The following is a 57,671-nucleotide window of genomic DNA, read 5'->3' on the forward strand; positions in this document are numbered from 1 at the left end:
CATAAAAATACATTTTTGCCATTTAAAAAAAGTAAATACAATAAATTAATACCAATTCAAAAAGAATACAATAAAACTTTAAGCAAAATTAGAATTAAAATTGAACACGTATTTGCTAAACTAAAACGTTTTAAAATTTTAACTTTAAAATATCGCAATAAAATACGAAGATTTGCATTAAGATTTAATTTAATAGCAGGAATATATAATTTTGAATTACCTTAGTTTTGCACCAAGTCTATTAAATAAAATTAAATTATAAAATATTTATATATAATATTTTAATAATGATTTGCTATTATTTTTTTGTTTTTTTGTTATATTATAAGTAGTAATATTTATTACCAATTTTGCGATGAATTGCAAAGCAACGAGCATTAAAATCCCAATATATTTATTTAAAATTTTAGTTTATTATTTTATTTTAAAGTAACTATTTTTCTTTTAAAGGAGCACACATTACCATGGCAATTAAAGATGTACAAAGAGATGGCAATTGTTTATTATGAGCAGTAATTGTTTCATATTTAGAACAAGTTAAAACCAATAAAAACCAATTTAAAAAAAGATATAAATCACTTTTTGGTATAGAAATCGGTTGAGAACGAATTTTTAATTTTGCTGATTTTAATTTTACTGATAAAGAAAATGAAAAATTAGTTAAAGTCTTTCGTAATCGTATTTGTGATTATATTGAAACAAATTTAGATACAAAACGGCCAGATAATAAAGCTAACTTTAGATCAATGTTATTAGAAAGTGAAATCAATAAAAAAAATAAAGAATTGTATCCTAACAATAGTGAAGATACACAAATAAGAAAAACTTTAGAACAAATGAGAAAAAATGGCGAAATAACAGGTTCTGTTGAAATTGAAGCAATTTGTAATATTTTAAATTGTAATATTATTAGAATTAATGAAGATTTTGATGTTACAAGTAGGGAAAGATTTGAACCAGATAATAATGTAATTGCTAATAATGAGGTGAAGTTATACTATCAAGCTCGACATTATCAATATTTTTCAAATGTTACTAATCAAACACCAACAAAAAGGAATGAGGAAGAAACTACAAAAGTAGTGACGCCTTCATTTGAAGTTAATTCAAGTAATAATAGTTTTCAAGAAAGTATTTTATTTCCAAGAGAGGAAAGTGCTGATTTTTTAATTAATGCTAGATTGAAACTTAAAAATCAGTTGTCTGATAAAGAAATTAATGAAGAAACACAAAATGCTATAATTGATATTTTTATTGAAGATATAATTAAAGTACCAGCACATCAAAAAAATGAAATATTAGAAAAATCTATTTTTGAATTAAATAATCAAGATCAATTATTTACAAATCCTAATCTGGTTTTTGAATCATTTATTAAACAAATAATTAATAGTTCAAAAACAGGAGATCAACAATTATTAAAAGAAAGTACTAATGCAAATACTAATTAATTAGTATTATCAATTTTATATTTATTGATTTGTTATATTAATAAAAAATAACCAAATATTTGGTTATTTTTAGTATATTTTAAATTTATTTTACTTGGTATTTAATAGTTGTATTTATATTAAAAAAAGAATTTGGTAAATGTTTGTTTTCATCATAATTATGTAAAAATACTCACAAATTATTAAGTTTTAATTCTTGATTATCAGTAATTATCATTTGTTCTGGTTTAAAATGAAAATAAATTCCTTGTTCCATTAATCCAATTTTATAATGTGATATTCTAATTTGTCTAAGAACCTGTTTAAAATCTTTTCAATAAAATTGAAATAAAGGCAAGAACAACCATTTGTAAGCTAGTATTTAATTTTTTTTCACAATTTTTTCATAATCTTCTGCATTTTTCTAATCATGCAAAACTTCGTTCTACAACTCATCTTTTTGGTAATACTACAAAAGAATGTAATTCATTACGTTTTATAACTTCAACATTTGCATTTATAATTGTTTTAATTTTAGAAGCAAATTTTTCACCAGTATAACCAGCATCTACTAGTATTTTTTGAACTGCAGAAAGATTCTCTTTTTCATTTTCAATCATTATTATAGCACTATTACGATCTGTTTTTTCTCCTGTGGTTATGTAAATTGCATGTGGTAAACCTTGAGAATCAACAGCAATATGACGCTTTATTCCTGAAATCTTTTTACCAGCATCATAACCTTTATTTTTAGTAGTATCTGTATTTTTAACACTTTGTGAATCAATTATACAAAAACTAGTTTGTTCTTTTCTACCATTATTGATACGAAATGCCTTGACTAATTTTTTTTAAAACTAATTGTAATACACTAGGTTCTTTATCATTATTTTTACTTCAAGCTTGAAAATAATAATATACAATTTGTCATTTTGGAAAATTTTTTGGTAACATTCTTCACTGGCAACCACTTTTTAATACATATAAAACTGCACAAAATACTTCATATAAATCTAAACTTCTTGGTTTAGTTCTCTTTTTAGTATTTTCTAAAATTGATTTTATATTTTCAAATTGCTCTTTGCTAACATTACTAGGATAATTTTTACACATATATACCTCTTATTTTAAAATATATAATCATTTTATCCTATTCTCTAAAAGATTTTAAACAGGTTCTAATATAATTTTCTAATTTTGTAAAAATTTCTTCTTTATTTATTTCTGTAGGTTTTACATCTATAATTCAAGGATCTATTTTAAATTTTGCTTCGATAGATTTTTGAAGAAATGCAAAATATTCCTTATATGCCTCAACATATTCCTTGCCATATTTTTCTTTATCAGCGGCTGTTTTTATTTTTTTAATAATTTTTTCTAATTTTTCTTCTTCAGTATCAATTTTTGTAATTGTAATGTTAACTTTTCCTGTATATTTACTGTCGGCTTTAGCATGTAGTTCTGCTGAACCAGCAGTTCCTTCTGATGCTGCTTTGAAGTTTTTAATTTCAACATCATTAGCAGTTAGATCTTTGTTTTGTTTAATGATTTCATCAAGAACTGTTTTTTCGGTATTAAATTTGTTACCGTCAACTTCTTTGTTAGTAATTTTACTATCTAAAGCGATTTTGTCTTTTGCAGTAATTGTAATGTTAACTTTTCCTGTATATTTACTGTCGGCTTTAGCAGCCACTTGCCACTTGCCACTTAGCCCTTTTTACTAGACCATTAATTTAAAAAACCTGAATGTATTCTAAAAACAATTGTGTTATATAATTAACACTAATTTTAATCTGAAAGGATTTTTATTAATGGATAAAATTAAACAAATAGCATTAGTAATTAACAAATTAAATATCAAAGAAAAAATTAAAATTATTGATGATTGTAAAAATCAATATTCAATTAGAAACCTATGTCAATATCTTCAATTAAACAGATCAACATATTACTTTTTAAAAAATAAACAAAAACCTATTAAAAAAGAAGAAAATCATATTATTAAATGCAATCATAAATATCAAAAAATATGCCAACTTTTAATCGAATTTCATTCTACAAGAAAAGGCAGAATTTATGGATATTTAAGAATTTTTTCAGCTTTTAAAGAGTGATTAAAACAAGAAAAAAATATCATTTTAAATATAGAATTATCAATAAAACAAATGCGAAAAATTATGAAAGAACACAATATTCAAGGATTAAAACAAACTAAAAATAACTATCCTAAAAACAAAAAAAATCCAAATAAGTGAATACCTACAATGGATAAAGTAAACAAAGATTATAAAAGTACAACCTCTTCAAATCAAATTTGATCAATGGACACTAAACAAATAAATACTAAAGAAGGATGATTATATCTTTTTGTAATTATTGATTTTTATTCAAATAATGTTGTTAGTTATAATATTGCTCCTAATAAATCATATCAGGATTTAATTCTTCCTGCTCTTGAAAAAATCAACAAACAATTTTCTTGAAATCAAATAAAAAATGTTATTTTACATTCAGATAACGCCAACGAATTTTATTGTCAAGATATCACAAAATGAGCAGAGGATAAACAAATAATTTTAAGTAAAAAACAACCTTATGATATTGGTGGTAATGTATTATCTGAAAACTGATTTTCTCATTTATCTCAAGAATGACTACCTAAAGGATCAAATCAATATTTATCCATCAATGAAGCTATAAATGATGTAAATCAATATGTTATGTTTTATAATTATGAAAGAATACATTCTAAATTTCTAAAACCACCAATTTTACAAATTAAAATTTAGAATTTTATATCAAAAATGGTCCAGTAATTAAGGGCCAACCACCGTTTTTTGATAAATGCCAACAATCAAGGTTTTATTCATCAAGGATCTTCCTTGTTTTTTAAAACCCATATGTGAAAGATACATTTCATCAATTTGCACTGTACCTTCAACAATAAATTGAGGTTTTTGTGCAATACGTGTTCTGATTTTATGAGTCATTCTTCAAGCAGTTTTCAAAGTCACTCCCAATTCTTTTGCAATGTCTGTTGATGGAATTCCATATTTGGTGTTTATTCATCTAAAGATAAGATAAAACCAAGATGTTAAAGATGTTTGTGACCTTGAAAATATGGTGCCTGTGAGAATGCTAAATGTTTGATTACATTTTAAACATCTCATTCTTTTTAAATCAGAAGTATTCAAATTAAAACTAAAACACCTAATACATTTGTTTTCTTTCAAATTTGCTATATATGCAAGACATTGCTGTTCAGTTTGAAAAGCATTGTTGAATTCATTCAGTTTCATTATTCCCTCCACAAGTACATGTGGGGAGAAGTCCGTAATTTTTATTAATAGTAATTTCATCTAAAATTTCATTATTTCTTTCATATAATTTTATTGTATTTAAAATTTTTTCTTCAATAATATTTAAATTTTCTAAAATCATTTTTTTCTCCATATCTAAATAATTTTTATACTTATAATGACTGAATATGAATTTTTAAATCATTTTTATCATTATTATTTTGTGAATTTCTATTTATATTAATTATTTCTTTTTTTCAATGAATTGGTTTTAAATTTTCAACATTTATCTTCTGTTGTTGACATGCAATATCTGCTAATAGTTCTAAATTTTCTAAATTTTCTTGTTTATTTAACCATTTTTTTACCTTATCAAAAGAATTTAATTTTCGTTGTTCTTTTTCAATAAAATAAATTAATTTATTAAACTTTTTATTAAGAATTTTTTTTCAAATTATATTTTTCTTTTTATCTTTCATCCAAACTATCCTTTCAAAATAAGAAACCTATTTTTAAAAAATAAAAAAATAGGTTTAAAACTATGTTAAGTTCATATATATTATATAAATTAAAAGTTAATTTGTAAATAAAAAAGTTTCTAATTTTATTTAGAAACTAAATTTTAAGGATTTGGAATGGCAACCCTTTTTAGGACTATTTGTTTTTTAAATTCATCTGAATATGAGTTAATAGTGACCATAATTATAATTCCTTTCTTTTAACTAATTTGTTCACTTGTCTATGTAATTAGTGTCCAATAAAGTGGGTGGTTGGCCCTTAATTACTGGACCATTTTTGATATAAAATTCTAAATTTTAATTTGTAAAATTGGTGGTTTTAGAAATTTAGAATGTATTCTTTCATAATTATAAAACATAACATATTGATTTACATCATTTATAGCTTCATTGATGGATAAATATTGATTTGATCCTTTAGGTAGTCATTCTTGAGATAAATGAGAAAATCAGTTTTCAGATAATACATTACCACCAATATCATAAGGTTGTTTTTTGCTTAAAATTATTTGTTTATCCTCTGCTCATTTTGTGATATCTTGACAATAAAATTCGTTGGCGTTATCTGAATGTAAAATAACATTTTTTATTTGATTTCAAGAAAATTGTTTGTTGATTTTTTCAAGAGCAGGAAGAATTAAATCCTGATATGATTTATTAGGAGCAATATTATAACTAACAACATTATTTGAATAAAAATCAATAATTACAAAAAGATATAATCATCCTTCTTTAGTATTTATTTGTTTAGTGTCCATTGATCAAATTTGATTTGAAGAGGTTGTACTTTTATAATCTTTGTTTACTTTATCCATTGTAGGTATTCACTTATTTGGATTTTTTTTGTTTTTAGGATAGTTATTTTTAGTTTGTTTTAATCCTTGAATATTGTGTTCTTTCATAATTTTTCGCATTTGTTTTATTGATAATTCTATATTTAAAATGATATTTTTTTCTTGTTTTAATCACTCTTTAAAAGCTGAAAAAATTCTTAAATATCCATAAATTCTGCCTTTTCTTGTAGAATGAAATTCGATTAAAAGTTGGCATATTTTTTGATATTTATGATTGCATTTAATAATATGATTTTCTTCTTTTTTAATAGGTTTTTGTTTATTTTTTAAAAAGTAATATGTTGATCTGTTTAATTGAAGATATTGACATAGGTTTCTAATTGAATATTGATTTTTACAATCATCAATAATTTTAATTTTTTCTTTGATATTTAATTTGTTAATTACTAATGCTATTTGTTTAATTTTATCCATTAATAAAAATCCTTTCAGGTTAAAATTAGTGTTAATTATATAAGAACCTGTTTAAAATCTTTTCAATAAAATTGAAATAAAGGCAAGAACAACCATTTGTAAGCTAGTATTTAATTTTTTTTCACAATTTTTTCATAATCTTCTGCATTTTTCTAATCATGCAAAACTTCGTTCTACAACTCATCTTTTTGGTAATACTACAAAAGAATGTAATTCATTACGTTTTATAACTTCAACATTTGCATTTATAATTGTTTTAATTTTAGAAGCAAATTTTTCACCAGTATAACCAGCATCTACTAGTATTTTTTGAACTGCAGAAAGATTCTCTTTTTCATTTTCAATCATTATTATAGCACTATTACGATCTGTTTTTTCTGCTGTGGTTATGTAAATTGCATGTGGTAAACCTTTAGAATCAACAGCAATATGACGCTTTATTCCTGAAATCTTTTTACCAGCATCATAACCTTTTTTTTAGTAGTATCTGTATTTTTAACACTTTGTGAATCAATTATACAAAAACTAGTTTGTTCTTTTCTACCATTATTGATACGAAATGCCTTGACTAATTTTTTTTAAAACTAATTGTAATACACTAGGTTCTTTATCATTATTTTTACTTCAAGCTTGAAAATAATAATATACAATTTGTCATTTTGGAAAATTTTTTGGTAACATTCTTCACTGGCAACCACTTTTTAATACATATAAAACTGCACAAAATACTTCATATAAATCTAAACTTCTTGGTTTAGTTCTCTTTTTAGTATTTTCTAAAATTGATTTTATATTTTCAAATTGCTCTTTGCTAACATTACTAGGATAATTTTTACACATATATACCTCTTATTTTAAAATATATAATCATTTTATCCTATTCTCTAAAAGATTTTAAACAGGTTCTAAAAACAATTGTGTTATATAATTAACACTAATTTTAACCTGAAAGGATTTTTATTAATGGATAAAATTAAACAAATAGCATTAGTAATTAACAAATTAAATATCAAAGAAAAAATTAAAATTATTGATGATTGTAAAAATCAATATTCAATTAGAAACCTATGTCAATATCTTCAATTAAACAGATCAACATATTACCTTTTAAAAAATAAACAAAAACCTATTAAAAAAGAAGAAAATCATATTATTAAATGCAATCATAAATATCAAAAAATATGCCAACTTTTAATCGAATTTCATTCTACAAGAAAAGGCAGAATTTATGGATATTTAAGAATTTTTTCAGCTTTTAAAGAGTGATTAAAACAAGAAAAAAATATCATTTTAAATATAGAATTATCAATAAAACAAATGCGAAAAATTATGAAAGAACACAATATTCAAGGATTAAAACAAACTAAAAATAACTATCCTAAAAACAAAAAAAATCCAAATAAGTGAATACCTACAATGGATAAAGTAAACAAAGATTATAAAAGTACAACCTCTTCAAATCAAATTTGATCAATGGACACTAAACAAATAAATACTAAAGAAGGATGATTATATCTTTTTGTAATTATTGATTTTTATTCAAATAATGTTGTTAGTTATAATATTGCTCCTAATAAATCATATCAGGATTTAATTCTTCCTGCTCTTGAAAAAATCAACAAACAATTTTCTTGAAATCAAATAAAAAATGTTATTTTACATTCAGATAACGCCAACGAATTTTATTGTCACGATATCACAAAATGAGCAGAGGATAAACAAATAATTTTAAGCAAAAAACAACCTTATGATATTGGTGGTAATGTATTATCTGAAAACTGATTTTCTCATTTATCTCAAGAATGACTACCTAAAGGATCAAATCAATATTTATCCATCAATGAAGCTATAAATGATGTAAATCAATATGTTATGTTTTATAATTATGAAAGAATACATTCTAAATTTCTAAAACCACCAATTTTACAAATTAAAATTTAGAATTTTATATCAAAAATGGTCCAGTAATTAAGGGCCAACCACCGATTTATCAATTAATGTTCAAACATTATTTAATTTAAATAATGAACTTGGTTTAGTAACACATGAAAATGGAAATACAGTAATTGAAGTTTTAAATATTGATAGTATAGAAAAAAAATATGAAATAAAAAATAGTGTTTATGAGCAAGTAATGCAAATACAAAAATTTAATATTTTATCTCTTCTAAATGAAGACAAAATTGATTATTTAAGTTGATAATCTTCTTGTTAACTTAAAAAACAATAAAAAACAATTTAAAAATGCATCTTAGAACCTGTTTAAAATCTTTTCAATAAAATTGAAATAAATGCAAGAACAACCATTTGTAAGCTAGTATTTAATTTTTTTTCACAATTTTTTCATAATCTTCTGCATTTTTCTAATCATGCAAAACTTCGTTCTACAACTCATCTTTTTGGTAATACTACAAAAGAATGTAATTCATTACGTTTTATAACTTCAACATTTGCATTTATAATTGTTTTAATTTTAGAAGCAAATTTTTCACCAGTATAACCAGCATCTACTAGTATTTTTTGAACTGCAGAAAGATTCTCTTTTTCATTTTCAATCATTATTATAGCACTATTACGATCTGTTTTTTCTGCTGTGGTTATGTAAATTGCATGTGGTAAACCTTGAGAATCAACAGCAATATGACGCTTTATTCCTGAAATCTTTTTACCAGCATCATAACCTTTATTTTTAGTAGTATCTGTATTTTTAACACTTTGTGAATCAATTATACAAAAACTAGTTTGTTCTTTTCTACCATTATTGATACGAAATGCCTTGACTAATTTTTTTTAAAACTAATTGTAATACACTAGGTTCTTTATCATTATTTTTACTTCAAGCTTGAAAATAATAATATACAATTTGTCATTTTGGAAAATTTTTTGGTAACATTCTTCACTGGCAACCACTTTTTAATACATATAAAACTGCACAAAATACTTCATATAAATCTAAACTTCTTGGTTTAGTTCTCTTTTTAGTATTTTCTAAAATTGATTTTATATTTTCAAATTGCTCTTTGCTAACATTACTAGGATAATTTTTACACATATATACCTCTTATTTTAAAATATATAATCATTTTATCCTATTCTCTAAAAGATTTTAAACAGGTTCTTAAAGATGCATTTTATTGTTATTTTAAAAATTAAAGCTTAAAGCAATTATTAAATAATTGCTTTAATTTTAGTAGCAATAATATCAATAGCTACAGTATTATGAAAATCAAAAGGAATAATAATATCAGCATAACGTTTAGTTGGCTCAACAAAAGCATCATGCATAGGTTTAACAGTTAATGCATATTGTTGTAAAACACTGTCAAGAGTACGATTTCTAAAACTAACATCTCGTTTAATTCTTCTTAGTAGTCTAGTATCACTATCAGTATCAACAAAAATTTTGATAGTAGATAATTCACGAATAATAGGATTTTCTAAAGCAAAAATACCATCCAGAATGATAACGTCACCCGGATCAATAATCTCAGTGTTTTTACTGCGACTATTCATTTTAAAATCATAAATAGGCTCTTCAATAGCATTGCCGAGTAATAATTGTTCTAAATCATGAATTAATAATTTCATATCAATAGCATTAGGGTGATCAAAATTAGTTTTTTTTCTTTCTTCAACTTTTAAATTACTAAGGTCATGATAATAATTATCCATTTGTACAAAAATGACATTTTTTTTATTACAAGCTTCAGCAATTTTTTCTGCTACTGTTGTTTTTCCTGAAGCACTGCCGCCAGCGATAGCGATTAAATTAATTTTTTTATATTTCACATTTATCTCCTAAAATTTAAGATTGAGTTATTTTATCAAAGTATGATTGTAAAATAATAGCAGCAGCCAATTGATCTTTAACTTGTTTTCTTTTATTTGAAGAAACATTAGATTTAATTAATATTTGCTGCGAAGAATAGGTAGTTCTTCTTTCATCTTGTAAAACAATATTTAGTTTATCATTATTTTGTGTTAATTTAAATTTATCAATAAAATTTAAAACAATTTTTGCGCTGGGGCCGACTGTGCTATCCATGTTTAAAGGGTAACCAAAAACAAGAATATCAGCATCATATTCTTTAATAACATTTTGGAGTTGGATAATAGCATTATTAAAATCATGCTCTGGGAAACGAATAGTTTTTCAAGAAAAAGCAATTTTTCCTTCACCACGAGCAAGTCCTAATGTTTTACTACCTAAATCAATGCCTAAATATTTCATAAATTTATTATACTTAATATTTTTTTTAATTTTAATAATAGACTTGGTGCAAAACTAAGGTAATTCAAAATTATATATTCCTGCTATTAAATTAAATCTTAATGCAAATCTTCGTATTTTATTGCGATATTTTAAAGTTAAAATTTTAAAACGTTTTAGTTTAGCAAATACGTGTTCAATTTTAATTCTAATTTTGCTTAAAGTTTTATTGTATTCTTTTTGAATTGGTATTAATTTATTGTATAGACTTGGTGCAAAACTAAGGTAATTCAAAATTATATATTCCTGCTATTAAATTAAATCTTAATGCAAATCTTCGTATTTTATTGCGATATTTTAAAGTTAAAATTTTAAAACGTTTTAGTTTAGCAAATACGTGTTCAATTTTAATTCTAATTTTGCTTAAAGTTTTATTGTATTCTTTTTGAATTGGTATTAATTTATTGTATTTACTTTTTTTAAATGGCAAAAATGTATTTTTATGAATATTTTGTATTCCTTGATAACCTGAATCAACAAAAACTTATTTTTCTGGATGAATAAAAGTTTTAGAACCTGTTTAAAATCTTTTAGAGAATAGGATAAAATGATTATATATTTTAAAATAAGAGGTATATATGTGTAAAAATTATCCTAGTAATGTTAGCAAAGAGCAATTTGAAAATATAAAATCAATTTTAGAAAATACTAAAAAGAGAACTAAACCAAGAAGTTTAGATTTATATGAAGTATTTTGTGCAGTTTTATATGTATTAAAAAGTGGTTGCCAGTGAAGAATGTTACCAAAAAATTTTCCAAAATGACAAATTGTATATTATTATTTTCAAGCTTGAAGTAAAAATAATGATAAAGAACCTAGTGTATTACAATTAGTTTTAAAAAAAATTAGTCAAGGCATTTCGTATCAATAATGGTAGAAAAGAACAAACTAGTTTTTGTATAATTGATTCACAAAGTGTTAAAAATACAGATACTACTAAAAATAAAGGTTATGATGCTGGTAAAAAGATTTCAGGAATAAAGCGTCATATTGCTGTTGATTCTCAAGGTTTACCACATGCAATTTACATAACCACAGCAGAAAAAACAGATCGTAATAGTGCTATAATAATGATTGAAAATGAAAAAGAGAATCTTTCTGCAGTTCAAAAAATACTAGTAGATGCTGGTTATACTGGTGAAAAATTTGCTTCTAAAATTAAAACAATTATAAATGCAAATGTTGAAGTTATAAAACGTAATGAATTACATTCTTTTGTAGTATTACCAAAAAGATGAGTTGTAGAACGAAGTTTTGCATGATTAGAAAAATGCAGAAGATTATGAAAAAATTGTGAAAAAAAATTAAATACTAGCTTACAAATGGTTGTTCTTGCCTTTATTTCAATTTTATTGAAAAGATTTTAAACAGGTTCTTATATAATTAACACTAATTTTAACCTGAAAGGATTTTTATTAATGGATAAAATTAAACAAATAGCATTAGTAATTAACAAATTAAATATCAAAGAAAAAATTAAAATTATTGATGATTGTAAAAATCAATATTCAATTAGAAACCTATGTCAATATCTTCAATTAAACAGATCAACATATTACTTTTTAAAAAATAAACAAAAACCTATTAAAAAAGAAGAAAATCATATTATTAAATGCAATCATAAATATCAAAAAATATGCCAACTTTTAATCGAATTTCATTCTACAAGAAAAGGCAGAATTTATGGATATTTAAGAATTTTTTCAGCTTTTAAAGAGTGATTAAAACAAGAAAAAAATATCATTTTAAATATAGAATTATCAATAAAACAAATGCGAAAAATTATGAAAGAACACAATATTCAAGGATTAAAACAAACTAAAAATAACTATCCTAAAAACAAAAAAAATCCAAATAAGTGAATACCTACAATGGATAAAGTAAACAAAGATTATAAAAGTACAACCTCTTCAAATCAAATTTGATCAATGGACACTAAACAAATAAATACTAAAGAAGGATGATTATATCTTTTTGTAATTATTGATTTTTATTCAAATAATGTTGTTAGTTATAATATTGCTCCTAATAAATCATATCAGGATTTAATTCTTCCTGCTCTTGAAAAAATCAACAAACAATTTTCTTGAAATCAAATAAAAAATGTTATTTTACATTCAGATAACGCCAACGAATTTTATTGTCACGATATCACAAAATGAGCAGAGGATAAACAAATAATTTTAAGCAAAAAACAACCTTAGCCCTTTTTACTAGACCATTAATTTAAAAAACCTGAATGTATTCTAAAAACAATTGTGTTATATAATTAACACTAATTTTAACCTGAAAGGATTTTTATTAATGGATAAAATTAAACAAATAGCATTAGTAATTAACAAATTAAATATCAAAGAAAAAATTAAAATTATTGATGATTGTAAAAATCAATATTCAATTAGAAACCTATGTCAATATCTTCAATTAAACAGATCAACATATTACTTTTTAAAAAATAAACAAAAACCTATTAAAAAAGAAGAAAATCATATTATTAAATGCAATCATAAATATCAAAAAATATGCCAACTTTTAATCGAATTTCATTCTACAAGAAAAGGCAGAATTTATGGATATTTAAGAATTTTTTCAGCTTTTAAAGAGTGATTAAAACAAGAAAAAAATATCATTTTAAATATAGAATTATCAATAAAACAAATGCGAAAAATTATGAAAGAACACAATATTCAAGGATTAAAACAAACTAAAAATAACTATCCTAAAAACAAAAAAAATCCAAATAAGTGAATACCTACAATGGATAAAGTAAACAAAGATTATAAAAGTACAACCTCTTCAAATCAAATTTGATCAATGGACACTAAACAAATAAATACTAAAGAAGGATGATTATATCTTTTTGTAATTATTGATTTTTATTCAAATAATATTGTTAGTTATAATATTGCTCCTAATAAATCATATCAGGATTTAATTCTTCCTGCTCTTGAAAAAATCAACAAACAATTTTCTTGAAATCAAGTAAAAAATGTTATTTTACATTCAGATAACGCCAACGAATTTTATTGTCAAGATATCACAAAATGAGCAGAGGATAAACAAATAATTTTAAGCAAAAAACAACCTTATGATATTGGTGGTAATGTATTATCTGAAAACTGATTTTCTCATTTATCTCAAGAATGACTACCTAAAGGATCAAATCAATATTTATCCATCAATGAAGCTATAAATGATGTAAATCAATATGTTATGTTTTATAATTATGAAAGAATACATTCTAAATTTCTAAAACCACCAATTTTACAAATTAAAATTTAGAATTTTATATCAAAAATGGTCCAGTAATTAAGGGCCAACCACCGAATTTAAGAGAGGTTTTTTATGTCTGAAAAAGTAAAAAAAAAGAAAATTATTACTGCCATTGTTGGTGGTACTACTTTAGTTGGTGGAGCCACTGCTGGTATTTTGTATACTTCTGATATAGAAGCAAAAAACGAGGAAGAAAATGAAAAAGAAAAAAAATAAAATCACAATTTAATCCAAAGATTTTATTACCTAAACCACCAAATTCAAATAGACAATCAAATCGTTATAAATATACAATAGTACAACAACAAGATACAATTTACGTTGATAGTAATGGAGAAGAGCAAACAACTAGTAAAATAGACTTATCAGATATAAAAACTACTGAAATCATTCAAATTGGATTTTATAAAAATGAGAAAGAAGAAATTCAAGTTGTCAGAATGCCAAAAACAATTCAAAAAGTACCAGATCAGTTACCATCAGAAATAACAAGTACAAAACAGATGTTTCAAAGTGCTTCATCATTTAATCAAGATATTTCGGGTTGAGATGTTTCAAATGTAATAACTATGCATCATTCTATGTTTGCTGGTGCAATAACGTTTGATCAAAATTTATCACAATGAAATGTTTCAAAAGTAATAATTCATGATAATTTTGCTATTAATTCTCGAATTAGTAATAGCATTGATAAATTGCCAAATTTTAATTTTTAGATTTTATAATTTATGATGAAAATTTGAAAGAATTATTAGTAATTTTTAAGAAAACCAAAAATTGCTTTATATTAGAAAGTAATGTATAATATTAACGGGGATGTTCTGGTTTCGACAGGAGTGAACAACTAATTGTGGCAGTGGTTTGGTAGACCATAATACTACGAGGTTTCATAACCGGAAAACAAACTAAAACCGTAGTACCTAACTGATTCACAACAAAGTTAAACAACTTTGGATTTGGTTTAGGAAATCAAGCAGTTTTACCTGCTTAATTACTTAAGAAGTAAATACTACCGTTGCTAATAGCAAGTTTATCAATATTAGTAACGTATCATAAGGATAAACTAGAAAAAATGATGTTAATAAATTTTTTCGAATTTCCATTAACTAGCTATTCATAATTTCGTATAATTTATTATTAAATAGTGATTTTTCTAAATTATACTAAACTGTAGATACAGTTAGTCAGTTAACTTTTGGACGCGGGTTCGATCCCCGCCATCTCCACCATAAATTAAATGCACAATTGTGCTTTTTTTATTAGACTTGGTGCAAAACTAAGGTAATTCAAAATTATATATTCCTGCTATTAAATTAAATCTTAATGCAAATCTTCGTATTTTATTGCGATATTTTAAAGTTAAAATTTTAAAACGTTTTAGTTTAGCAAATACGTGTTCAATTTTAATTCTAATTTTGCTTAAAGTTTTATTGTATTCTTTTTGAATTGGTATTAATTTATTGTATTTACTTTTTTTAAATGGCAAAAATGTATTTTTATGAATATTTTGTATTCCTTGATAACCTGAATCAACAAAAACTTGTTTTTCTAGATGAATAAAAGTTTTAGATTTTAAAAGTAATTTAAAATCATGAATGCTTCCAAAACAAAAAGCGGTTGAAATAATTTTTCCATTTAAAATATCAATAATTATTTGCGATTTAAGAATATGATGTTTGTTTTTACCCGAAAAAAGTAATTTTAGTTTTTTTTAATTCTTTCAATTGGAGTTTCAGTAGCATCAATAGCTAGTAAAGTATTATTGATTCCTTTATTTTTGATTAAATCTTTTTTGCCAGATAAATTAAAAATTCCACTTTTTATTAAAGTATTTTCAATTCAAAAAATATTACGAATGCAGCTAGTATGACTAATATTATATCTTTTTGCAATAACTCTATAACTACTATACTCTTTTCAGTATTCTAATGTCATTAATAAACGATTTTCTATTGATAATTTATTAGGTTTACCACCAACTGCTTTTTTAATTGCTTCAGCTTTTTTTAAAATTTCAACCATTTTTTGAAATGTTTGTAGTTTTATTCCCACTAAACTATAAAATTCTTGTTCATCTTTGTATTTTTTTAACATAATAATTATCACCTTTGATATTAATAATAACCGTTAAATTATTAAAATTAAAGGTTTTGCACCAAGTCTATTATTTAATTTAATAATTAATTATAAATAACTTTATAAGATTTTAATTAGTGAAATAAATAATAAAAAAATATTTAATATTTTATGAATAATATTGTAAAACAAGTTGCAAATAGTAACTAGTCTTGGTAATATTGAAAAGTCTTTAAATTTTTTTAATTATATTTGGAGCCGTGGCCAAGTGGTTTAAGGCATAAGTCTGCAAAACTTTGATCGTCGGTTCGAATCCGATCGGCTCCTCCAAAATATTAATAATATTTGCAAATATACTTGTAAATATTACTTTTAATAAGTTATAATTGATTAGGTTTAATGATTTAATGAGTTACTATAAATTTTAGTAATTAAATGCGCCTGTAGATCAATTGGATAGATCGTTTGACTACGGATCAAAAGGTTGTGGGTTCAAGTCCTGCCAGGCGCACCATCGGGATGTGGCTCAGCTTGGTAGAGCGCTCGGTTTGGGACCGAGAGGTCGCAGGTTCGAATCCTGTCTTCCCGACCATTATTAAAAACAAGGGCCCTTAGCTCATTTGGTAGAGCGCCTGCCTTGCACGCAGGAGGTGGTCGGTTCGATCCCGATAGGGTCCACCATTTATATATCGGTTTAAACATTTAAACTAAAACTGGCGAGGTAGCTCAGTTGATTAGAGCGTTCGGTTCATACCCGAGAGGCCATGGGTTTGAGTCCCATCCCCGCTACCATAGTCTAGGACCCTTAGCTTAGTTGGTTAAAGCTCCCGGCTCATAACCGGGCGAGCATTGGTTCGAATCCGATAGGGTCCACCATACTTAAATACTCGGAGGCTTACCCAAGTCCGGTTGAAGGGAACAGTCTTGAAAACTGTCAGTGCGCAAGTGCTCGAGGGTTCGAATCCCTCAGCCTCCTCCATTATTATTAAATTTTATACATCGCGGAGTGGGGAAGTGGTATCCCGTCGGGCTCATAATCCGAAGATCATTGGTTCAAATCCAGTCTCCGCAACCACGGTCTTGTGGTAAAGTGGTTAATACGCCTCCCTGTCACGGAGGAGATCGCGGGTTCGATCCCCGTCAAGACCGCCATTTAGAAAATAAAACATAAGCAGTATTAATTTAGAGAGTAAGTAAAAGGTCTTACTCTTTTTTTATTGTTGTAATTAATAATTATTTTATTCATTATGGAAGAAAGTTTTTGATTTTAAGTAAATTAAAAATATTAAAATACACTTATAATTTAAATAATCAATATAATTTTATTTAAATTTAACTATTACTTTATAATAGTTTTTAATTTTTAAAAGGGAGCAAAAATATGCCAAACAATTTATTAAACTTTAATAACTCATCTTCAAGTATCATAAGTAGCAATAATGTTGAGACATTGATACGAGTGAATAATGCATTAACATTAGAAAATGGTATCAATGAACCAATTTTAAAAAATATATTATCATTAAATTTTTTATACAATAGACTTGGTGCAAAACTAAGGTAATTCAAAATTATATATTTCTGCTATTAAATTAAATCTTAATGCAAATCTTCGTATTTTATTGCGATATTTTAAAGTTAAAATTTTAAAACGTTTTAGTTTAGCAAATACGTGTTCAATTTTAATTCTAATTTTGCTTAAAGTTTTATTGTATTCTTTTTTAATAGGTATTAATTTATTGTATTTACTTTTTTTAAATGGCAAAAATGTATTTTTATGAATATTTTGTATTCCTTGATAACCTGAATCAACAAAAAGTTGTTTTTCTGGATGAATAAAAGTTTTAGAACCTGTTTAAAATCTTTTAGAAAATAAAGTAAAATCATTATATACTTTAAAAGTAAGAGGTGTATATGATTAAAAATTATCCAAGTAATGTTAGTAAAGAGCAATTTGAAAACATAAGATTAATTTTAGAAAATAGCAAAAAAAACAAAACCAAGAAATTTAGATTTATATGAAGTGTTTTGTGCGGTTTTATATGTATTAAAAAGTGGTTGCCAGTGAAGAATGTTACCAAAAAATTTTCCAAAATGACAAATTGTATATTATTATTTTCAAGCTTGAAGTAAAAATAATGGCAAAGAACTTATTGTATTGCAACTAATTTTAAAAAAAATAAGTTATAAAAATTCGAGTCAATAATGGTAGAAAAGAACAAAATAGTTTTTGCATAATTGATTCACAAAGTGTTAAAAATACAGATACTACTAAAAATAAAGGTTATGATGCTGGTAAAAAGATTTCAGGAATAAAACGTCATATTGCTGTTGATTCTCAAGGTTTACCACATGCAATTTACATAACTACGGCAGAAAAAACAGATCGTAATAGCGCTATAATAATGATTCAAAATAAAAAAGAAAATCTTTCTGCATTTCAAAAAATAATAGTAGATGCTGGTTATAGTGGTGAAAAATTTGCTTCTAAAATAAAAGAAATTATAAACGCAAATGTTGAAGTTGTAAAACATAATGAACTACATACTTTTGTAGTATTACCAAAAAGATGAGTTGTAGAACGAAGTTTTGCATGATTAGAAAAATGTAGAAGATTATGAAAAAATTGTGAAAGAAAATTAAATACTAGCTTACAAATTATTATTCTTTCATTTATTTCAATTTTATTAAAAAGATTTTAAACAGGTTCTTAGATTTTAAAAGTAATTTAAAATCATGAATGCTTCCAAAACAAAAAGCGGTTGAAATAATTTTTCCATTTAAAATATCAATAATTATTTGCGATTTAAGAGTATGATGTTTGTTTTTACCCGAAAAAAGTAATTTTAGTTTTTTTTAATTCTTTCAATTGGAGTTTCAGTAGCATCAATAGCTAGTAAAGTATTATTGATTCCTTTATTTTTGATTAAATCTTTTTTGCCAGATAAATTAAAAATTCCACTTTTTATTAAAGTATTTTCAATTCAAAAAATATTACGAATGCAGCTAGTATGACTAATATTATATCTTTTTGCAATAACTCTATAACTACTATACTCTTTTCAGTATTCTAATGTCATTAATAAACGATTTTCTATTGATAATTTATTAGGTTTACCACCAACTGCTTTTTAATTGCTTAAGCTTTTTTTAAAATTTCAACCATTTTTTGAAATGTTTGTAGTTTTATTCCCACTAAACTATAAAATTCTTGTTCATCTTTGTATTTTTTTAACATAATAATTATCACCTTTGATATTAATAATAACCGTTAAATTATTAAAATTAAAGGTTTTGCACCAAGTCTAATATTGAAATGGGTTCTAAAGAACAACTGCAGTTACTAACGGCAGAACAAATACAAGAATTTACCCAAAAACATATTAAAATGTTTAATAAAAAACAAATTCAAGCATTTACAGCCAAACAAATACCACATTTCACAAAAGCACAAATTCAAGCATTTACTTTACAACAAATTTCATGATTTACTAAAGAGCAGAATTCATGATTTACTAAAAAACAACTTGCAACCTTTACACCAGCACAAGTTTTAAAGTTTAAGAATAAAAAAATCAAAAAAATAATTCAAAGAGAACAATTTCAAACATTTACATTAAAACCGATAAAAGTAACTTCATTAAGTTTAAATAGAAAAAAACGTTCGACTCGTTCGAACTTAGAAATGTATACTAGTCACCAAATTCAATTATTAACAAAAAAACAAATTTCAGAATTTACACCAGAACAAATTCAATCATTTACAGAAAAACAAATTCAAGCACTAACACTAAAACAAATTCAATCATTTACAGAAGAACAAATTCAAGCATTTAGTCCAAAACAAATTTTATGATTTGCACCATGACAGATTAGATTATTTACATCTGATCAAATTTCATGATTTAGATCAAGTCAGATTGTAGAATTTACTAAAAACCAAATTCAAGCATTTAGCGCAAAACAAATTTCATGATTTAGACCAAGTCAGATTACAGATTTTACTAAAAAACAATTTTTATGATTTACACCAAGTCAGATTACAGATTTTACTAAACTACAAATTCAATTATTAACAAAAAAACAAATTTCAGAATTTACACCAGAACAAATTCAATCATTTACACCAGAACAAATTCAAGCACTAACACTAAAACAAATTCGAGAATTTACAGAAAAACAAATTCAATCATTATCATTAGAACAAATACAAATATTCAGTCGTGCAGACATTGATTCTTTTACATCTGATCAAATTTTATGATTTAATCAAGAACAAATTTTAAATTTTACAGAAAAACAAATTCATTTTTTGACAGCAGAACAACGAAAAATTTTTGAGGGAAAAATAAATAAGTATTTTAATAGCACAACAGTTGCTTCAACAACAGTAAAACAAGTTGAAGAATTTAATTCAAAACCAATGCAATTATTATCAAAATCAGAAATTCAATCATTATCATTAGAACAAATTTTGTTATTAACTCCAATACAAAAAGCAGAACTGTCAGAAGAACAAATTTCATGATTTAATCAAGAACAATTGGCAACATTTAAATTAGAGTCAGAGCAAGTTGAAAACAATAAATTAGTTTCAATGTCTTTTTGAATTTTACCTATTTTACCTCTTTGTTTAGTTGGAGGCTTAATAGGTTTTATTTTAAAAAAATTAGAACTAATTTTAAATCAAATAATAACTTAGAAAGAAATAATGCAAATAAATCACAAGAATTAATAAATATAAATAATGAAGAAGAAATATTAATTATGGATAATATTGAATTACAATCTGTATGTGATGAAAATATAGAAAGTCTAAATAATGAAGTTGATAAGTGAAAACAAATAAATTCAATAGATTTATCAGATTCTCATTCACACTTAGCAAGTGTAAGTATTTCTGGAAACTCCATATAATCAAAAAAATATTTAAACAATACTATATTATTAAAATAAACAATAACTATTGAAAATTATTGTTTATTTTTCATATTACTTGTAGTTAAAATAGATGTTGTTAATTATGTTTGTATTTATTTTAAAATAATAATTTAATTATTTTATAGATTTAAAATTTGGATATAAGTTAACTATATAGTTTTTAAATAAAATGCATTATAATTATTTTATAGGATGGGTGAAAGATATGGATAAATCATTAGATAAACAATTTTTAATTACAAGTAATCTTATTGGTCAAAAAGAGTTAAAGAAATTAAAGGAAACTCCTTTACCTTCATTATTAGATTTAAATTTAACAAGAGTTTATTTTACTAGTCTTGGTGATGGTTTTTCGCGAATATTTATTTTAATTATTCAAATTTTTTGAATTGGTTTCATTTTTTTTAATGGCATTGGTTTTGGTCAATTGGTTGCTAATCTTCCTGGTATACCATCAGCACCAGTTTTTCAAAGTGCAATATTAAAAGTAGTAGCAATGTTAGTTACTGTTTTATTTGCTTTTATAATTTTAATTATGATTTTACCCGTTTTTTTATCTAAAACTATTAGAGGTATTGGTTTAAGTTGTTTATTTTTTTTAATATTTGGTTCTATTGTTAATTTAATAATTATTGGTATTAGTTTTTTTATGTTTTCTTATAGTGACAGTCCTTATCGAATGACAGTATTGATTTTCGCGGTTATAGCACTCTTATTATGATGAATTGCTATTTTACATTGATGATTAAATACTATTGAAAATAAAAAATATTTAATTAAAAGTATTATTAAAATGTATGAATTAAGTTTTAGATAATGAAAATTTAGGTGAATAATATATGGCTAAAAAGAAAGATAATGATGATTGAAGAAAACTAAATAATATTACTAAATACGTTACTGGTAAAGTAGAACCAGTAAAAGTAAAAAAAACTTTTCTGACAATAACTATTTCTTTAATTATGATAATTGGTTTAGCAATTAGTACTTTTTTTATTGCTCTTGCTATGCAGAGTGCTTTTAATATTGGTTATTTTAAACAAAATATTCCAGAAGAATCAATTGTTGTTGATATGAATGATGTTCCAATTGATAGTAGTAATAAAAATTTACGTTTGCCATTTTTTGAAGAAGAATCAAAAAAACAAGTTTTTGATTTATTAATAAAAGAATCTTGATGAGATAGTTTTTTTCCAACTAATATTACTAATTATGATTTCACTTTTTATAAACCTAATAGTAATGATGAATTAGATAAGAGTTTAATTCAAACTGATGGTGTTAATAAATTTGATTTAAAATTAAAGTTACAATCTTCATTTATTGAATTTAAAATACCAGTAATTGCATTAATTAAAAATACTGCTAAATTTTATGAAAAATTTATGATGTTTAATCAATTTGAAGGAAAATTTAGTAAACATATTTCAGGAAAATTTCCAAATGGTAGTGATTATTTGCAAGAACAATGAACACATGGTTATTTACCAACTAATTTTTATTATGCGGATAAAATTGATAATACTGTTGTTTATAAAACAATCGAAGATGAAATTAATAAATTTATTAATGATTATAAAGAAGAATTTGCTAGTGATACTCATCTTTATCCAATAATATCAACAATTCCTTTAGCAGATATTGATTTTAATGATGTAGCTACTATTGAACCATATTTCGAATTAGTTCATCATCCCGAATTAAATTATGTTGGTAATGCTGTGAATAGTTCCAAAGAATATGTTAATCTTTATTCATATTCTTCAAATTTTCCATTAAAACCTTTTTATATAACATATGTTTCTAATCCAAATGTTGTTTATGATTTCATTGATTTAAAACCAACAAGTATTGAAGAGGTTATTGATTATCTTAAAGTTAATCCTATTGATTTTGTTCCTTTTAGTATGGTACAAGAAGCAGTAGATAGTGATGAATCATTAATAAAATATAGTCCTCCACATGTATTATTGACTAGTGATAATAGTGGTAATCATTTTAAATATAAGGAATTGAGTTATTATTTTGGTTTTTCAAATTCAATAAATAATAGTATTGAAAATATTAATGTTAATGATTATGTTAATATTGGTGATCTAGAAACTTTTTTAGAAAATAAATATTGACAAGAAATGTATCAATTTGCAAAAAATAATTCTACTTTTTTCTTATTAGATTATCCTGATTCGACGGTTGATCCAAATATTAATTGAAATCTTGTTATTAAATCACTTGCTACTTTTAAAGGATATTTTGTTAAAGCTTTAAAGATGCAAATTAATGAGTTAAGTGCTTTTAGTTTTTTAGATATTGATGGTAATAATTTATCATTAAAGGCAACTGATATTATTAAGACTAATGATATTAAAAAAATTAGATTTCATATTGGAAAAGATTTGATAAGCAGTGACTATGTTCCCAAGCCCCATAGTTTTAATTTTACTTTTAAAGTAAAGTGAATTTAAATACTTAAAAATAAGTGTTGATTTTATGAAAATGGGTTAAATTTTGATAACTATAATTTAATATTCATACTACTTATATAAAATAGTTTTAATTATATAGGTTATTAATTGTAAAATTAATATAAATTTGTTATTATTCTTATGTATAAAAAATATAAATAATATAGTAGTTTTTAACCCATTGTTTGTTGAGATAAAAGCAAATGGGTTTTTATTTTGAAAGGAAAATTATAAATGATATTGCAAAAATATAAAAAATTAAAATTAGCAACCTTATTTTTATTTATTTTAACTATTTTAATTATGGTAATTGGTTTAATGTTAATTGGTTTTTCAAGTTTTGATAAAAGTTTTTTTGAAAATCTTAAATTATATAAAGAAAAAAGACTTATTATAGAAATAACACTAGAAATAACAAATGGATTTAGTTTATTAAATTATATGAGTGTAAATTATATTTTAAATCATTCTGCAGAAAATATATGTTCATCAGTAATTCATAATTATGATGGTTATTATGATTGAGTTCAGTTACAAATTGGAGTTATTTTTTGTATAATTTTAACTCCAATTTTTGGATTTTTTACTATTGCATTAACTTTTTTAATTATTGGTTTAAAAGTAAAAATAAAAAATAATAATTTTTGAGATGCAATCCAAAAATGTGAAATAATTAACAGTTATTATGTTCATTAGGTATTTTGTTTTTAAAATATATTAAGTATTATCTTTAGTGAATCAACAAAATATTTTATTTTATATATTGATTTATAATTTCTTATTTATTTAAAAAATATTTTTAATAATTATTTAATTTTGGATGGTCAAAGTTAAATAATTATTTTTTTGTTTTTTTAATTTTGTCATATTATATCTTAAAAAAATAAATTTAAATTTGATAATATGTTTATTTAATAATTTTGTAAAATTAAACGTTTATAATTTTGATTTATATCAGATACTATTATTAAGTTTTAATACCTAAAATAAGTTATAATATAAATAAAAAATAAGGGGTGTTAGATATATGGAAGAAAAAAAAGATGACTTAAAAAATACTCCATTGTCAAATGTTGATAATAGTATTATCAAATCAAATAATGATAATCAATCATTTAAAGATATTGAAGAACAACGTTTTACTACTTATAATCCGTTATTAAGTGATAGTATTAAATTTAAAAGAATGTATTGAAGTTCAAAAATGGAAAATATTGCTCGTATTTTGTTACTTACAGTTTCATGTTTTCATTTAATTTTTTCTTATTTTTTAGCTAACAATTTGGTTAATCAAATTTTGAGTAATAAAGGTAGTAACATGAACCCAACTTATATAATTTATATATTTTTAATTATAACTCTGGGATTTAATTTTATATTTTATTTACCAGTAGCGATTGGTCGCACTGCTAGTGCTATGTTTGGATGATCAATTGTTTATATTATTTTAGCAATTGCTTATTTTATAGTTTTAGAAGTATTTTGTACAATTTTGTTAGTGGTTAATGGATTAGTAAATGAAACTGTTTCTGCAGAAGTTCCAATATTTATGATTATTGTTTTATTAATAACTGTTTTATGATTAATTGCTGCTTGTTTATTAATTGTTAAAAGTGATGATGTAAGAAGAGAATTAAGTGTCGAATAAATAATAAGTAAAGGAGAATATAATGAATACAGATAGTTTACTTTCTAAGCGAATTGAACAATTAATTAAAGTAATTAGCGCTGATGTTTATGAAAAAGAAACTGTTTTTAAACTTGCTATTTTGGCGTTATTATCAGGAGAATCAATATTTTTATTAGGATTACCAGGAATTGCTAAATCATTAATTTCACGACGAATTAAATATGCGCTTCATGATGGACGAAATTTTGAATATTTAATGAATCGTTTTTCTACTCCAGAAGAAATTTTTGGACCAATCTCAATCAAAGATTTATTAAAAGGTAACTATGTAAGAATTATTGATCAATATTTACCTGCTGTTGATATTGCTTTTTTTGATGAAATTTGAAAAGCAGGCCCTTCAATTCAAAATACTTTACTAACTATTATTAATGAAAAAATCTTTCGTAATGGTGGTGTTGATATCAAAGTACCATTAAAACTATTAATTTCAGCTTCCAATGAATTACCAGAAAGCGGTAAAGGTTTAGAAGCTTTATTTGATCGTTTTATTATTAGAATGATAGTTTATGGTTTAACTAATGAAGAAAATTTTAATGATATGCTAGAAAGTATTACTAGTTTAGAAGTAAAAGTTCCGCTTGAATTACAAATTAAAACATCTGAATATGAAAAGTGATTAAAAGAATTGGAAACTACTGTTACTTTAAGCAAAGAAACATTAAGTTTTATTTCTCGTTTTCGTAAAATTTTAACAGAAGCAACTAATGGTAAAGCTTACATTTCTGATCGAAGATGAAAAAAAATTGCAAAATTAATAAAAGCTTCAGCTTATTATAATGGCAGAACAACTACTGATAAGCCTGATTTATTGATTATTCCTTACTGTATTTGAGATAATGAAGTTCAAGAAAAAGAATATACAAAACTTTTCAATGAAGCATATTGTGAAGATTTAACTTACACATTAAAACAAAATCAGATTGAACTGGAAAGTGAGTTGGAAACATTAAGTAATAATGCCGAAAACATTAAAGATAGTCAAAATCAACCATCTATTTACTCCAATCCATTTTCTGAAGAAATTAAAGGTATATATTATCGTTTATTATGACATAGTGATGAATTTCCAATTTGTTTTATTAGTAGAAAGGATTTTCAGTTATTATTACGACGTAATAAAAAAAGTCATAATATTCAATTATTTTATGGTAAAAGTTTAAGTAAAATGGAAGGTAATCAGAAGTTTGAACTACAATTAAAGAATTCTAGTGAATTAATAAATATTACAAATAATTCTATAATTCAAGTTGAATTAACTAATACTGATAGTAAATCACAATTTGGAAATATTAATAGTCAAATTAAAGATTTAAAGCAACAAATTAATGAATTAAAAGTACATTTTGAACAAGAATATCATCGTTTAAGTAAAACCAATTCTATATTTTTTGATGAACAATTTAAATCACTATTAGAAATGGCATTTTTTGATAAAATTTCACAAATACCTGAGGCAGAAACCGAAAAGACTCTTTCATCAGAATCACTAACTGAAGATTCACCAATAACTATCCCAAATGTTAATGACACTAATAATAATTCTGATGTTAATTAAAATAGGTGATTAGTATGGAAGAATTAATTGAATCCTATGTTTCACAAATTTTAGAAACCAAATTAAAAAAAATGTCTTTATCAGAAACAAATTTAAGTATTTTTGCTTGATTTAAAAGAAATTTTGCTTGATTAGCTCCGGAATTTGATCAACAAATTAGTCATTTTTATTTAAATGAAGTTTTAGAAAAAAGTAAAAATATTGTTATTAGTCCCATCATTAAAAGAGAATTACGATTATATTTCTGAGTTATGATTAATGGTATTGATAGATTAAAAAATAATTGACAAGAAATTTACACTAGGGCAAAAACTCTTGATTCACTAATGATTAATTATTTTAATTATTTTCAAGAAAAATTTAAGGATCGTAAACTTAATAGTAAATTAACTTTTGATAATTTTACAAGACATTGAGAAAGTTTAATTGTTCAAAGAATTGTAAATTATAAGTTATTTGAAACTATGCAAATGCGTCAAAAGTATTTAACAATGTGAAGTAATAATATTAAAATTATTAATGAAGTAAGGCATATTATTGGTTTTGCTTGAAATTTTTTTGGACGATTTTGAGAAGGAGATTTAAATGATTTTAAAAAAATTAATTTAAATACTATTATACAATATGGTGAAATTTTAAATAAGAATCCAGCTATTATTGAAATTGCTAGACTACTTGGTCGTTGAAAAGGAATTTCAGGTTTAACAGAAAAGCAGATTCATCAAAAAGTACAAATTGAATATGAATTAAAGCCATTAGGAAAATGGCCTGAAGAAATAGTAGGAATTACCGAGGGTAAAGATTTAGAACATTTATTACCATTAGAATTAGTTAATCTTGCTATTCCAGAGTTAAATGCCATTTTTTATAAAAAATTTGTTGAAGAAAAGTTAGCAATTACAGAGTTTGAATCAATGGATTTAGTTGCCACTGAACATCTTGTTGAAGAAGTTGTAGAAGTACCAATTCCCGAAAGTGAAGGCCCTTTTATCTTATGCATTGATACATCTAAATCAATGAGTCATAGTCCAGAAATTATTGCAAAATCAATTGCGCTGGCTATTAGTAAAATTGCTTTACAAGAAAAAAGACCGTGCTATATGATTAATTTTTCTGGTAAATTTGAAACTTATGACTTATCTAATTTAGTTTCATCAATTCCCAATCTAATTCATTTTTTAGGTCATAGTTTTAAAGGACATACTAATATTAATGCAGCTATTAGTCATGCTTTAACAATTATGCAATCTAAGACATATCATAATGCAGACTTATTGGTAGTTTCTGATTTTTTATCTGCTAATATTACTAAAAATAATATTAATTTAATGTTACAACTAAAAGCAAAAGCTAATCGTTTTCATGCTATTAATATTGCTTCTTCAACATTACCTAATAATTTTAAAAAATATTTTACTAATTATTGACATTATGATCCTCGTGATCCATTTGCTGCGCGAAAAATTGCATTAAATTTAGCTAAAACTAAAAAAATAAAATAATGCATTTCGTTTAAAAATAATTTTTATATAAAATATAAATATTAGACTTGGTGCAAAACTAAGGTAATTCAAAATTATATATTCCTGCTATTAAATTAAATCTTAATGCAAATCTTCGTATTTTATTGCGATATTTTAAAGTTAAAATTTTAAAACGTTTTAGTTTAGCAAATACGTGTTCAATTTTAATTCTAATTTTGCTTAAAGTTTTATTGTATTCTTTTTGAATTGGTATTAATTTATTGTATTTACTTTTTTTAAATGGCAAAAATGTATTTTTATGAATATTTTGTATTCCTTGATAACCTGAATCAACAAAAACTTGTTTTTCTGGATGAATAAAAGTTTTAGATTTTAAAAGTAATTTAAAATCATGAATGCTTCCAAAACAAAAAGCGGTTGAAATAATTTTTCCATTTAAAATATCAATAATTATTTGCGATTTAAGAGTATGATGTTTGTTTTTACCCGAAAAAAGTAATTTTAGTTTTTTTTAATTCTTTCAATTGGAGTTTCAGTAGCATCAATAGCTAGTAAAGTATTATTGATTCCTTTATTTTTGATTAAATCTTTTTTGCCAGATAAATTAAAAATTCCACTTTTTATTAAAGTATTTTCAATTCAAAAAATATTACGAATGCAGCTAGTATGACTAATATTATATCTTTTTGCAATAACTCTATAACTACTATACTCTTTTCAGTATTCTAATGTCATTAATAAACGATTTTCTATTGATAATTTATTAGGTTTACCACCAACTGCTTTTTTAATTGCTTCAGCTTTTTTTAAAATTTCAACCATTTTTTGAAATGTTTGTAGTTTTATTCCCACTAAACTATAAAATTCTTGTTCATCTTTGTATTTTTTTAACATAATAATTATCACCTTTGATATTAATAATAACCGTTAAATTATTAAAATTAAAGGTTTTGCACCAAGTCTTATGTTTAATTAATTCTAGTAAATATAATTAAATGACTAGAAAGAGTGAGTTACAGATGGCTAAAAAGCAAAATATTAATAATAATGATCCAATATCAAAAGCAGTAGATTTATTATTAGAAAATACTGAATATTTAACAACAGTTTTTAAAGAGGGAGGATTGTATAAAGAATTAACAAAAAGATTAGTTGAAAAAATGTTGAATTCTGAGATTCAAAATTATTTAGGATATGATAAGAATCAACATAGTAATAGTGACAATGCTCGTAATGGTATAAGTTCAAAAAAATTAATAACTCAACAAGGTAAAATTGAGATTGATGTACCACGAGATCGCAATAGTAATTTTAATCCTGTAATAGTTGCAAAAAGACAAAGAAGATTTCATTGTTTTGATCAACAAGTTCTTTCTTTATATGCAAAAGGTATGACATTATCAGATATTAGAATGCAATTACAAGAGTTATATCATGGTGCTGATATTAGTGAAAGTGTTATTAGCCAAATTACTGATGATGTTATTGATGATGTAAAAGCATGGCAAAATCGACCATTAGAAAGTGTCTATCCGATTGTTTATTTGGTGGTTGGCCCTTAATTACTGGACCATTTTTGATATAAAATTCTAAATTTTAATTTGTAAAATTGGTGGTTTTAGAAATTTAGAATGTATTCTTTCATAATTATAAAACATAACATATTGATTTACATCATTTATAGCTTCATTGATGGATAAATATTGATTTGATCCTTTAGGTAGTCATTCTTGAGATAAATGAGAAAATCAGTTTTCAGATAATACATTACCACCAATATCATAAGGTTGTTTTTTGCTTAAAATTATTTGTTTATCCTCTGCTCATTTTGTGATATCGTGACAATAAAATTCGTTGGCGTTATCTGAATGTAAAATAACATTTTTTACTTGATTTCAAGAAAATTGTTTGTTGATTTTTTCAAGAGCAGGAAGAATTAAATCCTGATATGATTTATTAGGAGCAATATTATAACTAACAACATTATTTGAATAAAAATCAATAATTACAAAAAGATATAATCATCCTTCTTTAGTATTTATTTGTTTAGTGTCCATTGATCAAATTTGATTTGAAGAGGTTGTACTTTTATAATCTTTGTTTACTTTATCCATTGTAGGTATTCACTTATTTGGATTTTTTTTGTTTTTAGGATAGTTATTTTTAGTTTGTTTTAATCCTTGAATATTGTGTTCTTTCATAATTTTTCGCATTTGTTTTATTGATAATTCTATATTTAAAATGATATTTTTTTCTTGTTTTAATCACTCTTTAAAAGCTGAAAAAATTCTTAAATATCCATAAATTCTGCCTTTTCTTGTAGAATGAAATTCGATTAAAAGTTGGCATATTTTTTGATATTTATGATTGCATTTAATAATATGATTTTCTTCTTTTTTAATAGGTTTTTGTTTATTTTTTAAAAAGTAATATGTTGATCTGTTTAATTGAAGATATTGACATAGGTTTCTAATTGAATATTGATTTTTACAATCATCAATAATTTTAATTTTTTCTTTGATATTTAATTTGTTAATTACTAATGCTATTTGTTTAATTTTATCCATTAATAAAAATCCTTTCAGGTTAAAATTAGTGTTAATTATATAACACAATTGTTTTTAGAATACATTCAGGTTTTTTAAATTAATGGTCTAGTAAAAAGGGCTAAGTGGCTTTTGATTGCATAATAGTGAAAGTACGACAAGATAAAAGGATTATTAATAAATCAGTTTATATAGCTTTAGGAGTTGATTTAGAAGGCAAAAAAGATGTTTTAGGTTTATGAATTAGTGAAAATGAAGGTGCTAAATTTTGATTAGCAAATTTAACAGAAATGAAAAATCGTGGCTTAAATGATATTCTTATTGCCTGCAGTGATAATTTAACAGGCATGTCAGAAGCAATACAATCAGTTTATCTTAAAACAGAACATCAATTATGCATAGTTCATCAAATTAGAAATAGTTTGAAATATGTCTCATATAAGCATAGAAAATCTCTAGTTGCAGATTTAAAACCAATTTATACTGCATGTAGTGAAGAACAAGCAATGCAAGCTTTAGAACCTGTTTAAAATCTTTTCAATAAAATTGAAATAAAGGCAAGAACAACCATTTGTAAGCTAGTATTTAATTTTTTTTCGGTAATGTTTAGTAATCTGTGTAACTTACAAAAATAACTATGTTTAATTAATTCTAGTAAATATAATTAAATGACTAGAAAGAGTGAGTTACAGATGGCTAAAAAGCAAAATATTAATAATAATGATCCAATATCAAAAGCAGTAGATTTATTATTAGAAAATACTGAATATTTAACAACAGTTTTTAAAGAGGGAGGATTGTATAAAGAATTAACAAAAAGATTAGTTGAAAAAATGTTGAATTCTGAGATTCAAAATTATTTAGGATATGATAAGAATCAACATAGTAATAGTGACAATGCTCGTAATGGTATAAGTTCAAAAAAATTAATAACTCAACAAGGTAAAATTGAGATTGATGTACCACGAGATCGCAATAGTAATTTTAATCCTGTAATAGTTGCAAAAAGACAAAGAAGATTTCATTGTTTTGATCAACAAGTTCTTTCTTTATATGCAAAAGGTATGACATTATCAGATATTAGAATGCAATTACAAGAGTTATATCATGGTGCTGATATTAGTGAAAGTGTTATTAGCCAAATTACTGATGATGTTATTGATGATGTAAAAGCATGACAAAATCGACCATTAGAAAGTGTCTATCCGATTGTTTATTTTGATTGCATAGTAGTGAAAGTACGACAAGATAAAAGGATTATTAATAAATCAGTTTATATAGCATTAGGAGTTGATTTAGAAGGCAAAAAAGATGTTTTAGGATTATGAATTAGTGAAAATGAAGGTGCTAAATTTTGATTAGCAAATTTAACAGAAATGAAAAATCGTGGCTTAAATGATATTCTTATTGCCTGCAGTGATAATTTAACAGGCATGTCAGAAGCAATACAATCAGTTTATCTTAAAACAGAACATCAATTATGCATAGTTCATCAAATTAGAAATAGTTTGAAATATGTCTCATATAAGCATAGAAAATCTCTAGTTGCAGATTTAAAACCAATTTATACTGCATGTAGTGAAGAACAAGCAATGCAGGCTTTAGAATCGTTTGAAAGTAAATGAAATAAACAATATCCTCAAATTGCTAAATCTTGATATAAAAATTGAGATAATTTAATGGTTTTTATTAGTTATCCAGTAGAAATCAAAAGAGTGATTTATACTACAAATGCTATTGAATCTGTAAATAGTCAATTACGAAAAGTTATCAGAAATAAAAAAGTTTTTCCTAATGATATGGCAGTTTTTAAAATATTTTATTTAGCAATTGAAAATATAACAAAAAAATGAACAATGCCCATTCAAAATTGAAATACAGCAATTGCTCATTTTATGATAAAATTTGAAGATAGAATTAATCTAAACTAGTACTTTGTAAAACAAAGATACACAGATTACATAAAAGCCTCTTTTTTTCACAATTTTTTCATAATCTTCTGCATTTTTCTAATCATGCAAAACTTCGTTCTACAACTCATCTTTTTGGTAATACTACAAAAGAATGTAATTCATTACGTTTTATAACTTCAACATTTGCATTTATAATTGTTTTAATTTTAGAAGCAAATTTTTCACCAGTATAACCAGCATCTACTAGTATTTTTTGAACTGCAGAAAGATTCTCTTTTTCATTTTCAATCATTATTATAGCACTATTACGATCTGTTTTTTCTGCTGTGGTTATGTAAATTGCATGTGGTAAACCTTGAGAATCAACAGCAATATGACGCTTTATTTCTGAAATCTTTTTACCAGCATCATAACCTTTATTTTTAGTAGTATCTGTATTTTTAACACTTTGTGAATCAATTATACAAAAACTAGTTTGTTCTTTTCTACCATTATTGATACGAAATGCCTTGACTAATTTTTTTTAAAACTAATTGTAATACACTAGGTTCTTTATCATTATTTTTACTTCAAGCTTGAAAATAATAATATACAATTTGTCATTTTGGAAAATTTTTTGGTAACATTCTTCACTGGCAACCACTTTTTAATACATATAAAACTGCACAAAATACTTCATATAAATCTAAACTTCTTGGTTTAGTTCTCTTTTTAGTATTTTCTAAAATTGATTTTATATTTTCAAATTGCTCTTTGCTAACATTACTAGGATAATTTTTACACATATATACCTCTTATTTTAAAATATATAATCATTTTATCCTATTCTCTAAAAGATTTTAAACAGGTTCTTAGAATCCTTTGAAAATAAGTGAAATAAACAATATCCTCAAATTGCTAAATCTTGATATAAAAATTGAGATAATTTAATGGTTTTTATTAGTTATCCAGTAGAAATCAAAAGAGTGATTTATACTACAAATGCTATTGAATCTGTAAATAGTCAATTACGAAAAGTTATCAGAAATAAAAAAGTTTTTCCTAATGATATGGCAGTTTTTAAAATATTTTATTTAGCAATTGAAAATATAACAAAAAAATGAACAATGCCCATTCAAAATTGAAATACAGCAATTGCTCATTTTATGATAAAATTTGAAGATAGAATTAATCTAAACTAGTACTTTGTAAAACAAAGATACACAGATTACATAAAAGCCTCTTTTTTCACAATTTTTTCATAATCTTCTGCATTTTTCTAATCATGCAAAACTTCGTTCTACAACTCATCTTTTTGGTAATACTACAAAAGAATGTAATTCATTACGTTTTATAACTTCAACATTTGCATTTATAATTGTTTTAATTTTAGAAGCAAATTTTTCACCAGTATAACCAGCATCTACTAGTATTTTTTGAACTGCAGAAAGATTCTCTTTTTCATTTTCAATCATTATTATAGCACTATTACGATCTGTTTTTTCTGCTGTGGTTATGTAAATTGCATGTGGTAAACCTTGAGAATCAACAGCAATATGACGCTTTATTTCTGAAATCTTTTTACCAGCATCATAACCTTTATTTTTAGTAGTATCTGTATTTTTAACACTTTGTGAATCAATTATACAAAAACTAGTTTGTTCTTTTCTACCATTATTGATACGAAATGCCTTGACTAATTTTTTTTAAAACTAATTGTAATACACTAGGTTCTTTATCATTATTTTTACTTCAAGCTTGAAAATAATAATATACAATTTGTCATTTTGGAAAATTTTTTGGTAACATTCTTCACTGGCAACCACTTTTTAATACATATAAAACTGCACAAAATACTTCATATAAATCTAAACTTCTTGGTTTAGTTCTCTTTTTAGTATTTTCTAAAATTGATTTTATATTTTCAAATTGCTCTTTGCTAACATTACTAGGATAATTTTTACACATATATACCTCTTATTTTAAAATATATAATCATTTTATCCTATTCTCTAAAAGATTTTAAACAGGTTCTTAGAATCCTTTGAAAATAAGTGAAATAAACAATATCCTCAAATTGCTAAATCTTGATATAAAAATTGAGATAATTTAATGGTTTTTATTAGTTATCCTGCAGAAATCAAAAGAGTGATTTATACAACAAATGCTATTGAATCTGTAAATAGTCAATTACGAAAAGTTATCAGAAATAAAAAAGTTTTTCCTAATGATATGGCAGTTTTTAAAATATTTTATTTAGCAATTGAAAATATAACAAAAAAATGAACAATGCCCATTCAAAATTGAAATACAGCAATTGCTCATTTTATGATAAAATTTGAAGATAGAATTAATCTAAACTAGTACTTTGTAAAACAAAGATACACAGATTACATAAAAGCCTCCCTGCTCTTGAAAAAATCAACAAACAATTTTCTTGAAATCAAATAAAAAATGTTATTTTACATTCAGATAACGCCAACGAATTTTATTGTCAAGATATCACAAAATGAGCAGAGGATAAACAAATAATTTTAAGCAAAAAACAACCTTATGATATTGGTGGTAATGTATTATCTGAAAACTGATTTTCTCATTTATCTCAAGAATTACTACCTAAAGGATCAAATCAATATTTATCCATCAATGAAGCTATAAATGATGTAAATCAATATTTTATGTTTTATAATTATGAAAGAATACATTCTAAATTTCTAAAACCACCAATTTTACAAATTAAAATTTAGAATTTTATATCAAAAATGGTCCAGTAATTAAGGGCCAACCACCAAAAATGAACAATGCCCATTCAAAATTGAAATACAGCAATTGCTCATTTAATGATAAAATTTGAAGATAGAATTAATCTAAACTAGTACTTTGTAAAACAAAGATACACAGATTACATAAAAGCCTCGTTTTTTCTGAAGAGAAAGAAAAAATAGATTTAAATAATGTTTTATTACTTAGTGCTATATTTGATAAACTTTTTGATCGCGGATTAATTACATTTGATATTAATGGCTATATTAGACTTGGTACAAAACTAAGGTAATTCAAAATTATATATTTCTGCTATTAAATTAAATCTTAATGCAAATCTTCGTATTTTATTGCGATATTTTAAAGTTAAAATTTTAAAACGTTTTAGTTTAGCAAATACGTGTTCAATTTTAATTCTAATTTTGCTTAAAGTTTTATTGTATTCTTTTTGAATTGGTATTAATTTATTGTATTTACTTTTTTTAAATGGCAAAAATGTATTTTTATGAATATTTTGTATTCCTTGATAACCTGAATCAACAAAAACTTGTTTTTCTGGATGAATAAAAGTTTTAGATTTTAAAAGTAATTTAAAATCATGAATGCTTCCAAAACAAAAAGCGGTTGAAATAATTTTTCCATTTAAAATATCAATAATTATTTGCGATTTAAGAGTATGATGTTTGTTTTTACCCGAAAAAAGTAATTTTAGTTTTTTTTTAATTCTTTCAATTGGAGTTTCAGTAGCATCAATAGCTAGTAAAGTATTATTGATTCCTTTATTTTTGATTAAATCTTTTTTGCCAGATAAATTAAAAATTCCACTTTTTATTAAAGTATTTTCAATTCAAAAAATATTACGAATGCAGCTAGTATGACTAATATTATATCTTTTTGCAATAACTCTATAACTACTATACTCTTTTCAGTATTCTAATGTCATTAATAAACGATTTTCTATTGATAATTTATTAGGTTTACCACCAACTGCTTTTTTAATTGCTTCAGCTTTTTTTAAAATTTCAACCATTTTTTGAAATGTTTGTAGTTTTATTCCCACTAAACTATAAAATTCTTGTTCATCTTTGTATTTTTTTAACATAATAATTATCACCTTTGATATTAATAATAACCGTTAAATTATTAAAATTAAAGGTTTTGCACCAAGTCTATTATATTTTCTGATTTATTACCAAATAATGATGTGTATAAGCTTAAAAAAATTATTAAAAATAAACAGTTAAGATTTAATAATGAACAAAAAGAATATATAAAATATCATAGGGAAAAAATATTTAGGTATATTAATGGATTTTTATTATTAGGCTAAATATATTTGTTAGAACTTTTTTATGTTATGAATTTTAATAGGGATTTGTTTATAATTTTTTTATGATAAATTTAGCTAAAACTAAAAATAAATCTTAATCTTAATTTTTGATAGTTATTTTTTTGCTTTAATAATGATAAAATATTATTAGAGGGAAAAATAAACTGATAATGAGAGATGGATAATATGAAAAAAAATAATTTAATTTTAAGTAAAACATTAGTTATTATTAGTGTTTTAACAGTAACAATTAGTTTATCAATTTTTCCATTATTTAATTGGGGTGTTCCATTAAAAAACAATATTGCTATTATTATTACTTTAATCGTTAATAAAGAACCAATCACTAGTAGTTTTTATAAACAATTAATGACTAGTGATAGTATAGTTTCTTTATATACTTTTGGAACATTATTGATTTTTAATTTAACTTATTTAATACCATTAATTTTTATTAAAAAACCTTTTTCAAGATCAGTTTTTGCTATACACATGTTATTAATAATCTTAGTATTGATACTTTTTGTATTAGTACTTTTTAATTACTTTAATATTAGAAATTTTCAAACTATTCCTTTTAAAGATTTATGAACAATTCCTTGAGCAGGTATTGGTTTAAGTTTACTTACTATTTTTTGATATGGCTTAAAAAATTTATGAGTTAATCCTCCACAATTATCAAAAAAAACTAATGATTATAGTAAAAACAAAAAAGAAGAAATTAAAAGTGATGATTTACCATCATATGAAGATTTACAATTGCAATTAAAAACGTTAAAAAAACAATTAAAAGAAGTTAGAAATATTAAAACTAAGAAATAATAAAAGTTATTTTAGAACCTGTTTAAAATCTTTTAGAGAATAGGATAAAATGATTATATATTTTAAAATAAGAGGTATATATGTGTAAAAATTATCCTAGTAATGTTAGCAAAGAGCAATTTGAAAATATAAAATCAATTTTAGAAAATACTAAAAAGAGAACTAAACCAAGAAGTTTAGATTTATATGAAGTATTTTGTGCAGTTTTATATGTATTAAAAAGTGGTTGCCAGTGAAGAATGTTACCAAAAAATTTTCCAAAATGACAAATTGTATATTATTATTTTCAAGCTTGAAGTAAAAATAATGATAAAGAACCTAGTGTATTACAATTAGTTTTAAAAAAAATTAGTCAAGGCATTTCGTATCAATAATGGTAGAAAAGAACAAACTAGTTTTTGTATAATTGATTCACAAAGTGTTAAAAATACAGATACTACTAAAAATAAAGATTATGATGCTGGTAAAAAGATTTCAGGAATAAAACGTCATATTGCTGTTGATTCTCAAGGTTTACCACATGCAATTTACATAACCACAGCAGAAAAAACAGATCGTAATAGTGCTATAATAATGATTGAAAATGAAAAAGAGAATCTTTCTGCAGTTCAAAAAATACTAGTAGATGCTGGTTATACTGGTGAAAAATTTGCTTCTAAAATTAAAACAATTATAAATGCAAATGTTGAAGTTATAAAACGTAATGAATTACATTCTTTTGTAGTATTACCAAAAAGATGAGTTGTAGAACGAAGTTTTGCATGATTAGAAAAATGCAGAAGATTATGAAAAAATTGTGAAAAAAAATTAAATACTAGCTTACAAATGGTTGTTCTTGCCTTTATTTCAATTTTATTGAAAAGATTTTAAACAGGTTCTAAAATTAAAATAATTATAAATTCAAATGTTGAAGTTATAAAACGTAATGAATTACATTCTTTTGTAGTATTACCAAAAAGATGAGTTGTAGAACGAAGTTTTGCATGATTAGAAAAATGCAGAAGATTATGAAAAAATTGTGAAAAAAAATTAAATACTAGCTTACAAATGGTTGTTCTTGCCTTTATTTCAATTTTATTGAAAAGATTTTAAACAGGTTCTTAGAATTTTAATTTGTAAAATTGGTGGTTTTAGAAATTTAGAATGTATTCTTTCATAATTATAAAACATAACATATTGATTTACATCATTTATAGCTTCATTGATGGATAAATATTGATTTGATCCTTTAGGTAGTCATTCTTGAGATAAATGAGAAAATCAGTTTTCAGATAATACATTACCACCAATATCATAAGGTTGTTTTTTGCTTAAAATTATTTGTTTATCCTCTGCTCATTTTGTGATATCGTGACAATAAAATTCGTTGGCGTTATCTGAATGTAAAATAACATTTTTTACTTGATTTCAAGAAAATTGTTTGTTGATTTTTTCAAGAGCAGGAAGAATTAAATCCTGATATGATTTATTAGGAGCAATATTATAACTAACAACATTATTTGAATAAAAATCAATAATTACAAAAAGATATAATCATCCTTCTTTAGTATTTATTTGTTTAGTGTCCATTGATCAAATTTGATTTGAAGAGGTTGTACTTTTATAATCTTTGTTTACTTTATCCATTGTAGGTATTCACTTATTTGGATTTTTTTTGTTTTTAGGATAGTTATTTTTAGTTTGTTTTAATCCTTGAATATTGTGTTCTTTCATAATTTTTCGCATTTGTTTTATTGATAATTCTATATTTAAAATGATATTTTTTTCTTGTTTTAATCACTCTTTAAAAGCTGAAAAAATTCTTAAATATCCATAAATTCTGCCTTTTCTTGTAGAATGAAATTCGATTAAAAGTTGGCATATTTTTTGATATTTATGATTGCATTTAATAATATGATTTTCTTCTTTTTTAATAGGTTTTTGTTTATTTTTTAAAAAGTAATATGTTGATCTGTTTAATTGAAGATATTGACATAGGTTTCTAATTGAATATTGATTTTTACAATCATCAATAATTTTAATTTTTTCTTTGATATTTAATTTGTTAATTACTAATGCTATTTGTTTAATTTTATCCATTAATAAAAATCCTTTCAGGTTAAAATTAGTGTTAATTATATAACACAATTGTTTTTAGAATACATTCAGGTTTTTTAAATTAATGGTCTAGTAAAAAGGGCTAAGTGGCGCCAACCACCTAGTTTGCCAAATGAAGATAAAGCAGAAGAAAAATTAAGTTCTTCTTTGAGATTAATAAATTCTTTATAAGAAAAAAAGATTTTAGTTAAGAATGGATTTAAAAAGTTATTATTTAAAATAACTTTTTAAATTTATATATTAAATATAATTAATTATCAATGATATTATTGGCAATTAAATATAATAAATAAGTAACATTATGTACTTATTTATTTCAATGTTATAATTATTTTAAGATTAAATTTAAAAATATATAATTAGATTGGAAGTAAAAAAAATGATTCCCGAATATCGATTATTTAACCATCTTTTGCTTTTAAAAAGTAATTATTTTTTTAAGCGCGAAATTAAAAAAAAAATAGGTCATTTAAAAGCAAAAGATTATCGTAATACTTATAACTTAATATTTAATAGTAATCAAAATTTAATGTTTATGAAAATAATAAGTGTTTATTTATATTTCAATAAAATTTCTTATAAAGAATATTTAAGATTAGTTGCAAATTTTATATTAACTATTTCTGCTTTAATTCCTACTTTTAAGCGTCAAGAAAAACAGTTAGATGATTATCAAAATGCCAAGGAACTTTTATTATTACTTGGATGTAAAGATCAAATAAAAGTTTGGTTTGATGATACTTCAAAAGTAATATTACCTAATTTTTTGATAAATAATTCTAATTTGAAAAAAGAAAGTTTGCTAATAATTAAAAGATTGGTAAATATTAGTGGTAATATTTTTATTAATTTAACTAAGAATGAAACAAACATAAAAAATAATTATGAGTTTGGAAGTTTATTAATGTTATTTTATTTGTTGGATTTAGAAACCAGAAAAACATTGCTGACAAAAGATAGTACTGATTTAAATTTAAAAGCTTTTTTTTCATATGAAACTTTATTTACTAATAAGTTGATAATTTTAGATGAATTGGTTAAATGCGCTATGCGCTTAGAACAAACTAATTTTAATTTTTATATTAGAATAATGAATTATTCTTTGTTAGGAAATTATCAATAAATTAAGGATAAAAAATATGAATAATTATGATGTAAAAGTTGATAATATTAAAAGTAAATTTTTAAATATTAATAAAGATATTATTATTGCTTTACCTTCTATTTATGATCAAAATATTGCTTATGAAGTTTATTTAGTTTTTGATGGTAAAGATATGTTACTTAATAGTAATAGTAATATTTTATTTGAAAATAATAGTAATTGTATTTTTATTGGTATTGGTAGTACCAATAATATGACTCGTTTTAATGATTTAGCAACTTATACCAATGATGATGTAAAAATATTAATGACAAAATATTTTCCTGAATTAAAAAAAAGTAACATTGATTTTCTTGGTGGTAATGGTAAAAATTACTTAGAATTTATTATTAATGAGGTTATACCATTTGTTATTAAAAAGTTTAATTTAAAAATTAAAAATTTAAATGCCATTGGTTGTTCTTTGGGGGCATATTTTTGTTTACAAATGTTATATTTATCAAAATTACAATTTACAAAATTATTATTATTTTCGCCAGCAATTTGATTTAATTCACAAATTATTGAAGATTTAAAAACTAAATTTTTAAATAATAATCAACCTTTAATAGTTGAACTATGGGTAGGAAAAAAAGAACCAAAGTTTTTTGAAGGCAAATTAGTAACAAATTATGAAAGTAATACTATTGAATTAAAAAAAATATTAACTAATAGAAAAATTACTACTAATCTAGTAATTGATGAAAATGGTGCTCATGGTTTTAAATGATGAATTAAATATATTAATGAAAATCCTTTAATTCTTATTAGCTAATTGAAACTATGGTTTTTCTTTTTTTCTAAGGTGGTTGGCCCTTAATTACTGGACCATTTTTGATATAAAATTCTAAATTTTAATTTGTAAAATTGGTGGTTTTAGAAATTTAGAATGTATTCTTTCATAATTATAAAACATAACATATTGATTTACATCATTTATAGCTTCATTGATGGATAAATATTGATTTGATCCTTTAGGTAGTCATTCTTGAGATAAATGAGAAAATCAGTTTTCAGATAATACATTACCACCAATATCATAAGGTTGTTTTTTGCTTAAAATTATTTGTTTATCCTCTGCTCATTTTGTGATATCTTGACAATAAAATTCGTTGGCGTTATCTGAATGTAAAATAACATTTTTTACTTGATTTCAAGAAAATTGTTTGTTGATTTTTTCAAGAGCAGGAAGAATTAAATCCTGATATGATTTATTAGGAGCAATATTATAACTAACAACATTATTTGAATAAAAATCAATAATTACAAAAAGATATAATCATCCTTCTTTAGTATTTATTTGTTTAGTGTCCATTGATCAAATTTGATTTGAAGAGGTTGTACTTTTATAATCTTTGTTTACTTTATCCATTGTAGGTATTCACTTATTTGGATTTTTTTTGTTTTTAGGATAGTTATTTTTAGTTTGTTTTAATCCTTGAATATTGTGTTCTTTCATAATTTTTCGCATTTGTTTTATTGATAATTCTATATTTAAAATGATATTTTTTTCTTGTTTTAATCACTCTTTAAAAGCTGAAAAAATTCTTAAATATCCATAAATTCTGCCTTTTCTTGTAGAATGAAATTCGATTAAAAGTTGGCATATTTTTTGATATTTATGATTGCATTTAATAATATGATTTTCTTCTTTTTTAATAGGTTTTTGTTTATTTTTTAAAAAGTAATATGTTGATCTGTTTAATTGAAGATATTGACATAGGTTTCTAATTGAATATTGATTTTTACAATCATCAATAATTTTAATTTTTTCTTTGATATTTAATTTGTTAATTACTAATGCTATTTGTTTAATTTTATCCATTAATAAAAATCCTTTCAGGTTAAAATTAGTGTTAATTATATAACACAATTGTTTTTAGAATACATTCAGGTTTTTTAAATTAATGGTCTAGTAAAAAGGGCTAAGTGGCCTACAAGAATTAGTACAAGCATGTGAAAAAGCAAAAGAATTTTATTTATTTAAAACAAAACCAAATGAACAAGGTATTACTAATTTAATTGTTGGAAGTTATGATTATGTTGCTAATACTGATTATTTTAAAGATTTTCAATATTATGTAAGTTTAGAAAGTTTGAGATTTAGATATTGATTAAAAAATAAATTTAATAAAAATGATGTTTTAGAACCTGTTTAAAATCTTTTCAATAAAATTGAAATAAAGGCAATAACAACCATTTGTAAGCTAGTATTTAATTTTTTTTCACAATTTTTTCATAATCTTCTGCATTTTTCTAATCATGCAAAACTTCGTTCTACAACTCATCTTTTTGGTAATACTACAAAAGAATGTAATTCATTACGTTTTATAACTTCAACATTTGCATTTATAATTGTTTTAATTTTAGAAGCAAATTTTTCACCAGTATAACCAGCATCTACTAGTATTTTTTGAACTGCAGAAAGATTCTCTTTTTCATTTTCAATCATTATTATAGCACTATTACGATCTGTTTTTTCTGCTGTGGTTATGTAAATTGCATGTGGTAAACCTTGAGAATCAACAGCAATATGACGCTTTATTTCTGAAATCTTTTTACCAGCATCATAACCTTTATTTTTAGTAGTATCTGTATTTTTAACACTTTGTGAATCAATTATACAAAAACTAGTTTGTTCTTTTCTACCATTATTGATACGAAATGCCTTGACTAATTTTTTTTAAAACTAATTGTAATACACTAGGTTCTTTATCATTATTTTTACTTCAAGCTTGAAAATAATAATATACAATTTGTCATTTTGGAAAATTTTTTGGTAACATTCTTCACTGGCAACCACTTTTTAATACATATAAAACTGCACAAAATACTTCATATAAATCTAAACTTCTTGGTTTAGTTCTCTTTTTAGTATTTTCTAAAATTGATTTTATATTTTCAAATTGCTCTTTGCTAACATTACTAGGATAATTTTTACACATATATACCTCTTATTTTAAAATATATAATCATTTTATCCTATTCTCTAAAAGATTTTAAACAGGTTCTTAGATTTTCTTTATAAAGTTTTTGATAAAAGTAAAATTGAAAAAATATTTTTAAATAAACGAATTTTACATTAGTTTTTTTAATATTTGTATTTTTTTGTTGTTTTGTTATACTTTAATTGTAGTAAGTATTTTAAGTTGTTCTTCCACGAAGCTTAGAATGCTTACTTATTTTTTATATTTGTTGAAAATATTATTAATTATGTTATATTTTTAGTATAAGTTTATATTAATTTGAAATTAGTTTTTAAGTTAATGTTTAACTTATTTAAATTGGTTAACAATTTCGTGGAAGAAATAGTTAAATATTAATATTAAGAACTTTTTATTTATTAAATTAATTTTATAGTTTTGTATTTTTAATTTAATTATTTATAATTGTTTGCCAATTTAATCTATTTTTAAAATTATAGAAAGGGTTGGCAATTTTTATGTTTAAAGTTCAATTGGTTAATATTGATAAAAATAGAATGATACCAAATAAAAATAATCATGGTCAAAATTTGAAATTTGATGTTTTAACTTTTTTAGAAATTAATAAACAAACTAATATACCTACCGGTAAAGTACGGGATAAATGATATAACCCGTTAGTAGTTAATGATTTTACACAATATTTACATAAACTTAGTTTTAAAGTTGGTAATTATTATGATTTAAAATTAGATTTATCCGCTACTATTGTAGATATTACTGAATGAAAATAATAATAGACTTGGTGCAAAACCTTTAATTTTAATAATTTAACGGTTATTATTAATATCAAAGGTGATAATTATTATGTTAAAAAAATACAAAGATGAACAAGAATTTTATAGTTTAGTGGGAATAAAACTACAAACATTTCAAAAAATGGTTGAAATTTTAAAAAAAGCTGAAGCAATTAAAAAAGCAGTTGGTGGTAAACCTAATAAATTATCAATAGAAAATCGTTTATTAATGACATTAGAATACTGAAAAGAGTATAGTAGTTATAGAGTTATTGCAAAAAGATATAATATTAGTCATACTAGCTGCATTCGTAATATTTTTTGAATTGAAAATACTTTAATAAAAAGTGGAATTTTTAATTTATCTGGCAAAAAAGATTTAATCAAAAATAAAGGAATCAATAATACTTTACTAGCTATTGATGCTACTGAAACTCCAATTGAAAGAATTAAAAAAAACTAAAATTACTTTTTTCGGGTAAAAACAAACATCATACTCTTAAATCGCAAATAATTATTGATATTTTAAATGGAAAAATTATTTCAACCGCTTTTTGTTTTGGAAGCATTCATGATTTTAAATTACTTTTAAAATCTAAAACTTTTATTCATCCAGAAAAACAAGTTTTTTTTGATTCAGGTTATCAAGGAATACAAAATATTCATAAAAATACATTTTTGCCATTTAAAAAAAGTAAATACAATAAATTAATACCAATTCAAAAAGAATACAATAAAACTTTAAGCAAAATTAGAATTAAAATTGAACACGTATTTGCTAAACTAAAACGTTTTAAAATTTTAACTTTAAAATATCGCAATAAAATACGAAGATTTGCATTAAGATTTAATTTAATAGCAGGAATATATAATTTTGAATTACCTTAGTTTTGCACCAAGTCTAATGTATAAATTAAAAATTAAATAAGGGGCTTATATATGGATTATATATTTTTCGTTAAGCCCCAATGGATTAGATTATAATTCATATACAAGCTCCTTATTAGTATATAAAGTAAGGAGTTTTATTTATGCCTAATGAGTTAGAACAAACTAGTAATTATACTTTGACTAAAATATTAAGAACTGGATTAAGTCCTTTAAGTGCTATGGTAGGAATTAGTGCTTATTATGGTCAATATTTAAAAGACCCAGTATTAGGTTCTATTAATTCTTTGTTATTTAGTAAAAAGTTAGGAATTGATATATGGAATATTAACCAAAGACGCCACTTGCCACTTGCCACTTAGCCCTTTTTACTAGACCATTAATTTAAAAAACCTGAATGTATTCTAAAAACAATTGTGTTATATAATTAACACTAATTTTAACCTGAAAGGATTTTTATTAATGGATAAAATTAAACAAATAGCATTAGTAATTAACAAATTAAATATCAAAGAAAAAATTAAAATTATTGATGATTGTAAAAATCAATATTCAATTAGAAACCTATGTCAATATCTTCAATTAAACAGATCAACATATTACTTTTTAAAAAATAAACAAAAACCTATTAAAAAAGAAGAAAATCATATTATTAAATGCAATCATAAATATCAAAAAATATGCCAACTTTTAATCGAATTTCATTCTACAAGAAAAGGCAGAATTTATGGATATTTAAGAATTTTTTCAGCTTTTAAAGAGTGATTAAAACAAGAAAAAAATATCATTTTAAATATAGAATTATCAATAAAACAAATGCGAAAAATTATGAAAGAACACAATATTCAAGGATTAAAACAAACTAAAAATAACTATCCTAAAAACAAAAAAAATCCAAATAAGTGAATACCTACAATGGATAAAGTAAACAAAGATTATAAAAGTACAACCTCTTCAAATCAAATTTGATCAATGGACACTAAACAAATAAATACTAAAGAAGGATGATTATATCTTTTTGTAATTATTGATTTTTATTCAAATAATGTTGTTAGTTATAATATTGCTCCTAATAAATCATATCAGGATTTAATTCTTCCTGCTCTTGAAAAAATCAACAAACAATTTTCTTGAAATCAAATAAAAAATGTTATTTTACATTCAGATAACGCCAACGAATTTTATTGTCAAGATATCACAAAATGAGCAGAGGATAAACAAATAATTTTAAGCAAAAAACAACCTTATGATATTGGTGGTAATGTATTATCTGAAAACTGATTTTCTCATTTATCTCAAGAATGACTACCTAAAGGATCAAATCAATATTTATCCATCAATGAAGCTATAAATGATGTAAATCAATATGTTATGTTTTATAATTATGAAAGAATACATTCTAAATTTCTAAAACCACCAATTTTACAAATTAAAATTTAGAATTTTATATCAAAAATGGTCCAGTAATTAAGGGCCAACCACCAAAAATCAACAAACAATTTTCTTGAAATCAAATAAAAAATGTTATTTTACATTCAGATAACGCCAACGAATTTTATTGTCACGATATCACAAAATGAGCAGAGGATAAACAAATAATTTTAAGCAAAAAACAACCTTATGATATTGGTGGTAATGTATTATCTGAAAACTGATTTTCTCATTTATCTCAAGAATGACTACCTAAAGGATCAAATCAATATTTATCCATCAATGAAGAGACTTGGTGCAAAACATTTAATTTTAATAATTTAACGGTTATTATTAATATCAAAGGTGATAATTATTATGTTAAAAAAATACAAAGATGAACAAGAATTTTATAGTTTAGTGGGAATAAAACTACAAACATTTCAAAAAATGGTTGAAATTTTAAAAAAAGCTGAAGCAATTAAAAAAGCAGTTGGTGGTAAACCTAATAAATTATCAATAGAAAATCGTTTATTAATGACATTAGAATACTGAAAAGAGTATAGTAGTTATAGAGTTATTGCAAAAAGATATAATATTAGTCATACTAGCTGCATTCGTAATATTTTTTGAATTGAAAATACTTTAATAAAAAGTGGAATTTTTAATTTATCTGGCAAAAAAGATTTAATCAAAAATAAAGGAATCAATAATACTTTACTAGCTATTGATGCTACTGAAACTCCAATTGAAAGAATTAAAAAAAAACTAAAATTACTTTTTTCGGGTAAAAACAAACATCATACTCTTAAATCGCAAATAATTATTGATATTTTAAATGGAAAAATTATTTCAACCGCTTTTTGTTTTGGAAGCATTCATGATTTTAAATTACTTTTAAAATCTAAAACTTTTATTCATCCAGAAAAACAAGTTTTTGTTGATTCAGGTTATCAAGGAATACAAAATATTCATAAAAATACATTTTTGCCATTTAAAAAAAGTAAATACAATAAATTAATACCAATTCAAAAAGAATACAATAAAACTTTAAGCAAAATTAGAATTAAAATTGAACACGTATTTGCTAAACTAAAACGTTTTAAAATTTTAACTTTAAAATATCGCAATAAAATACGAAGATTTGCATTAAGATTTAATTTAATAGCAGAAATATATAATTTTGAATTACCTTAGTTTTGCACCAAGTCTAAGCTATAAATGATGTAAATCAATATGTTATGTTTTATAATTATGAAAGAATACATTCTAAATTTCTAAAACCACCAATTTTACAAATTAAAATTTAGAATTTTATATCAAAAATGGTCCAGTAATTAAGGGCCAACCACCGCCAACCACCGGCCAACCACCGGCCAACCACCGTACATCAATCTCAATTTTACCTTGTTGAGTTATTAATTTTTTTGAACTTGTACCATTACGAGCATTTTCAGTAGTACTATGTTGATTTTTTTCATATCCTAAATAATTTTGCATTTCAGAATTCAACATTTTTTCAACTAATCTTTTTGTTAATTCTTTATATAAACCGCCAGGTTTAAAAACTGTTGTTAAATCTTCAGTATTTTCTAGTAATAAATCTACTGCTTTTGATATTGGATCATTATTATTAAAGTTATCTTTTTTAGCCATCTATAACTTACTCTTTCTAGTCATTTAATTATATTTACTAGAATTAATTAAACATAGTTATTTTTGTAAGTTACACAGATTACTAAACATTTCCGTAAAGAATTTATTGATTTTTCAGTAGGTATTGATGATATTAAATTGGAAAATAATGAAATTTTTCAACTTGAATTAAAATAAAAGTTTTTTATAATTCTTTAATCTTGGCATTGATTAATTTTTTTTGATTTTGATACTTTTCTAATTTCTGCTTTTCTATTTCAACTTTTGTTGGTGGTGCCTTTGCTAAAAATTGTTGGTTATTTAAAATATCTTTACTACGTTTTATTTCATTTTCAATATAAACTAATTCCCCTTTTAATTTTGCTAATTGTTCTTCTTTATTAAATAAATTTGAAACATTAATTTCTATTACTGCTGAATTAATAATTTTAATTATTTTATTATTAACAGACAACGGACTATCACTAATAGTAACAATTTGACTATTAGTTAATTGTAATAAATAAGGATTTAAAGTATTTTTTTCTACTTCAAAAAAAGAATTAGTCGTATTGATATGAATAGTTAACGGTAATTTTAAAGATAAATTAAGTTCTTTACGAATTTCTCGAATATTACCAATAATTTCAATTAATATTTCAACAAATTGTGTTACAACTTTTGTTTTTTCCATAACTTTAACTTTAGGAAACTTATTTGTTAAAATGCTATTTTTATACCCCATTTCTTCATAAATTGCTTCTGTAATAAAGGGAATAAAGGGATGAACCATAATAATAATTTGCTGTAAAACATAATATAATGTTTGTAATGAGTTACTTTGTTGCTCTTGATTTTGTAAATTAACTTTATTTAATTCAATATATCAAGAACAATATTTATTTCATATAAAATTTGATAGTGCTTTAACTACTAAAACAAATTCATATTTTTCCATATATTGCTCTACATAAATAATCAATTGATTAAGTTCTTGTAAAATTCATTGATCAATAAATGATAACGAATTATTATAGACAATATTTTCATCCAATTGAAACTTATCATCAATATTCATTAGCACATAACGTGCAGCGTTTCATAACTTATTATTGAAATTTCAAGCTGACTCAACTTTAGTAATACTAAATCTTAAATCTTGACCGGGAGCACAATTGCTAACTAAAAAGTAACGTAAAGCATCCGCACCATACTTTTTAATAACTTCCATTGGATCAATTCCATTATTTAATGATTTTGACATTTTTCTACCTTGTTCATCACGAATTAAACCATGAATTAAAACATTAGTAAATGGTTTTTGATTAGTAAATTTTCAACCCATAAACATCATTCGTGCAACTCAAAAAAATAAAATATCATAAGCAGTAACTAATACTGATATTGGATAATATTTTTGCAAATCAACATATTTTTGTGGTCAACCCAAGGTTACAAAAGGTCATAAACCGCTAGAAAATCATGTATCTAATACGTCTGATTCTTGAATATAATCGTTAATTGGTGATGGTGGGTTAGTATCAACATAAATTTTCTTAGTTTTTTTATGATATCAAACCGGAAGCGAATGACCCCATCACAATTGACGGGAAATACATCAATCTTGAATATTATTTAATCACTGCAAAAGTTGTTGTTCAAATAATATTGGATGAAAATCAATCTTTGTTTTCTTATTTTTTTGTTTATCAATAATCATTTCAACTAATGGTTTCATTTTTATGAATCATTGTTGTGATAAATATGGTTCAATAATAGCGTTACTTCTTTCTGAATAACCAACTTGATGAAGATGGTCTTCAACCTTTACAACTAAATTTTCTTTTCTTAATTGTTCAACTAATTGTTTACGACATACCATTCGATCTTGATTAATATATGATTGTGCTAATTCATTCATAGTTCCATCAACATTCATACAAATAGGCATTGCTAAATTGTGACGTAATGCAATTTCATAGTCATTAGCATCATGAGCCGGTGTACATTTCATAGCACCCGTTCCAAAATTCATATCAACATAATCATCAGCAATGACTTTAATTAACATTTTATTAGCCGGATTAATAACCATTTTACCAATAAATTGTAAATAACGTTTATCTTTACTATTTACAACTATACACTGATCAGCAAACATTGTTTCTGGTCTGGTAGTAGCAATAGTAATAAATTCACTACTATTTTCTATAAAATATTTTAAATAATACATTTTTCCTTTTGTTTCATGATAATTTACTTCAATATTAGAAATAGCGGTTTTTAATTCTGGATCTCAATTTACTATCTTTTTTCCTCTATAAACTAAACCTTCTTTATATAACTTTACAAATACTTCATTAACTGCTTGTTTAACATTTTCATCTAAAGTAAATACTTCATGCGAATAATCTAATGCTAAACCAAGTTTTGCTCACTGTTTTCTTATGTTTTGTGCATATTCTGTTTTTCATTTTCATGCTTGTTGTAAAAATTTATCTTTACCTAATTCTTGCAAATTAAGTTTTTGTTCTTCTTTAATACGTTGTGCAACTTTAACTTGTGTGGCAATGCCAGCATGATCCATACCGGGTATAAATAAAGTATTAAATCCTTGTAAACGTTTATAACGAATTAATAAATCTTGGATAGTACTATCTCAAGCATGACCTAAATGTAAAAGTCCGGTTACATTGGGTGGTGGTAAGATAATAGAAAATGTAGGATTAATAGAACTAACATTTGCCTTAAATAATCCAGATTTTACTCATTGTTGATAACGATCCTTTTCAATTTCAATATGATTATATTTTTTGTTTAAATTTCTATTCATTTGTTATACTCCTTTTTAAAATAAAAAAACATTCCACAAATAGGAACGTTTTTTAACGCGGTACCATCCTAATTCATTTACAAAGTAAATGCACTTAATTATTATTTAAATTACTAATAATATAAGTTACCTTCAAATTAAACTTGCTTAGTTTACAGCAACCACTAAGTCTCTAAATTACCATTTAATTTTACTCTTTTATATTTTAAATTAATTATGTATTTTATTTTACATTGTTAATTTTAAAAAACAAGACATTTGAGAAAAGAAAAAAGGTGGTTGGTGGTTGGCCCTTAATTACTGGACCATTTTTGATATAAAATTCTAAATTTTAATTTGTAAAATTGGTGGTTTTAGAAATTTAGAATGTATTCTTTCATAATTATAAAACATAACATATTGATTTACATCATTTATAGCTTCATTGATGGATAAATATTGATTTGATCCTTTAGGTAGTCATTCTTGAGATAAATGAGAAAATCAGTTTTCAGATAATACATTACCACCAATATCATAAGGTTGTTTTTTGCTTAAAATTATTTGTTTATCCTCTGCTCATTTTGTGATATCTTGACAATAAAATTCGTTGGCGTTATCTGAATGTAAAATAACATTTTTTACTTGATTTCAAGAAAATTGTTTGTTGATTTTTTCAAGAGCAGGAAGAATTAAATCCTGATATGATTTATTAGGAGCAATATTATAACTAACAACATTATTTGAATAAAAATCAATAATTACAAAAAGATATAATCATCCTTCTTTAGTATTTATTTGTTTAGTGTCCATTGATCAAATTTGATTTGAAGAGGTTGTACTTTTATAATCTTTGTTTACTTTATCCATTGTAGGTATTCACTTATTTGGATTTTTTTTGTTTTTAGGATAGTTATTTTTAGTTTGTTTTAATCCTTGAATATTGTGTTCTTTCATAATTTTTCGCATTTGTTTTATTGATAATTCTATATTTAAAATGATATTTTTTTCTTGTTTTAATCACTCTTTAAAAGCTGAAAAAATTCTTAAATATCCATAAATTCTGCCTTTTCTTGTAGAATGAAATTCGATTAAAAGTTGGCATATTTTTTGATATTTATGATTGCATTTAATAATATGATTTTCTTCTTTTTTAATAGGTTTTTGTTTATTTTTTAAAAAGTAATATGTTGATCTGTTTAATTGAAGATATTGACATAGGTTTCTAATTGAATATTGATTTTTACAATCATCAATAATTTTAATTTTTTCTTTGATATTTAATTTGTTAATTACTAATGCTATTTGTTTAATTTTATCCAGGTGGTTGGCCCTTAATTACTGGACCATTTTTGATATAAAATTCTAAATTTTAATTTGTAAAATTGGTGGTTTTAGAAATTTAGAATGTATTCTTTCATAATTATAAAACATAACATATTGATTTACATCATTTATAGCTTCATTGATGGATAAATATTGATTTGATCCTTTAGGTAGTCATTCTTGAGATAAATGAGAAAATCAGTTTTCAGATAATACATTACCACCAATATCATAAGGTTGTTTTTTGCTTAAAATTATTTGTTTATCCTCTGCTCATTTTGTGATATCTTGACAATAAAATTCGTTGGCGTTATCTGAATGTAAAATAACATTTTTTATTTGATTTCAAGAAAATTGTTTGTTGATTTTTTCAAGAGCAGGAAGAATTAAATCCTGATATGATTTATTAGAAGCAATATTATAACTAACAACATTATTTGAATAAAAATCAATAATTACAAAAAGATATAATCATCCTTCTTTAGTATTTATTTGTTTAGTGTCCATTGATCAAATTTGATTTGAAGAGGTTGTACTTTTATAATCTTTGTTTACTTTATCCATTGTAGGTATTCACTTATTTGGATTTTTTTTGTTTTTAGGATAGTTATTTTTAGTTTGTTTTAATCCTTGAATATTGTGTTCTTTCATAATTTTTCGCATTTGTTTTATTGATAATTCTATATTTAAAATGATATTTTTTTCTTGTTTTAATCACTCTTTAAAAGCTGAAAAAATTCTTAAATATCCATAAATTCTGCCTTTTCTTGTAGAATGAAATTCGATTAAAAGTTGGCATATTTTTTGATATTTATGATTGCATTTAATAATATGATTTTCTTCTTTTTTAATAGGTTTTTGTTTATTTTTTAAAAAGTAATATGTTGATCTGTTTAATTGAAGATATTGACATAGGTTTCTAATTGAATATTGATTTTTACAATCATCAATAATTTTAATTTTTTCTTTGATATTTAATTTGTTAATTACTAATGCTATTTGTTTAATTTTATCCATTAATAAAAATCCTTTCAGGTTAAAATTAGTGTTAATTATATAACACAATTGTTTTTAGAATACATTCAGGTTTTTTAAATTAATGGTCTAGTAAAAAGGGCTAAGTGGCAAGTGGCAAGTGGCAAGTGGCATTTAACTTATCCTTTTCTAAAATAAGTGTAGAATCATAATTTAAATTACCATCATTATCAACAAAAAAACTTCTCTAGCATTAATATCATTGCTCAACTTATAATTAGCATGATTTGTATCATAACTGTAAAATTTTTGATCTAAATCTGATTGATTAGTAATTCAATTACTATTTGTTAAATAATTATATTGATTATTAAATAAATGAGTTAAGGGCTCATTTGTTGATTCTTTTTTTGGTAGTAAGGAATTTTTATTAACAACATTATTATCCGTTTTATTACTATCAATATTAATAATGTTACTTGTGAAAAGTAATGATGCTAAAATACTTATTGTAAATATACTTAATATTTTTTTCATAATTTTGCCCTCCTAAGAACCTGTTTAAAATCTTTTCAATAAAATTGAAATAAAGGCAAGAACAACCATTTGTAAGCTAGTATTTATTTTTTTTTCACAATTTTTTCATAATCTTCTGCATTTTTCTAATCATGCAAAACTTCGTTCTACAACTCATCTTTTTGGTAATACTACAAAAGAATGTAATTCATTACGTTTTATAACTTCAACATTTGCATTTATAATTGTTTTAATTTTAGAAGCAAATTTTTCACCAGTATAACCAGCATCTACTAGTATTTTTTGAACTGCAGAAAGATTCTCTTTTTCATTTTCAATCATTATTATAGCACTATTACGATCTGTTTTTTCTGCTGTGGTTATGTAAATTGCATGTGGTAAACCTTGAGAATCAACAGCAATATGACGTTTTATTCCTGAAATCTTTTTACCAGCATCATAACCTTTATTTTTAGTAGTATCTGTATTTTTAAGACTTTGTGAATCAATTATACAAAAACTAGTTTGTTCTTTTCTACCATTATTGATACGAAATGCCTTGACTAATTTTTTTTAAAACTAATTGTAATACACTAGGTTCTTTATCATTATTTTTACTTCAAGCTTGAAAATAATAATATACAATTTGTCATTTTGGAAAATTTTTTGGTAACATTCTTCACTGGCAACCACTTTTTAATACATATAAAACTGCACAAAATACTTCATATAAATCTAAACTTCTTGGTTTAGTTCTCTTTTTAGTATTTTCTAAAATTGATTTTATATTTTCAAATTGCTCTTTGCTAACATTACTAGGATAATTTTTACACATATATACCTCTTATTTTAAAATATATAATCATTTTATCCTATTCTCTAAAAGATTTTAAACAGGTTCTAAAAGATTTTAAACAGGTTCTAAGAAATAGAATGACAAAATGGTTTAATATTTGATTTAACTTCATCATAAATTGAATCGGTATTTATTTTTTCATATATAGGTTGTTCTTCTACTTTTTTTGTAATATTTGATAGTTTAATTTCATTAATTTCTTCCGTCGTTACTTTCATATTATTTTCACTTGTTTTATTTCTTGGTGGTAATTGTGGAGGAACATTATTACCAACTGAACTCAATGAAGTTGTTTCATCTTTTACATTTTCATAAATAAATTTTTCAAAAATAGCTTTTTCTTTTATTTCTTCATAAATATGATCATCTTGATTAAAATATAAAGGATTATCAATTGAACTATTTTGATAATTTAATAACATTTTAATAGTATTAAATAAAAAAATTTTATCTTCTTCTTATAAAAAAATAAAAAAATTTTAAAACAATCATGCTTTTTTTATTTTTTTATTATTTCTTAATTTCTTTTTTAATTCCAAAATGATTTTATTAGTTCTGGTGTTATTACTATTTTTATATATTTACTTAAACTTATTTTTTAAAATTCTTTCAAAAAATAAAAATTTCTTATAATAAAGGTATGTCAAAATTTTTAATGTCCGTATTTATTTAGTTATTTAAAATTTAATTATTATAAAAGTTTAATTATAACTAAAAATAAAAAAATCATTACTTTTACCATCCTCTAAAATCACACCAGTAATTATAATAATTGTATATTAAATACAATAAAAATAAAACGATAAATATGAATTTATTTTCTAAAATATAATAGAATTTTTTTAAAATTTTTTAAACAGAGTTATTAAAATAAATCTATTATTAAAAAGGGATTTTTATATTATCCATGTGGTTCAAATGTCGGATGAGGTACACTTTCTACTTTAGAATTAATAATATTTTTATTTCAAGGAATTATTTTATAAAATACATAAGCACAAATAAAATCAGCTGATTTACTTAAACACGAAATCATAATTACCATTTTAATACTTAAGTCAGTTCACTGCAATAAAGCAAAAGTAATAAAAATATCAATAAATCAAATTAAAAATAGATCAGCAATACTAATAATTAAAATATAGCCACCAGCATAAAGAAAACTAAATAATGGTTGCATCATATTAATGAAAAAATAAGTTACTGCTGAAAAAGCCATATATCAAACTGCAAGTTTCATAGCATTATTAGATAAATTTGGAAATAATACTTTTGGAACTCAAAAAGCACTACCCAAAATAATTAAAGCAATAACAGTTGAAATAGCAAAACTCAATTTTAATATCTTCTTAGCATTTTCTTTAGCCAGTACTAGTTCTCCTAAACCTAACTTGCTACCAACAGCATAGCCAACTAAAGCATTATATCCCCTAAAAGTAGAATAAAAAATAGCAACAACACTACCAACAATTTGCACAGCGGCAACAACTTCAGTATCACCAAAATGAGAATATAAAGCTGTTAACATTACTACTGAAACACCAAATAATACTTGACTAGCAAATAAAGGAATAAAAGTAATAATATATTTTTTATGTAAATCTTTTGTAAATTTAAAAATATTTCAATTAGGAGCATAAATTGGTTTTTTATAAATTAAATAACCTAACAATATAAAACATTCTACTGCTCTTGAAATAATTAAACTTATTGCTAATCCTTCAATGCCTAATTGTGGTCCCCCATTATATGGTAATGATAAAATACAAACTAAAAATGTATTTAAGAGTAATGAACAAATAGAAGTTATCAATGGTGTTTTAACGTTACCACATGTATTCATAGTAATTGACATAATAAAAGCAAAACCTAATAATGGGTAATTTCAAGCAATTAATTTACTATATTCTTCAGCAATACCAATAGCATTTTGATCAGAATTATCTTCAGCACCAAGAATTATTCCCATAATTTGTTTACTAAATAATTCTAATATTACAACAAAAAATATTGAAAAAATTAAAGTATAAAATAATTTTATATTAGTAGTTTCTTGAATTTTCTTCTTATCTTTAATACCTAAATATTGAGCAGTAAAAATATTACCAGTAGCAACAATAGCAAAAAAGATATATCAAACCATATCATAAATATTACTTGATGATGCAACTCCGGCAATAGCATCATCATTTCCAAATTGACCAACCACAAAATTATTCATTAAGTTTATTAATGTTTCAATTAAAGATTGTGCACAAATTGGAATCATAAATAATAATGCCATTTTATAAAAGCTTAAATTATCTTTGTTTAACATTTTCATATCATCTCACCCAATTTAAAATTTAATATAATAAAAAAATATATTAATGTTATTATTTAATATTTTGTTATATTTTTAACGAATAATTGCTTGAAATTTTTTCTTTAATATTTCTTGAATATTACTTATTTGTCCACTTACTTTTGTTTCATCTAATTGTTCTTCTTGACTATTAAATTTCAAATTAAAAGTTAATGAGTGTTGATGTTGTGATTTTAATTTTTCATCATTATAAAAATCTACCAAAGATATTTGTTCTAAAAAATCAATATTTGCAAACATTATAGCATTTTTTACATCAGAAAATTGAATATCGCTATTAACAATAATTGATATATCACG

Annotated in this window: 57 protein-coding genes, 9 tRNA genes, 1 other RNA gene and 12 pseudogenes (2 of these 79 running past the window's edge); 45 read left to right on the top strand and 34 right to left on the bottom strand. The window is 23.4% G+C overall.

Features of this window, described 5'->3' with window-relative positions; translation table 4 throughout:
• Positions 1-225, top strand: a pseudogene (locus AAHM96_RS05735) (IS5 family transposase); it begins 588 nt to the left of the window's first position.
• Between the two features lie 239 nt (positions 226-464).
• Positions 465-1,451 (top strand): OTU domain-containing protein, encoded by a 987-nt coding sequence (locus AAHM96_RS05740; RefSeq protein ID WP_342272924.1) that lies wholly within the window; start codon positions 465-467, stop codon positions 1,449-1,451.
• 85 nt (positions 1,452-1,536) lie between these two features.
• Here the strand turns inward: AAHM96_RS05740 and AAHM96_RS05745 are convergent, their stop codons facing one another.
• The 3 genes from AAHM96_RS05745 to AAHM96_RS05755 form a co-directional block, all read right to left on the bottom strand.
• Positions 1,537-1,794 (bottom strand): hypothetical protein, encoded by a 258-nt coding sequence (locus AAHM96_RS05745; RefSeq protein ID WP_342272925.1) that lies wholly within the window; start codon positions 1,792-1,794, stop codon positions 1,537-1,539.
• Positions 1,754-2,543 (bottom strand): IS5 family transposase gene (locus AAHM96_RS05750; RefSeq protein WP_342272926.1). Its coding sequence is split into 2 segments (ribosomal slippage): positions 1,754-2,281 and positions 2,283-2,543, totalling 789 coding nucleotides; the frame shifts between segments, so codons are not numbered across the junction. Before AAHM96_RS05750 ends, AAHM96_RS05745 begins: the two co-directional genes overlap by 41 nt.
• Before the next feature lie 37 nt (positions 2,544-2,580).
• The gene (locus tag AAHM96_RS05755) at positions 2,581-3,123 is read right to left on the bottom strand and encodes a hypothetical protein (RefSeq protein WP_342272927.1); all 543 of its coding nucleotides are present in this window, start codon (positions 3,121-3,123) and stop codon (positions 2,581-2,583) included.
• A 118-nt stretch (positions 3,124-3,241) separates the two neighbouring features.
• Between AAHM96_RS05755 and AAHM96_RS05760 the strand changes: the two genes are divergently transcribed.
• Entirely contained in the window at positions 3,242-4,219 is a 978-nt protein-coding gene (locus tag AAHM96_RS05760) for an IS3 family transposase (RefSeq protein ID WP_342272797.1), read from the top strand.
• A gap of 27 nt (positions 4,220-4,246) precedes the next feature.
• Here the strand turns inward: AAHM96_RS05760 and AAHM96_RS05765 are convergent, their stop codons facing one another.
• From AAHM96_RS05765 to AAHM96_RS05780, 4 genes and pseudogenes are all read right to left on the bottom strand, one after another.
• On the bottom strand, positions 4,247-4,729 hold the full coding sequence (locus AAHM96_RS05765) for a hypothetical protein (protein WP_342272928.1): 483 nt from the start codon (positions 4,727-4,729) through the stop codon (positions 4,247-4,249).
• A 173-nt stretch (positions 4,730-4,902) separates the two neighbouring features.
• Complete coding sequence (locus tag AAHM96_RS05770) at positions 4,903-5,208, bottom strand: hypothetical protein (protein WP_281748686.1); 306 nt, start codon at positions 5,206-5,208, stop codon at positions 4,903-4,905.
• A gap of 329 nt (positions 5,209-5,537) precedes the next feature.
• Positions 5,538-6,515, bottom strand: a complete 978-nt coding sequence (locus AAHM96_RS05775) for an IS3 family transposase (protein ID WP_342272797.1) — start codon at positions 6,513-6,515, stop codon at positions 5,538-5,540.
• Between the two features lie 51 nt (positions 6,516-6,566).
• A pseudogene (locus AAHM96_RS05780) lies at positions 6,567-7,355 on the bottom strand (IS5 family transposase).
• A gap of 123 nt (positions 7,356-7,478) precedes the next feature.
• On the opposite strand from AAHM96_RS05780, the gene AAHM96_RS05785 reads away from it, so the two are divergent.
• On the top strand, positions 7,479-8,456 hold the full coding sequence (locus tag AAHM96_RS05785; RefSeq protein ID WP_342272929.1) for an IS3 family transposase: 978 nt from the start codon (positions 7,479-7,481) through the stop codon (positions 8,454-8,456).
• Positions 8,457-8,777: 321 nt separating this feature from the next.
• Here AAHM96_RS05785 and AAHM96_RS05790 read toward each other — a convergent pair.
• From AAHM96_RS05790 to AAHM96_RS05810, 5 genes and pseudogenes are all read right to left on the bottom strand, one after another.
• A protein-coding gene (locus tag AAHM96_RS05790) for an IS5 family transposase (RefSeq protein WP_342272742.1) occupies positions 8,778-9,567 on the bottom strand; the annotation gives its coding sequence in 2 pieces (ribosomal slippage) (positions 8,778-9,305 and positions 9,307-9,567; 789 coding nt in all).
• A 116-nt stretch (positions 9,568-9,683) separates the two neighbouring features.
• Positions 9,684-10,304, bottom strand: a complete 621-nt coding sequence (udk, locus tag AAHM96_RS05795) for a uridine kinase (RefSeq protein ID WP_342272930.1) — start codon at positions 10,302-10,304, stop codon at positions 9,684-9,686.
• A 16-nt stretch (positions 10,305-10,320) separates the two neighbouring features.
• Positions 10,321-10,746 (bottom strand): Holliday junction resolvase RuvX, encoded by a 426-nt coding sequence (gene ruvX, locus AAHM96_RS05800; protein WP_281749598.1) that lies wholly within the window; start codon positions 10,744-10,746, stop codon positions 10,321-10,323.
• 54 nt (positions 10,747-10,800) lie between these two features.
• Positions 10,801-10,983 (bottom strand): annotated as a pseudogene (locus AAHM96_RS05805) (transposase); the annotation flags it as partial.
• Positions 10,984-11,005: 22 nt separating this feature from the next.
• Positions 11,006-11,257: pseudogene (locus tag AAHM96_RS05810) on the bottom strand (transposase family protein); the annotation flags it as partial.
• Positions 11,258-11,363: 106 nt separating this feature from the next.
• Here AAHM96_RS05810 and AAHM96_RS05815 point away from each other — a divergent pair.
• The 6 genes from AAHM96_RS05815 to ssrA all read left to right on the top strand — a co-directional run bounded on the left by AAHM96_RS05815 (position 11,364) and on the right by ssrA (position 15,288).
• Positions 11,364-12,153, top strand: a protein-coding gene (locus tag AAHM96_RS05815) for an IS5 family transposase (RefSeq protein ID WP_342272742.1) whose coding sequence is annotated in 2 segments (ribosomal slippage) — positions 11,364-11,624 and positions 11,626-12,153 — 789 coding nt in all. Because the reading frame shifts where the segments join, the coding sequence is not laid out codon by codon here.
• Between the two features lie 51 nt (positions 12,154-12,204).
• The gene (locus tag AAHM96_RS05820) at positions 12,205-12,990 is read left to right on the top strand and encodes a DDE-type integrase/transposase/recombinase (protein WP_342272931.1); all 786 of its coding nucleotides are present in this window, start codon (positions 12,205-12,207) and stop codon (positions 12,988-12,990) included.
• 100 nt (positions 12,991-13,090) lie between these two features.
• Entirely contained in the window at positions 13,091-14,068 is a 978-nt protein-coding gene (locus AAHM96_RS05825; protein ID WP_342272932.1) for an IS3 family transposase, read from the top strand.
• Between the two features lie 63 nt (positions 14,069-14,131).
• Positions 14,132-14,275: a hypothetical protein gene (locus tag AAHM96_RS05830; protein ID WP_342272933.1), complete on the top strand. Its 144-nt coding sequence runs from the start codon at positions 14,132-14,134 to the stop codon at positions 14,273-14,275.
• A gap of 224 nt (positions 14,276-14,499) precedes the next feature.
• Entirely contained in the window at positions 14,500-14,775 is a 276-nt protein-coding gene (locus AAHM96_RS05835) for a BspA family leucine-rich repeat surface protein (RefSeq protein WP_338975864.1), read from the top strand.
• A gap of 96 nt (positions 14,776-14,871) precedes the next feature.
• Positions 14,872-15,288, top strand: a transfer-messenger RNA (tmRNA) gene (ssrA, locus tag AAHM96_RS05840).
• Positions 15,289-15,335: 47 nt separating this feature from the next.
• Here the strand turns inward: ssrA and AAHM96_RS05845 are convergent.
• Together AAHM96_RS05845 and AAHM96_RS05850 are read right to left on the bottom strand one after the other, a co-directional pair.
• Entirely contained in the window at positions 15,336-15,758 is a 423-nt protein-coding gene (locus tag AAHM96_RS05845; RefSeq protein WP_342273735.1) for a transposase family protein, read from the bottom strand.
• A 2-nt stretch (positions 15,759-15,760) separates the two neighbouring features.
• Complete coding sequence (locus tag AAHM96_RS05850) at positions 15,761-16,153, bottom strand: transposase family protein (protein ID WP_342272745.1); 393 nt, start codon at positions 16,151-16,153, stop codon at positions 15,761-15,763.
• A 236-nt stretch (positions 16,154-16,389) separates the two neighbouring features.
• Between AAHM96_RS05850 and AAHM96_RS05855 the strand changes: the two genes are divergently transcribed.
• From AAHM96_RS05855 to AAHM96_RS05900, 10 genes are all read left to right on the top strand, one after another.
• A tRNA-Cys gene (locus tag AAHM96_RS05855) sits at positions 16,390-16,465 on the top strand.
• Positions 16,466-16,572: 107 nt separating this feature from the next.
• Positions 16,573-16,649: transfer RNA gene (locus AAHM96_RS05860), tRNA-Arg, on the top strand.
• Position 16,650: 1 nt separating this feature from the next.
• A tRNA-Pro gene (locus tag AAHM96_RS05865) sits at positions 16,651-16,727 on the top strand.
• A 13-nt stretch (positions 16,728-16,740) separates the two neighbouring features.
• Positions 16,741-16,816 (top strand) — tRNA-Ala (locus AAHM96_RS05870).
• A gap of 34 nt (positions 16,817-16,850) precedes the next feature.
• Positions 16,851-16,927, top strand: a tRNA-Met gene (locus tag AAHM96_RS05875).
• 7 nt (positions 16,928-16,934) lie between these two features.
• Positions 16,935-17,011, top strand: a tRNA-Ile gene (locus tag AAHM96_RS05880).
• A gap of 13 nt (positions 17,012-17,024) precedes the next feature.
• Positions 17,025-17,114 (top strand) — tRNA-Ser (locus AAHM96_RS05885).
• Positions 17,115-17,135: 21 nt separating this feature from the next.
• Positions 17,136-17,210 (top strand) — tRNA-Met (locus AAHM96_RS05890).
• A 1-nt stretch (position 17,211) separates the two neighbouring features.
• Positions 17,212-17,287, top strand: a tRNA-Asp gene (locus tag AAHM96_RS05895).
• A gap of 229 nt (positions 17,288-17,516) precedes the next feature.
• On the top strand, positions 17,517-17,699 hold the full coding sequence (locus tag AAHM96_RS05900; protein ID WP_342272934.1) for a hypothetical protein: 183 nt from the start codon (positions 17,517-17,519) through the stop codon (positions 17,697-17,699).
• Here AAHM96_RS05900 and AAHM96_RS05905 read toward each other — a convergent pair.
• On the bottom strand, positions 17,691-17,972 hold the full coding sequence (locus tag AAHM96_RS05905) for a transposase family protein (protein ID WP_342273736.1): 282 nt from the start codon (positions 17,970-17,972) through the stop codon (positions 17,691-17,693). The two genes, AAHM96_RS05900 and AAHM96_RS05905, sit on opposite strands and share 9 nt — an antisense overlap.
• Before the next feature lie 77 nt (positions 17,973-18,049).
• On the opposite strand from AAHM96_RS05905, the pseudogene AAHM96_RS05910 reads away from it, so the two are divergent.
• A pseudogene (locus AAHM96_RS05910) lies at positions 18,050-18,837 on the top strand (IS5 family transposase).
• Positions 18,838-18,981: 144 nt separating this feature from the next.
• Here AAHM96_RS05910 and AAHM96_RS05915 read toward each other — a convergent pair.
• A complete protein-coding gene (locus AAHM96_RS05915) occupies positions 18,982-19,215 on the bottom strand; it encodes a transposase family protein (RefSeq protein ID WP_342272935.1) in 234 nt (77 codons plus the stop codon).
• A gap of 236 nt (positions 19,216-19,451) precedes the next feature.
• On the opposite strand from AAHM96_RS05915, the gene AAHM96_RS05920 reads away from it, so the two are divergent.
• From AAHM96_RS05920 to AAHM96_RS05955, 8 genes are all read left to right on the top strand, one after another.
• Positions 19,452-20,837, top strand: a complete 1,386-nt coding sequence (locus tag AAHM96_RS05920; protein ID WP_342272936.1) for a hypothetical protein — start codon at positions 19,452-19,454, stop codon at positions 20,835-20,837.
• 65 nt (positions 20,838-20,902) lie between these two features.
• On the top strand, positions 20,903-21,052 hold the full coding sequence (locus AAHM96_RS05925; protein WP_342272937.1) for a hypothetical protein: 150 nt from the start codon (positions 20,903-20,905) through the stop codon (positions 21,050-21,052).
• 229 nt (positions 21,053-21,281) lie between these two features.
• Positions 21,282-21,893, top strand: a complete 612-nt coding sequence (locus tag AAHM96_RS05930) for a hypothetical protein (RefSeq protein WP_342272938.1) — start codon at positions 21,282-21,284, stop codon at positions 21,891-21,893.
• 22 nt (positions 21,894-21,915) lie between these two features.
• Positions 21,916-23,541, top strand: a complete 1,626-nt coding sequence (locus AAHM96_RS05935; RefSeq protein WP_342272939.1) for a hypothetical protein — start codon at positions 21,916-21,918, stop codon at positions 23,539-23,541.
• Positions 23,542-23,775: 234 nt separating this feature from the next.
• On the top strand, positions 23,776-24,237 hold the full coding sequence (locus AAHM96_RS05940; RefSeq protein ID WP_281749117.1) for a hypothetical protein: 462 nt from the start codon (positions 23,776-23,778) through the stop codon (positions 24,235-24,237).
• Positions 24,238-24,568: 331 nt separating this feature from the next.
• Complete coding sequence (locus tag AAHM96_RS05945; protein ID WP_281749118.1) at positions 24,569-25,189, top strand: hypothetical protein; 621 nt, start codon at positions 24,569-24,571, stop codon at positions 25,187-25,189.
• 22 nt (positions 25,190-25,211) lie between these two features.
• Positions 25,212-26,789: an AAA family ATPase gene (locus tag AAHM96_RS05950; RefSeq protein WP_342272940.1), complete on the top strand. Its 1,578-nt coding sequence runs from the start codon at positions 25,212-25,214 to the stop codon at positions 26,787-26,789.
• A gap of 14 nt (positions 26,790-26,803) precedes the next feature.
• Entirely contained in the window at positions 26,804-28,291 is a 1,488-nt protein-coding gene (locus AAHM96_RS05955) for a VWA domain-containing protein (protein WP_342272941.1), read from the top strand.
• A 58-nt stretch (positions 28,292-28,349) separates the two neighbouring features.
• On the opposite strand, the gene AAHM96_RS08550 is transcribed toward AAHM96_RS05955, so the two are convergent.
• Together AAHM96_RS08550 and AAHM96_RS08555 are read right to left on the bottom strand one after the other, a co-directional pair.
• A complete protein-coding gene (locus tag AAHM96_RS08550) occupies positions 28,350-28,772 on the bottom strand; it encodes a transposase family protein (protein ID WP_425288769.1) in 423 nt (140 codons plus the stop codon).
• A 2-nt stretch (positions 28,773-28,774) separates the two neighbouring features.
• Positions 28,775-29,167 (bottom strand): transposase family protein, encoded by a 393-nt coding sequence (locus AAHM96_RS08555; RefSeq protein WP_342272745.1) that lies wholly within the window; start codon positions 29,165-29,167, stop codon positions 28,775-28,777.
• A 125-nt stretch (positions 29,168-29,292) separates the two neighbouring features.
• Here AAHM96_RS08555 and AAHM96_RS05965 point away from each other — a divergent pair.
• Positions 29,293-29,817: pseudogene (locus AAHM96_RS05965) on the top strand (transposase); the annotation flags it as partial.
• Between the two features lie 45 nt (positions 29,818-29,862).
• Here the strand turns inward: AAHM96_RS05965 and AAHM96_RS05970 are convergent.
• Complete coding sequence (locus AAHM96_RS05970; RefSeq protein WP_342272824.1) at positions 29,863-30,840, bottom strand: IS3 family transposase; 978 nt, start codon at positions 30,838-30,840, stop codon at positions 29,863-29,865.
• 104 nt (positions 30,841-30,944) lie between these two features.
• Here AAHM96_RS05970 and AAHM96_RS05975 point away from each other — a divergent pair.
• Both AAHM96_RS05975 and AAHM96_RS05980 read left to right on the top strand, forming a co-directional pair.
• A pseudogene (locus AAHM96_RS05975) lies at positions 30,945-31,340 on the top strand (IS256 family transposase); the annotation flags it as partial.
• 171 nt (positions 31,341-31,511) lie between these two features.
• Positions 31,512-32,750 (top strand): IS256 family transposase, encoded by a 1,239-nt coding sequence (locus AAHM96_RS05980; protein WP_342273737.1) that lies wholly within the window; start codon positions 31,512-31,514, stop codon positions 32,748-32,750.
• Here AAHM96_RS05980 and AAHM96_RS05985 read toward each other — a convergent pair.
• Positions 32,737-33,517 (bottom strand): IS5 family transposase gene (locus AAHM96_RS05985; protein ID WP_425288743.1). Its coding sequence is split into 2 segments (ribosomal slippage): positions 32,737-33,246 and positions 33,248-33,517, totalling 780 coding nucleotides; the frame shifts between segments, so codons are not numbered across the junction. The two genes, AAHM96_RS05980 and AAHM96_RS05985, sit on opposite strands and share 14 nt — an antisense overlap.
• Before the next feature lie 66 nt (positions 33,518-33,583).
• Here AAHM96_RS05985 and AAHM96_RS05990 point away from each other — a divergent pair.
• Positions 33,584-33,913, top strand: a pseudogene (locus AAHM96_RS05990) (transposase); the annotation flags it as partial.
• Here AAHM96_RS05990 and AAHM96_RS05995 read toward each other — a convergent pair.
• A protein-coding gene (locus tag AAHM96_RS05995; RefSeq protein WP_342272945.1) for an IS5 family transposase occupies positions 33,905-34,679 on the bottom strand; the annotation gives its coding sequence in 2 pieces (ribosomal slippage) (positions 33,905-34,417 and positions 34,419-34,679; 774 coding nt in all). The pseudogene AAHM96_RS05990 and the gene AAHM96_RS05995 overlap by 9 nt on opposite strands.
• Before the next feature lie 66 nt (positions 34,680-34,745).
• Here AAHM96_RS05995 and AAHM96_RS06000 point away from each other — a divergent pair.
• Both AAHM96_RS06000 and AAHM96_RS08560 read left to right on the top strand, forming a co-directional pair.
• A pseudogene (locus tag AAHM96_RS06000) lies at positions 34,746-35,075 on the top strand (transposase); the annotation flags it as partial.
• Positions 35,076-35,652: 577 nt separating this feature from the next.
• Positions 35,653-35,766, top strand: a complete 114-nt coding sequence (locus AAHM96_RS08560) for an HNH endonuclease (RefSeq protein WP_425288786.1) — start codon at positions 35,653-35,655, stop codon at positions 35,764-35,766.
• On the opposite strand, the gene AAHM96_RS06005 is transcribed toward AAHM96_RS08560, so the two are convergent.
• A complete protein-coding gene (locus AAHM96_RS06005; protein WP_342272947.1) occupies positions 35,758-36,576 on the bottom strand; it encodes an IS5 family transposase in 819 nt (272 codons plus the stop codon). The two genes, AAHM96_RS08560 and AAHM96_RS06005, sit on opposite strands and share 9 nt — an antisense overlap.
• Positions 36,577-36,990: 414 nt before the next feature.
• Between AAHM96_RS06005 and AAHM96_RS06010 the strand changes: the two genes are divergently transcribed.
• The 3 genes and pseudogenes from AAHM96_RS06010 to AAHM96_RS06020 all read left to right on the top strand — a co-directional run.
• Positions 36,991-37,626: a hypothetical protein gene (locus AAHM96_RS06010; protein ID WP_342272948.1), complete on the top strand. Its 636-nt coding sequence runs from the start codon at positions 36,991-36,993 to the stop codon at positions 37,624-37,626.
• 80 nt (positions 37,627-37,706) lie between these two features.
• A protein-coding gene (locus AAHM96_RS06015) for an IS5 family transposase (protein WP_342272949.1) occupies positions 37,707-38,496 on the top strand; the annotation gives its coding sequence in 2 pieces (ribosomal slippage) (positions 37,707-37,967 and positions 37,969-38,496; 789 coding nt in all).
• A 33-nt stretch (positions 38,497-38,529) separates the two neighbouring features.
• Positions 38,530-38,718: pseudogene (locus AAHM96_RS06020) on the top strand (transposase); the annotation flags it as partial.
• Here the strand turns inward: AAHM96_RS06020 and AAHM96_RS06025 are convergent.
• Positions 38,701-39,705, bottom strand: coding sequence for an IS3 family transposase (locus AAHM96_RS06025; protein WP_342272950.1), 1,005 nt, complete (start codon positions 39,703-39,705; stop codon positions 38,701-38,703). The pseudogene AAHM96_RS06020 and the gene AAHM96_RS06025 overlap by 18 nt on opposite strands.
• Before the next feature lie 382 nt (positions 39,706-40,087).
• Between AAHM96_RS06025 and AAHM96_RS06030 the strand changes: the two genes are divergently transcribed.
• Both AAHM96_RS06030 and AAHM96_RS06035 read left to right on the top strand, forming a co-directional pair.
• A complete protein-coding gene (locus tag AAHM96_RS06030; RefSeq protein WP_342272951.1) occupies positions 40,088-40,846 on the top strand; it encodes a hypothetical protein in 759 nt (252 codons plus the stop codon).
• A 16-nt stretch (positions 40,847-40,862) separates the two neighbouring features.
• Positions 40,863-41,642 carry an alpha/beta hydrolase-fold protein gene (locus tag AAHM96_RS06035; protein WP_281748266.1) on the top strand — a complete coding sequence of 260 codons (780 nt, stop codon included), beginning with the start codon at positions 40,863-40,865 and terminating at the stop codon, positions 41,640-41,642.
• Positions 41,643-41,714: 72 nt separating this feature from the next.
• Here AAHM96_RS06035 and AAHM96_RS06040 read toward each other — a convergent pair whose 3' ends face one another.
• Together AAHM96_RS06040 and AAHM96_RS06045 are read right to left on the bottom strand one after the other, a co-directional pair.
• The gene (locus tag AAHM96_RS06040) at positions 41,715-42,692 is read right to left on the bottom strand and encodes an IS3 family transposase (RefSeq protein ID WP_342265776.1); all 978 of its coding nucleotides are present in this window, start codon (positions 42,690-42,692) and stop codon (positions 41,715-41,717) included.
• A gap of 330 nt (positions 42,693-43,022) precedes the next feature.
• Positions 43,023-43,812, bottom strand: a protein-coding gene (locus AAHM96_RS06045) for an IS5 family transposase (RefSeq protein ID WP_342272952.1) whose coding sequence is annotated in 2 segments (ribosomal slippage) — positions 43,023-43,550 and positions 43,552-43,812 — 789 coding nt in all. Because the reading frame shifts where the segments join, the coding sequence is not laid out codon by codon here.
• Positions 43,813-44,309: 497 nt separating this feature from the next.
• On the opposite strand from AAHM96_RS06045, the gene AAHM96_RS06050 reads away from it, so the two are divergent.
• The 5 genes and pseudogenes from AAHM96_RS06050 (at position 44,310) to AAHM96_RS06070 (ending at position 48,083) form a co-directional block, all read left to right on the top strand.
• Positions 44,310-44,585, top strand: a complete 276-nt coding sequence (locus tag AAHM96_RS06050; protein ID WP_342272757.1) for a hypothetical protein — start codon at positions 44,310-44,312, stop codon at positions 44,583-44,585.
• Positions 44,586-44,658: 73 nt separating this feature from the next.
• Positions 44,659-45,476: pseudogene (locus tag AAHM96_RS06055) on the top strand (IS5 family transposase).
• Between the two features lie 143 nt (positions 45,477-45,619).
• Positions 45,620-45,838, top strand: a complete 219-nt coding sequence (locus AAHM96_RS06060) for a hypothetical protein (RefSeq protein WP_342272758.1) — start codon at positions 45,620-45,622, stop codon at positions 45,836-45,838.
• Positions 45,839-45,938: 100 nt separating this feature from the next.
• Positions 45,939-46,916: an IS3 family transposase gene (locus AAHM96_RS06065; protein WP_342272797.1), complete on the top strand. Its 978-nt coding sequence runs from the start codon at positions 45,939-45,941 to the stop codon at positions 46,914-46,916.
• Between the two features lie 348 nt (positions 46,917-47,264).
• Positions 47,265-48,083 (top strand): IS5 family transposase, encoded by an 819-nt coding sequence (locus tag AAHM96_RS06070; RefSeq protein WP_342272947.1) that lies wholly within the window; start codon positions 47,265-47,267, stop codon positions 48,081-48,083.
• 189 nt (positions 48,084-48,272) lie between these two features.
• Here the strand turns inward: AAHM96_RS06070 and AAHM96_RS06075 are convergent.
• From AAHM96_RS06075 to pheT, 9 genes and pseudogenes are all read right to left on the bottom strand, one after another.
• Positions 48,273-48,542 (bottom strand): annotated as a pseudogene (locus AAHM96_RS06075) (transposase); the annotation flags it as partial.
• Positions 48,543-48,726: 184 nt separating this feature from the next.
• Positions 48,727-51,354 carry a valine--tRNA ligase gene (locus AAHM96_RS06080; protein ID WP_342272954.1) on the bottom strand — a complete coding sequence of 876 codons (2,628 nt, stop codon included), beginning with the start codon at positions 51,352-51,354 and terminating at the stop codon, positions 48,727-48,729.
• Positions 51,355-51,678: 324 nt separating this feature from the next.
• Positions 51,679-52,302, bottom strand: a complete 624-nt coding sequence (locus AAHM96_RS06085) for a DDE-type integrase/transposase/recombinase (protein WP_342265927.1) — start codon at positions 52,300-52,302, stop codon at positions 51,679-51,681.
• A gap of 396 nt (positions 52,303-52,698) precedes the next feature.
• Positions 52,699-53,676: an IS3 family transposase gene (locus AAHM96_RS06090; RefSeq protein ID WP_342272885.1), complete on the bottom strand. Its 978-nt coding sequence runs from the start codon at positions 53,674-53,676 to the stop codon at positions 52,699-52,701.
• A gap of 171 nt (positions 53,677-53,847) precedes the next feature.
• On the bottom strand, positions 53,848-54,171 hold the full coding sequence (locus AAHM96_RS06095) for a hypothetical protein (RefSeq protein ID WP_338978137.1): 324 nt from the start codon (positions 54,169-54,171) through the stop codon (positions 53,848-53,850).
• 24 nt (positions 54,172-54,195) lie between these two features.
• A protein-coding gene (locus tag AAHM96_RS06100; protein ID WP_342272955.1) for an IS5 family transposase occupies positions 54,196-54,985 on the bottom strand; the annotation gives its coding sequence in 2 pieces (ribosomal slippage) (positions 54,196-54,723 and positions 54,725-54,985; 789 coding nt in all).
• A gap of 86 nt (positions 54,986-55,071) precedes the next feature.
• Positions 55,072-55,428, bottom strand: a complete 357-nt coding sequence (locus AAHM96_RS06105) for a hypothetical protein (RefSeq protein ID WP_342272956.1) — start codon at positions 55,426-55,428, stop codon at positions 55,072-55,074.
• Between the two features lie 479 nt (positions 55,429-55,907).
• Positions 55,908-57,323: an MATE family efflux transporter gene (locus AAHM96_RS06110; RefSeq protein WP_342272957.1), complete on the bottom strand. Its 1,416-nt coding sequence runs from the start codon at positions 57,321-57,323 to the stop codon at positions 55,908-55,910.
• An 81-nt stretch (positions 57,324-57,404) separates the two neighbouring features.
• A protein-coding gene (pheT, locus tag AAHM96_RS06115; RefSeq protein WP_342272958.1) for a phenylalanine--tRNA ligase subunit beta crosses the window boundary here: on the bottom strand, positions 57,405-57,671 show its 3' end. The gene runs 2,139 nt beyond the window's last position; the window shows 267 of its 2,406 coding nt (coding positions 2,140-2,406); its start codon lies beyond the right edge, outside the window — the gene reads right to left on this strand; the stop codon is at positions 57,405-57,407.

It is taken from the genome of Spiroplasma endosymbiont of Acasis viretata (assembly GCF_964031275.1).
In the GTDB taxonomy this organism is placed as follows: Bacteria; Bacillota_I; Bacilli_A; order Mycoplasmatales; family VBWQ01; genus Spiroplasma_E; species Spiroplasma_E ixodetis_A.